We start from the raw sequence: 42711 nt of genomic DNA on the forward strand, positions 1-42711 counted from the left end.
TGCGGAAGCGCAGGTCGATGAGCTTGGCATCGCCCGGACGGCGGTCACGGGTAACACCCGGGGTATCGTCGACGAGCGCCAGCTTCTTGCCAACCAGGCGGTTGAACAAGGTGGACTTGCCGACATTGGGGCGCCCGATGATGGCGACGGTGAAACTCATGAACGTATCCGTTTCCGTCTGAAAGCGCTGCGCGTCATCAGGACACGCAGCGCTCCAACACTTTGAAAATCAACATATCCTTTCCAAAGACCGGTCCCGGTCTTCAGGGATATGCGCTTAGGCTTTGCCGCTCGCGGCGATCACGTCGAGCAGCATCTGCGCCCGGCCTGCGACATTGCGCGGGCTCTGGGCGTCATCGACGATCTGCTGGAACCAGCTCTTCGCCTTGGCGACGTCGCCGGCCTTGTAGGCAGACAGGCCAAGCGCCTCGCGGGCCGAATGGCGCATAGTGTTCTGCGGCACCGCCAGTTGCTCGACTTCGGCAGAGACTTGGTCATAGGTGCCGTGATCGACCAGCAGGTAAGCAGCACGCAGCCGGGCGGCATCGCGAAGCGCCTCAGGCAGGCTTGTATCCTTGCCGATATCCGAAAACGCCTTGATGGCGGCATCGGTCTCGCCCTTCTCGGCCTGAAGCGTCGCCGCGCGAAGACGGGCGAGCACCGGATAGGCGCCGTAACCGTCCTTCTGCAGGTTGTTCAGAGCGGCCAGCGCTTCATCGGCCTTGTTTTCCTTGGCAAGGTTCAGCGCCTGGAGGAATTCGTCGCCGGATTTCGAGGACGCGTTGTCGCGCCAGTAGTCGTAGCCGACCTTGCCGACGGTTCCCAGAACGATAAGCACGGCGATCGCCACGATGACGCTGCCGAAACGGTCCCAGATGTTCTTCATCCGGTCCGAACGCAGTTCTTCATTCACCTCGCGGATAAAGCTGTCGTCTTGGTTCGCCATCGATTGCCCCGGCCTCTCGGCCTTCCCTGCACGCTATTAGGATTTTGCGCCTTCTACCCGATTTTGTGGCAGTTGTAAGGGGGCGTGCGTCATTTAGCCGACAACCATCGGAGAAACACCGATCACCAGTTCGTGCAACTTCCATACAATCATCCCGTAAAGGGCAAGCCCGAGTACCAGGGCGATGAGGTCGTAGCGGTAGGAAACGAACGCCGGATAGGTGATTTCACCGGCGCGCCAGCGCTTTTTCATCGAAATTCGCAGGATGACCGCCCAGGCGAGGAAGGCGCCGAAGAGCAGCACCGACGACGTCTCGCCATTGGCAAGGAGATGGGCGAGTGCCCAGATCTTGATAGCAAGGATCGCCGGATGTTTGGTGACCGCCCTGATCTTGCCCGGGGGCAGATAGGCGGCCACGAGACAGATGCTGGCGATCAGCATCAGTGTCAGCGCGATGTGCGCGAAAAAGACCGGGGGCGTGTAGAGCATGCCGGTGGTGGCACGCGCCTGGTCGAAGCCATAGGCTATCAGGCCGAGGCCGACCAGCGCACAAATGCCGTGGATCGCATGCCAGGCACCGGTGCCGTTGCTCGATATCACCGATGCGCGCAGGCCGGGCGCGAAGCTGCGAACGAGGTGGATGCCCAGGAAGATCACGATACCCAATATCAGCAACGCCATGTCGTCACCCGTCCTTCATTGTTGTTCTGTCCACTCATACCAAGTCTCGATGATAGGTTCCTATCATCGAGACTTGGTATCAGGCATAGCCGGAGTGCTGAGAAATTTCCAGACAGATCAAAGGATTGCCGCATTCCTGGATAAAGGGACCGCATACGCAAATCGTCGCAGATATCATGATCCGAACATTTATTGCCCTTTCTCTCGCCCTTTGCCCTTCCCTCGCCGCGGCTGCCGAACCCACGTTCGACAGGGTTGCACCGGCTGTTCCTGCGAAGGACAAACAGCTCGTCATCGTTTCCTTCGACGGCGCACATGACAACGCGCTGTGGGAGAAGAGCCTGGCGATGGCCAGGCGCACCAATGCGCATTTCACCTATTTCCTCTCCTGCACGTTCCTGATGACACGGGCCGACGGCAAGCAGATCTACAAGCCGCCGGGGCTGAAACCGGGTCGCTCCAATGTCGGCTTTGCCCAGAGCCGCGAAGAAATCTCCGCCCGCGCCGGCCACATCTGGCAGGCCCATCTCGACGGCCACGACATCGCCAGCCACGCCTGCGGCCATTTCGATGGCAAGGACTGGACGAAGGCTGACTGGCAAAGTGAATTCTCGACCTTCGACACGGCGCTACGCGATGCCTGGAAGAAGGCAGACAAGCCCGAAGCCGAGCCAGAAGGCTGGGCTGAATTTGCCCGGACCGGCATCAAGGGTTTCCGTGCCCCCTACCTTTCGCTGAGCGATGGCCTGCTTCCCGCCTTGAAGGCATCCGGCTTCACCTATGACGCGAGCCTGGTGACCAAGGGGCCGGGCTGGCCGATGGAGAAAGACGGCCTGCCGCGCTTCGGTCTGCCGCTGATCCCCGAAGGGCCGTCCAAGCGCCCCGTGATCGGCATGGACTACAATCTGTTCGTACGCCATTCGATGGGCGTCGAAAACAAGAAGGACAGCGCCGCCTTCGAGGCCCGCACATACGAGGCCTACAGGAAGGCCTTCGACAGGGAGTATGCTGGCGACCGGATCCCACTGCAGCTCGGCTTCCATTTCGTCGAAATGAACGGTGGCGCCTACTGGCGCGCGCTCGACCGACTGCTGACCGAGGTCTGCACCAAACCCGATGTCGCCTGCGTCAGCTACGCCCAGGCGCTGCCGATGATCGAGCAGGCAGAAAAGAAGGCGGATCGCTCCGCCTTCTGAATACTGCAGTCAAAGCGCCAATTCTTCCTTCCCGCCGACTTTGATGAACTGCTGATCGATCTCCGGCAGCGGCTTTTCGTAAAGCACAGATTCGAAGGCGCGCAGGCGCTTATGGATGGACAACAATTCTATTATCGTTGTCCACGAGTTGACGAGATATTGGAAAGAACTACTGACCTGCCCGAATGCAGTCAGAATCTGCTGCAAAATACCCATAGTAATCGTACCGGCAACAAACGTCGGAACCAAAAAGAAGTATACAAACACACTGTCTGCCTGACCATAAATCGATCTTACCATATTGAAATAAAGGTAATGGAAGTACATCCTGAAATAATTTCGACGTACATTGTTGAACAGATCAGCGACAGTTGGCGGAGTAGCGCACGATTCATCGTCTTCACCGTAAACCAATTCTTTACGATACGCAGCCTCCACGCGCTGATTTCTAAAAGCGATTCCAGGAAGCTTAACGCCCACAACCGCCAACAGGACAGTTCCAAACACGGACCAGGCCAAGGCGAGCCAGAACAGCGAATACGGGACCGCACCCAAGACAGGAAGGTCAGGAACATGCTTCGAAAGCGACAGAAGGAGAGGCAAGAACGCAACCAGTGTCATGACTGCGTCAATCAGATTTACCCCCAAACCTTCCGAGATGTCAGCAAAACGCATCGTGTCTTCCTGAACGCGCTGAGAAGCGCCTTCGATATGGCGAAGCTTGCTCCATTGCGACATGTAGAATTCGTTCATTGCAGTTCGCCAACGAAATACGTAGTGACTGATAAAAAATCGCGTAGCAACAAAAACGAAGACCGCAATCGCTCCGATTTCCGAGAATTTTATCAGAAGAGTGTAGAAATCACCGGCAGTAACTCCCGGCTTATGCTCCAGAGCTGCTTGCAAAAGGTCAAAGAAGGGACGGCGCCAATTGTTGACTGCCAACGAAACTAAAACGCCGAAGTAAGTAGAAAATATTATAAATAGACTTCCCCAAATGGACCAATTGAACCAGCGATGCTCGCGATCGTAGATTCTCCAGGCCGCGCCAAATATGCCGCCGCACAAAAGAAAATAGAGATAGAAATACAACTTGTCCGGCGTCACAAAGTAGGCGGCGCCGATCGGTTCGGTCCCTTCCGCCATCGGCCCTGCACCGAATGAGACGCCCAAATTGGCTCCGACGGTGTACCAGAATGCGATTGTGACAATCGTCCAGATTATCGCGGACGTAAAGAAGGATTTAGGTTGCGGGAAGAAGGATTGGAACAAGGGACGGCACTCACGTTTCTTGGGAGGACAACGACTTGCCTCCTGATGCGGCCGAAACTAGGGCAAATTGCGTGTGGCAACAATTACGCAATCTGAATGTTACTGATATTTCATGAGGCTCCGCGCGGAAAACGCCGTCCGGGGCGCCCGAAAATCGCTGGGCTTCACCGACCCAATGCGGCCCTGATCCTGCGCAGTTCCAGCACCACCACCATGCCACAGACGAACAGCACCGCCGCCGCAATCAGGGTGGGCGCTGAAAAACTGCCGGTGCGCTGCGCGAGCCACCCGGCAACCACAGGACCGATGATCTGGCCGATGCCGAAGGCCGCCGTCATCAGGGCAAGCGCCTTGCGCGGGCTTTCCGGCGCCAGGTGCCGGCCGATCTGCAGGCCGTAGGCGGTGATCATCATGAAGGTGGCGCCCAGCATCAGCCCGCCGGCAAGCGGCGCATAGGGCAGCGGCAGGCTGACGGTCAGGACAAGGCCGACGGCCTCAACCAGCAAACCGATCGCGTAGACGCCGGCAAGCCCGAAACGCGGCACGGCCGAGCGCCAGAGATAGACCGACAGCGCCGCACTTAAGCCCGTCAACAGCCAGGCCAGGAACTCGATGCTGTGGCCGCCGCTCGCATCGCGGGCCATGGCGACGAGGAACGTCGCGGTAATCACGTAGCCGAACCCAAAGAAGCCGTAGGTCAGCGTCACCACGGTCAGGGGTCGCGTCCAGGTGAGCGGCTTTTCACGCGCGGCGCCATTGCCGGAGACGGGACCGGCCGGCAGCATGAGCGCGACAACGATCGTGCCGACCAGGCCGACAAGAGCGCCGGTGAACCAGTCGGTTTGCGACGCGGAAAGCCCGGCGACACCGGCGAGAGGCGCCAACCAGACGCAAAGTGAGGAGAAGGCGATACCAAGCCCGACGCCGCCGAAATGCACCGCCGGCACATGTTCGGACCGCGCCAGCAGCCCGTGACCAAGAACGATGCCGGAGATGAAGATCATCGAAAAGGCGCTCGCAAGACCGGCAAGAAAGCGGATGAGACTGAGCACGAACACCGAGGATGAAAGCCCCATCGCTGCGAGCAGCAGCGTGGTTGCCGCCAGCGAGGCAAGCCCGATCCTGCGCTCATGCCCGTGCGCCCAGCCGTAAGCGCCCAGCACGGCGCCGGCGAGATAGCCGACGAAGTTTGCCGAGGCGATAAGACCGGCATCCGACGGCGACAGACCGAGGTCCGCCATCATCGCCGGCAGGATCGGCGTGTAGGAGAAGCGGCCGAAGCCCATGGCGACCGCCATGGCGATGGCGCCGGCTGTGGCGGTCGAGGCGAGGCTTGCGTGATGTGGTCTGTCGAACGTGGTCATGGCAGTTTATTGCACTGCAAAACGAACACCACAAATCACTATAATTGAACGACCTATTGAAGGAATCGAACGATGCCCGTCAGCCGGGCAGCGTCACCACCAGCGGGCCACCGCGCGTGACGACGACCGTGTGCTCGTACTGCACGGTCGGTGCCCGCGGTTCGCTATAGAGCGTCCAGTCATCCTTGTCGCCGCTCTCGGCCCAATCCGCTCCCATCGACAGGAACGGTTCGACGGTAAAGACCATACCGTCGGTCATGCGCCGCCGCTCGCTCGGATCCGGCCAGGTGGCGATTTCCTTCGGCTCCTCGTGCAGGGAGCGGCCGATGCCGTGGCTGGCAAGGTTGGTGACCAGCGAATAGCGGTTCTTGCGGGCAAAATCGCCGATGGCGTTGCCGATCGCGGCAAGCGACTGGTCGGGACGCACCTGTTTGAGGCCGACCCACATCGCCCGCTTGCCGTCGCGGCAGAGCCTGTCGATCGCGGCCGTCACCGGCGGCACCGGGAAGGAAGCGCCGGTATCGGCGAAGATGCCGTCCTTTTCAGCGGAGACGTCGATATTGACGAGATCGCCGGCGCGGATGATGCGGCTGCCGGGAATGCCGTGGGCGATTTCCTCGTTGACGCTGATGCAGGTGGCACCGGGAAACTGGTAGCAGAGTTCTGGCGCGGACCGCGCGCCGGCATCTTCCAGCACCTTGCGGCCGATGGCATCCAGTTCCGCCGTGGTGATGCCGGGCTCCAGAGCTTCGCCCATCGCCTGCAGCGCATTGGCGCAGATGCGGCCGATTTCCTTCAGCCGCAGCAGATCTTCTTCGTTGTTGAGGGTCATCCGTGTCTCGCTTTCGCGCTCACATGTAACCCGTCGGCACCGGATTTTCCAGCGCCGACAGTCGATAGATGACGGGCCTGCGATGGCTCAGGCCGAAGCGGCCAGTCCGGCCCGCTCCTCCGCCAGCGCCTTGCGCACCAGCGGCGCGACCTTGGTGCCGTAGAGTTCGATGCCGCGCATGATCTGCGCATGCGGCATCGGGCCGATCGCCATCTGCAGCAGGAAGCGGTCGTTACGGAAGAGCTTCCAGTTCTCGACGATCTTCTCGGCCACAGTTTCCGGATCGCCGAGGAAGAGGTTGCCGGCGGGGCTACGCGCCTGGTCGAAATGCGCGCGGTTCGTCGGCCCCCAGCCACGCTCGCGGCCGATGCGGTTCATCACCTCCGCCTGCGGGCCATAAAACTGGTCGGCGGCAAGATCGGTCGTATCGGCGATGAAGCCGTGAACGTTGATGCTGGTCTTCAGCTTCGCCGGATCCTGGCCGGCGCGGCGGGCGGCCTCGCGATAAAGGTCAAACAGCGGCGCGAACCGGCGCGGCTCGCCGCCGATGATGGCGAGCGCCACCGGCAGGCCGAGGGCACCGGCGCGGGCAACCGACTGCGGCGTACCGCCCACCGCGATCCATAGCGGCAGCATCTCCTGCAGCGGACGCGGATAGACGCCGCGATCGCTGATCGCCGCGCGCATCTCGCCCGCCCAGGAGACCTTCTCTGTTTCGCGCAACGCCATCAGCAGGTCGAGCTTTTCGGCAAAGAGTTGGTCGTAATCGTCGAGCGACTGGCCGAAGAGCGGGAAGGATTCGATGAACGAGCCGCGCCCGGCCATGATTTCGGCCCGACCGTTGGAGAGAAGGTCGAGCGTGGAAAACTGCTGGAACACGCGCACCGGGTCGTCTGAACTCAGAACGGTCACGGCACTCGTCAGCCTGATAGTCTTCGTCCTGGCCGCGGCTGCGGCAAGGATCACGGCTGGCGCCGAGGCCGCATAATCGGGCCGGTGATGTTCGCCTAGGCCGAAGACGTCGAGCCCAACCTGATCGGCCAGTTCGATCTCCTCGAGCAGATTGGCAAGCCGACGCTGGCCTTCCCGGCCCTTGTCGGCAGCATTCGGATCGACATCCGCAAATGTGTAAAGCCCGAGTTCCATGGTGCCCATCCTATCGTTGTTTTACCGACAGATAATTGGCTCCGGCGCGGGCAGCAAATGCGCATCCGGGAAACACTGTGTTTCCCGGATGGTGCCAAACGGTGCTTAGATCAGGCCAAGGGTCAGGACCTAGCTCAGTGTGCGCTTGACTGCATTGCGCCAGCCCTTGAGCTTCGCCTTGCGTGTCGTCTCGTCCATCGCGGGCTCGAAACGGCGATCACGGGCCCAGGATTTGGCAAAATCTTCCTGCTTCGGCCAGACGCCGGCGCGGCTGCCGGCGAGCCAGGCAACGCCGAGCGCCGTCGTCTCGAGGATGGTCGGCCGGTCGACCGGCGCATCGAGAAGGTCGGAAAGCCGCTGCATCGTCCAGTCCGAGGCGACCATGCCGCCGTCGACGCGCAAGACCGTTTCCTTGCCGTGGTTGCGCCAGTCCTTGTGCATGGCCTCGAGCAGGTCGCGCGTCTGGTAGCAGACCGCCTCGAGCGCAGCACGCGCGAACTCGGCGGGCCCTGTATTGCGGGTCATGCCGAAGATCGCGCCGCGGGCATCGGGATCCCAGTGCGGCGCGCCGAGACCGGTAAAGGCCGGAACCAGATAGACCTCCTGCGACGGGTCGGCACTTTCGGCAAGCGTGCCGGTGTCGGGTGCCGCCTTGATCACCTTCAGGCCATCGCGCAGCCACTGCACCGCCGCGCCGGCAACGAAGATCGAGCCTTCGAGCGCATAGATGGTTTCGCCATCCAGCCGATAGGCGATGGTGGTGAGCAGCCGGTTCTTCGACCGCACCATGTCTTTGCCGGTGTTGAGCAGCGCGAAGCAGCCCGTGCCGTAGGTCGATTTCAGCATGCCCGGCTTGAAGCAGGCCTGGCCGATGGTGGCGGCCTGCTGGTCGCCGGCAACGCCGAGGATCGGGATCGCAGCACCAAAGAGCGCCTTGTCGGTGACGCCGAAATCGGCGGCGCAGTCCTTCACCTCCGGCAGCATGGCGCGGGGCACGCGCAGGATGTCGAGCAACTCGTCATCCCAGGCATTGTCGGCGATGTTGTAGATCAGCGTGCGCGAGGCGTTGGTCGCATCCGTGACGAAGGACTTCCCGCCAGTCAGCCGCCAGATCAGGAAAGTATCGATGGTGCCGAAGCAAAGCTCACCCTTGGCGGCTCTGGCCTGGGCGCCCTTTACGTTCGACAGCAGCCAGCTGAGCTTGGTGCCGGAGAAATAGGGATCGAGCAGCAGGCCGGTCTTCTTGGTGAAGGTCTTTTCCAGACCCTGCTTCTTCAGCTTGTCGCAGTAGGCCGCGGTGCGGCGGTCCTGCCAGACGATGGCGTTGTGGATCGGCTTGCCGGTCTGGCGATCCCAGACGACGACGGTTTCGCGCTGGTTGGTGATGCCGATGCCGGCGATATCGCTTGCCGAGATCCCCGCCTTCTTGATCGCCTCGTTGACGGTGACGACGACCGTCTCCCAGATTTCCTCCGGATCGTGCTCGACCCAGCCGGATTTCGGAAAGTGCTGCTTGAATTCCTTCTGGCCGGCGCCCGCCACCTGCTGCTTGCCATCGAAGACGATCGCCCGGCTCGACGTCGTGCCCTGATCGATCGCGAGAATATATCCGCCCATATGCCCCTCCCCGGCCTGCATCACGTGTTACGACGCCCTTCCCAAGGGGCGCGGCGTCCATTTCGAAAAACTTCAATACGATGGCAAAACGAATGTCAAACGAAAACAAAACGCAAGAAATCGCCGCGAAGCCTCCGGCCGCAAACTCTGCGTCGGCGGCCTGAAAAACACAATTGTCACCTCAGCGGTTTTACGCGTAGGTTGACGCTGTTGCGTCGCAAAAACCGGGCAGGATCGGTGGCGCTGCAAAGGGAGAGATCAGGAATGACGAGAACTGCGGTCATCACCGGTTCGACGAGCGGCATCGGCCTTGCCATTGCCAAGGCATTCGCCAAGGGCGGCGCCAACATTGTCTTGAACGGCTTCGGCGCACCGGACGAAATCAAGGCCGCGACGGACGAAGTCGGCGCGCTCACCACCGGAACGGTCATCTATCACCCGGCCGACATGACGAAGCCGAACGAGATCGCCGATCTGATGGCGACGGCTGAAAAGCGCTTCGGCAGCGTCGACATCCTGGTCAACAATGCCGGCGTTCAATATGTCGAGAAGGTCGAGGATTTCCCGGTCGAGCAGTGGGACCGCATCATCGCCATCAACCTCTCCTCCTCCTTCCATACCATTCGCGCCGCCCTTCCCGGCATGAAAGCAAAGGGCTGGGGCCGCATCGTCAACATCGCCTCGGCCCACGGGCTCGTCGCCTCGCCGTTCAAATCCGCCTATGTCGCTGCCAAGCATGGCATCATGGGGCTGACGAAGACCGTCGCGCTCGAAGTTGCGGAAAACGGCATCACCGCCAACTCGATCTGCCCGGGTTATGTGCTGACCCCGCTTGTCGAAAAGCAGATCCCGGATCAGGCCCGCACCCGCGGCATCACCGAAGAACAGGTGATCAACGACGTGATGCTCAAGGGCCAGCCGACCAAGAAGTTCATCACGGTCGAACAGGTGGCGTCATTGGCCGTCTACCTCGCCGGCGACGATGCGGCGCAAATCACCGGCACGCATGTTTCCATGGACGGCGGCTGGACCGCGCAATAGAGCGCGCCCGTCCATTGAGACAAGGCGGATGACGCCCTAACTCTATGAAAATGCGCATGGTCCGCTGCCGGGAACGATTCCGGTTTTTGCGGCCAAGCATCAGCAGGAATGAATGGCATGCCCAAGCACAGGGAACGCAAGGACGACGACAGCATTCGCTTCATCCTCAATGACAAGGAGGTGGCGCTGTCCGATGTCGCGTCGACAGCGACGCTGCTCGATTATCTCAGGCTCGAGCGCCGGCTGACCGGCACCAAGGAAGGCTGCGCAGAGGGCGATTGCGGCGCCTGCACCGTGCTCGTCGGCCGCCTTGCCGGCGACGCGCTGGTCTATGAAAGCGTCAATGCCTGCATCCGCTTCGTCGGATCGTTGCATGCGACCCATGTGGTGACGGTCGAGCATCTCGCGGCCAAGGACGGAACACTGCATCCGGTGCAGCAGGCAATGGTCGATTTCCATGGTTCGCAATGCGGCTTCTGCACCCCCGGCTTCGTCATGTCGCTTTATTGCCTGTGGCTGTCGAACGATGATCCCAGCCGCGCCGACATCGAAAAGGCGCTGCAAGGCAACCTCTGCCGCTGCACCGGCTACGAGCCGATCGTAAAAGCGGCCGAAGCCGCCGCCAAGGCGCGACCCTCCGCCGTCTTCGATCCGATCACCGCGGCGCGCGAGGCGACCATTACCCGCCTCAAGGCGCTGCAACCGGAAAAGACGATCACCATCCGCCATGGTGAAAGCTGTCTGATCGTGCCGGCCGATGCCGCCGGCCTCGCTGACGCTCTTGCCGAACACAAGGGCGCGACGGTGGTCGCCGGCGCGACCGATGTCGGCCTCTGGGTCACCAAACAGATGCGACCGATCGATCCCGCCATCTTCATCAACGGCATCTCGGAGCTGCAGCGCATCGAGGAAAGCGCCGCCGGCCTGACCATTGGTGCCGGCGTCAGCTACACCGCCGCCTTTGCAGCCCTCAGCAAGGCCTACCCGGCCTTCGGCCGGCTGATCGACCGTATCGGCGGCGAACAGGTGCGCAACATGGGCACGATCGGCGGCAACATCGCCAACGGCTCGCCGATCGGCGACAGCCCGCCGCCGCTGATCGCGCTCGAAGCAACCGTCACGCTGCGCTCGACGGAAGGGGTGCGCACCCTGCCGCTGGAAGATTTCTTCATCGCCTACGGCAAGCAGGACCGCAAAGCCGGCGAATTCGTCGAGAGCGTCTTCGTACCCAGGCTGCCGGCGGATGAGCTGTTTGCGGCCTACAAGATCTCCAAGCGCCGCGACGAGGACATTTCCGCATTGCTCGGTGCCTTCCGCATTTCCCTCGACGGCAACAGGGTGAAGTCTGCCCGCATCGCCTTCGGCGGCATGGCCGGTACGCCGAAGCGCGCCGCAACCGTGGAATCAGCGCTCATCGGCAAGCCCTGGACCGAGGAAACGGTGCGCGCCGCTCAAGCAGCCTTCGAAGCGGACTACCAGCCCTTGAGCGATTGGCGCGCCACCAGCACCTATCGCATGCTGGCTGCAAAAAACCTGCTGATGCGCTTCCTGCTGGAAACCAGCGGTCAGCCGGCGGAGCTCGTGCGCTATGCGGCGGGAGAGAGGTGATCATGGACAAGTCGACCTTCGAGGAACGCAAGGCGATCCGCGGCGAAATGCATGCGCCGCAGCGCCACGACAGCGCCCACAAGCATGTGGCCGGCACCGCTGACTATATCGACGACATGCCGGAACCAGCGGGCACCCTGCATGGCGCGCTGGGGATGACCGATCGCGCCCATGCCGAAATTACCGAGATGGATCTCTCGGCCGTGGTCGCGGCGCCCGGCGTCGTCTGCGTGCTGACCGCCAGCGACATGCCCCATTCCAACGACATCAGCCCCAGCCACCTGCATGACGAGCCGGTGCTTGCCGACGGCATCGTGCAGTTCCACGGCCAGCCGGCCTTTGCCGTCATCGCCGAGACGCGCGACATTGCCCGCCGTGCTGCCCAGCTGGCGAAGATCAGCTATCGCGACCTGCCGTATTTCACCGATATTACCGACGCCGTCGCCCATGGCGGCGAACTCGTCACCCAGCCCCTCACCCTGCAGCGCGGCGATGCCGACGCCGAACTGGAAAAGGCGCCGCGCCGGCTGAAGGGCCGGATGCGCATCGGCGGCCAGGAGCATTTTTACCTCGAAGGCCACATCGCCCTTGCCATTCCCGGCGAGGACGACGAGGTCACCGTCTGGTCGTCCACCCAGCACCCGAGCGAAATCCAGCACATGGTCTCGCACGTGCTCGGCGTTCCCTCCAATGCAGTGACCGTCAATGTGCGCCGCATGGGCGGCGGCTTCGGCGGCAAGGAAACGCAGGGCAACCAGTTCGCAGCGCTTGCGGCTGTGGCGGCGAAGAAGCTCGGCCGCGCCGTGAAGTTTCGCCCGGACCGCGACGACGACATGACGGCGACCGGCAAACGTCACGACTTCCTCGTCGACTATGACGTCGGCTTCGACGACGACGGCCGCATCCGGGCTGTGCATGCCAATTACGCGGCGCGCTGCGGTTATTCCTCCGATCTCTCCGGACCGGTGACCGACCGCGCCCTGTTCCATGCGGACAGCTCCTATTTCTACCCGCATGTAAGGCTGACGTCGCAGCCGCTGAGGACGAACACGGTCTCCAACACCGCCTATCGCGGCTTCGGTGGTCCGCAGGGCATGATCGGCGGCGAGCGCATCATCGAAGAGATCGCCTACCAGCTCAGCAAGGATCCGCTCGAAATCCGCAAGCTGAATTTCTATGGCGAGAAGGGCTCCGGCCGGGACATCACGCCCTACCACCAGCACGTCGAAGACAACATCATCGCGCGCATCGTCGCCGAGCTTGAAGCCGACGCCGACTACCAGGAGCGTCGCAAGACCATCGTCGAGTTCAACCGCACTAGCCGCATCATTCGCAAGGGCATCGCACTGACGCCGGTGAAATTCGGCATCTCCTTCACCATGACCGCCTTCAACCAGGCGGGTGCCCTGGTGCACATCTATCAGGATGGCTCGATCCACCTGAACCATGGCGGCACCGAAATGGGCCAGGGCCTCTATGTGAAGGTCGCCCAGGTGATCGCCGACAGCTTCCAGGTCGATCTCGACCGCGTCAGGATTACCGCGACCACGACGGGCAAGGTGCCCAACACATCGGCAACCGCCGCATCCTCCGGCTCCGATCTCAACGGCATGGCCGCCTTCGATGCGGCACGCCAGATCAAGGAACGGCTCGTCGCCTTTGCCTGCGAGCGCTGGCAGACCAAGGCGGAAAACGTCACCTTCGTACCCGATCACGTGAAGATCGGCGAAGAGCTGGTACCTTTCCCGGAATTCATCAAGCTCGCCTATATGGCGCGCGTGCAGCTTTCGGCCGCCGGCTTCTACAAGACCCCGAAGATCCATTGGGACCGCGCGACCGGCCGGGGAACGCCCTTCTACTACTTCGCCTATGGCGCCGCGGTGTCGGAAGTGTCGATCGATACGCTGACCGGCGAATACATGGTCGACCGCGTCGACGTGCTGCACGATGTCGGCCGCTCGCTCAATCCGGCAATCGACCTTGGTCAGATCGAAGGCGGCTTCGTCCAGGGCATGGGGTGGCTGACGACCGAGGAACTGTGGTGGGACGACAAGGGGCGGCTGCGCACGCACGCGCCCTCGACCTACAAGATCCCGCTCGCCTCCGACCGGCCGAAGATCTTCAATGTCAAACTGGCCGAGTGGTCGGAAAATGCGGAAAGAACCATCGGGCGGTCCAAGGCCGTGGGCGAGCCGCCCTTCATGCTGCCGATCTCGGTGCTCGAGGCGCTGTCGATGGCCGTGGCGAGCGTTGCCGATTACCGCGAATGCCCGCGTCTTGACACGCCGGCGACGCCGGAGCGCGTGCTGATGGCCGTCGAACGCCTTCGGCAATCCCTTTGATTGATGACAGCACCGCGCATCCCGTTTGACGCGCGGCGCTCGGGAGGCACCCGGTCAGATCCGGGGCAGCTCGTCGCTGTTGAAGAGACGGCGAGCGTCGGAATTCGCCTCGGCATCGTCCCCATAGGGACCGCGACCATCCATGAAACCCATGTCTCTTTTGATATGGTCGGACAGCGCATTGACATCCAGGATCGGCTTGGCGGCAACGGCGCCGCGAAACAGGGTGGACGTGAACCGCACGACCGTTCCCAGCGAAAAAACTGGTTTTCTTTCAGTATGTTCGAGAACGTCGCAAGTCATTTTGATCACCTGTTCGTCTTGGGAAGTTGACTTGCAGGATGCCGTGGAAGAGGATTGAAATCCAATCGAACATCCGTCTGCATGCATCAAGAGAGCTTATCCATGAAGATGTCCAGGCAGTTTCCGTTGAACGCGTTGAGGGTCTTCGAAGCCGTGGCGCGGCTCGGCAGTTTCACCAAGGCCGGCGAAGAGCTGGGCATGACCCAGACCGCCGTCAGCTACCAGATCAAGCTGATCGAGGAGAATGTCGGCGAACCGCTGTTCCTGCGCCGCCCGCGCCAGATCGCATTGACCGATGTCGGCCAGCGGCTGGCGCCGCGGGTCACCGAGGCCTTCGAGATGCTGCAGGAGGCTGTCTCCTCGGCGCGCGGCGACATCGACAGCGCACTCCTGATCAGCTCGACCCCGACCTTCGCCTCGCAATGGCTCGCCCGCAACATCGGCCCGTTTCAGCTCGCCCATCCCAACATCGCCGTGCGGCTGAGCACCAACGACAAGATCATTGATTTTGCCAGCGAACCCGCGGATCTGGCGATCCGCTCCGGTGCCGGCGTCTGGCCGGGACTCGACAGCCACCCGCTGATGCGGGTCGAGTTCAGCCCGATGCTGAGCCCGGCCCTTGCCGAAACCGTCGGGGGGATACGCGAGCCACGCGATCTCCTGAAGCTCAGGATCATCGACGCGGGCGATCCCTGGTGGCGGATCTGGTTTTCCGCCGCCGGCGTCGACGATCCGGACCTCGAGGGTCGCCCGACGAGCCGGCTCGGCGCACAATCCTTCGAGGCGCGCGCAGCCGTTGCCGGCCAGGGGGTGGCGATCCTGACGCCGGAATTCTACGGCGACGACGTGGCGCTCGGCCGGCTCTACCAGCCTTTCGACCTGCGCTGCAGCGACGGCTGCGACTACTGGCTGGCCTATCCCCACGCGCGCCGCAACACGCCGAAGATCCGCATCTTCCGCGACTGGATCCTCGGCGAACTCTGCCCCTCGGTCCAGTTCGGGGCCGATTGGGAAGAAAAGCGCAAGAGGGCTTCCGCAGTCTAAGTGTAACCCCTTAGAATCCATCAGGTTTATCACCAGGGCGAATTCATCCTTGAAATCGTGCCGATCCCGGCAAATCACGTCCGGGGGCGCATTCGCCCCCTTCCCCAACCCCCGGTTTTTGCGCAAGGTGCGATGACGGAGAGAATAAAGGGGACCCCGAATGTACGAGTTCGCCATCGCCTGGGAATGGCTGGCCTTCGCCGTCCGCTGGCTGCATGTCATCACCGCCATCGCCTGGATCGGCTCATCCTTCTATTTCGTCGCGCTCGACCTCGGCCTGGTGAAGCGCGATCACCTGCCGGCCGGCGCCTATGGCGAGGAATGGCAGGTGCATGGCGGCGGCTTCTATCACATCCAGAAATATCTGGTCGCCCCCGCCTCGATGCCGGAACACCTGACCTGGTTCAAATGGGAATCCTACATGACGTGGCTTTCGGGCTTCGCCATGCTCTGTCTCGTCTATTACGGCGGCGCCGATCTTTTCCTGATCGACCGCCACGTACTCGATATCTCGGCGACCACGGCAATCCTGATCTCGCTCGCCTCGCTCGGCATCGGCTGGATCTTCTATGACCTGCTCTGCAAGTCGCCAATCGGCAAGAACACCTGGGGCCTGATGGCGCTTCTCTATGTGGCGCTGGTGGTCATGGCCTGGGGCTATACGCAGGTCTTCACCGGCCGCGCCGCCTTCCTGCATCTGGGCGCCTTCACCGCGACCATCATGTCGGCCAACGTCTTCTTCCTCATCATCCCCAACCAGAAGATCGTCGTTGCCGACCTGATCGCCGGCCGCACCCCCGATCCCAAACTCGGCGCCCAGGCCAAGCAGCGCTCGCTGCACAACAACTACCTGACCCTGCCGGTCATCTTCTTCATGCTGTCGAACCACTATCCGCTGGCGTTTGCGACCGCCTTCAACTGGATCATCGCGGCACTGGTGTTCCTGATGGGCGTCACCATCCGCCATTGGTTCAACACGACGCATGCGCGCAAGGGCAGGCCCACCTGGACCTGGCTCGCCACCGTCCTCCTCTTCATCCTGATCATGTGGCTTTCGACCGTGCCGAAGGTGCTGACGGGCGAAGAAAAGGCAGAGGTCGCACCGGTCTTTGCCCGCTTTGCCGAGAACGCCCACTTCCCCGCCGTCAAGGACGCGATCTCGACCCGCTGCTCCATGTGTCATGCGGCCGAACCGGTCTATGAGGGCCTCACCCGGCCGCCCAATGGCGTGGTGTTGGAAAGCGACCGGGAGATTGCCGCCCGCGCCCGCGAAATCTATATCCAGGCGGGGCGCAGCCATGCCATGCCGCCCGGCAACATAACCGACATGACGACGGACGAGCGCCAGTTGCTGACAGCCTGGTTCGAAAGCGCCGTCGAGGAAGGCAAGACACAATGACATCGACGCTCATCCGCGGCCGCCTGCTGAGCTTCCATCGCGCCCCTGACAATATCGACGATAGCGCTGCCTATGCCTACGAGGCCGATGGCGCGCTGCTGGTCGAGGGCGGGCAGATCAAGGCGTCGGGCGCCTACGCGGCCGTCAGAGCCGAGGCAGCGGATGATAGTGTCGAGATCGATCACCGCCCGCATCTGATCGTGCCGGGTTTCATCGACACCCATCTGCACTTCCCGCAGATGCAGGTGATGGCGTCATACGCCGCCAATCTGCTCGAATGGCTGAACACCTACACCTTCCCCGAAGAATGCCGCTTCGTCGAGACCGCCCATGCGACACGCATCGCCAGCCGCTTCTTCGACGAAATGGTTCGCCACGGAACAACCACGGCAGCTGCCTATTGCTCGGTGCACAAGGCATCCGCCGACGCCTTCTTCGCCGAGGCGCTGCGCCGCGACATGCGCATGATTGCCGGCAAGGTGATGATGGACCGCAATGCCCCGCAAGGCCTGCTCGACACGCCGCAGATGGGCTACGACGAGACGCGCGCCGTGATCCGCGAGTGGCACGGCAAGGGCCGCAACCATGTCGCCATCACCCCGCGCTTTGCCATCACCTCGACGCCGGAGCAGATGGACGTCGCCAGATCGCTGGTGCACGAATTCCCCGATCTGCACGTCCAGACGCATCTCTCGGAAAACCGCGACGAGATCGCATTTACCTGCGAGCTTTATCCGCAAGCCAAGGACTACACCGACGTCTACGCCCGTTACGGCCTGCTTGGGCCGAAAAGCCTGTTCGGCCACTGCATCCATCTCTCCGAGCGCGAGGCGGATGTGATGAGCGAGACGGGGTCGGTGGCGGTCTTCTGCCCCACATCCAACCTTTTTCTCGGTTCCGGCCTGTTCCCCCTGCGGGCGCTCAACCGACGGGAAAAGCCGGTGCGCACCGCGGTTGCCTCTGATATCGGCGGCGGCACCAGCTATTCCATGCTGAAGACGCTCGACGAGGCCTACAAGATCCTGCAGCTGCAGGGCGAGCGACTGAACCCGTTCGACAGCTTCTTCATGATGACCCGCGGCAATGCCGAGGCGCTGTCGCTGGGCGATCGCATCGGCACGCTCGCGGCCGGCACCGACGCCGACTTCATCGTGCTCGACATGGCGGCGACGCCGGCGATGGCGCTGCGCGCTGAAGTGGTCAACTCGCTCGCCGATGAGCTTTTCCTGCTGCAGACCATGGGCGACGACCGCTCGATCGTCGAAACCTATGTGGCGGGAAAACCGGCCAAGTCGGCACTCGCGGCCGCCTGATCGTTCAGCCAAGCACAAAGAGGTCAAAAAAATTGACCTCTTTGTGTCAACGCTATTAACAAGCCTCCGGCAAACATGGTAAGGGCTCGGCAGTCATCCCGCTGCATGTGTCCCGATTTCGGGACACATGCAGCAATTCAAAGTGCTACAGCGACCTTTGCGCGTCTGGTCAGGCGCGCGGCGCTGTAGAGCGGGATGAGGAAAAGTGTGTGCGGTTTTCCGCCCGCATCCCGCTCTAGCCCTTGATTCAGATGAAGGCCGTTTCCATGACGCAAATCCTCGAAATCAGCGACCTCAAGGCACTCGCCAAGCGCCGCGTACCGAAGCTCTTCTTCGATTACGCCGACAGCGGCGCCTGGACCGAGGGCACCTATCGCGCCAACGAGGAAGACTTCGCCAAGGTGAAGCTGCGCCAGCGCGTGCTGGTCGACATGACCAACCGCTCGCTGGAAACGACCATGATCGGCCAGAAGGTGTCGATGCCGGTGGCGCTGGCACCGACGGGCCTCACCGGCATGCAGCACGCCGACGGCGAGATGCTGGCCGCACAGGCGGCAGAAGCCTTCGGCGTTCCCTTCACGCTGTCGACCATGAGCATCTGCTCGATCGAGGACGTCGCCTCGGTCACGACCAAGCCGTTCTGGTTCCAGCTCTATGTCATGCGCGAGCGCGAATTCGTGCTCAACCTGATCGACCGGGCAAAGGCGGCCAAGTGCTCGGCACTGGTGCTGACGCTCGACCTGCAGATCCTCGGCCAGCGCCACAAGGACCTGCGCAACAGCCTGTCGGCCCCGCCGAAGCTGACGCCCAAACATCTCTGGCAGATGGCAACGCGTCCCGGCTGGTGCATGAAGATGCTCGGCACCAACCGCCGCACCTTCCGCAACATCGTCGGCCATGCCAAGAGCGTCACGGACCTCTCCTCGCTCGGCGCCTGGACGGCGGAACAGTTCGACCCGCAGCTTTCCTGGAAGGACGTCGAATGGATCAAGGAGCGCTGGGGCGGTCCGCTGATCCTCAAGGGCATCCTCGATCCGGAAGACGCCAAGATGGCGGCCGCGACCGGCGCCGACGCGATCATCGTTTCCAACCATGGCGGCCGCCAGCTCGATGGCGCCCATTCCTCGATCAGCATGCTGCCGCGCATCGTCGATGCGGTCGGCCATCAGATCGAGGTGCATCTCGATGGCGGCATCCGCTCGGGCCAGGACGTACTGAGGGCCGTCGCCATGGGCGCCAAGGGCACCTATATCGGCCGCCCCTTCCTCTATGGCCTCGGTGCCATGGGCAAGGAAGGCGTGACCAAGGCGCTGGAAATCATCCGCAAGGAGATGGACATCACCATGGCGCTTTGCGGCAAGCGCGATATCAACGACGTCAACCGCGACATTCTTGCGGATTGACGCACCGACCCTCGGCAATTGGTTCATAAGGGCGACCAGGGCCGCCTCTACGGCATTTCCACTCTCTCCGTCATGCTCGGGCTCGACCCGAGCATCCAGCGCTCAAGCGCGCGGCGCAGGACTGGATCCTCGGGTCAAGCCCGAGGATGACGGGACGAGGTCGGGCCGATAAAGCAGCGCTGTCATTACCCTGGAGGTCGCCTTCCAGCGATGCAGGAAGCCAGCGCTTAGCTGCCGCGATAGGTCGAGTAGCCGTAGGGCGAAAGCAGCAGCGGCACGTGATAGTGGCTGGCCGGATCGGCAATGCCGAAGCGCAGCGGGATCAGGTCGAGGAAAGCAGGTTCCGGCAGCGCCGCGCCCGTTGCGCGCAGATAGTCGCCGGCGTGGAACACCAGTTCGTAGCTGCCGGCCATGAAGCCGACGCCTTCGACCATGGGGCCGTCGACGCGCCCATCGCTGTTGGTATGAACGGTGCGGATCAGCTGCCGCTCCTCGCCTTCAAGCCAATAGAGATCGATGCGCAGGCCTTCGGCCGGCTTGCCGAGCGCGGTATCGAGGACATGGGTGGTCAGGCGGCCGGTGCTGCTCATCGCGTCTCTTCCCTCACACTGCGCTTTGGATGACGAAGGGCTCTTCGTAGAAATACTCTTCGAGATTGTTGCCCGGCCCCTCCCTGTCGACGACGATGAAGTCGCTGACCGCGCCGACCGACATCAGCGGATGGTGCCAGACATTGCGCCCGTAATTGACGCCCTGCCGTCCGTTCGCCCGGAAGACCCGTGGCGCCCCCGGTCGGCCGCCCTCGTCTTCGGCAACGACGATGAGCCACGGCCTGTCGTCGAGCGGCGAGAAGCTCTGGCTGCCGAAGGGGTGCCGCTCCATCATCGCCACCGCGTAGGGGAAGGCACGCGGCTGGCCGCGAAAGATGTTGATGATGACGTTGGCGCCTTCGCCGACGACGTCGGCGCGCGCAAGGCCATGGAAGCGCTCGGTCGTGCCGCTGTTGATGTAGCGCATCGAAGCCGGATCGGCCTCGATCACCGTGCCGAACGGCGCGAAAGCGTCCTGCGTCAGGGTTTCGATCGAAAGAAGACGCGACATCAGACCGCCGCCCCGCAGTGCGCGTCGCCAGCGGCACCGGCATGGTCCGGTTCGACTGCCCTCAGTGCAGATGAGAGCAGATATCGAACTGATATGTCAGGCATTTTCGTCTCCTGGAAGCATGGATTGCAGCCGCAGACGAGCGATTTTCTCCACCTGCGCGCAGGCGGTTTCAAATTCCTCTTCGGTCGAATTGTCAATGCGCCTTTCGAACGAGGCGAGAATGTCCTTCTTCGTCAGGCCCTTGACCGCGACAATGAAGGGAAAGCCGAATTTCTGGGTGTAGGCTTCGTTGAGCGCCGTGAACCGGGCATGCTCCTCGGCCGAAAGGCGATCGAGGCCGGCGGACGCCTGCTCCGCCGTCGAGTCCGCCGTCAGCTTGCCGGCGATCGCCAGCCTACCGGCAAGATCCGGATGGGCGCGCAGCACGGCGAGCCTTTCGCGCGGCAGGCCGGCGCGAAAGGCCTGGCAAAGTGCCGAGTGCACGTTGCCGGCCGAAAGTCCCGTTGCGGCCGCCCGGTCGTAGGCTCGTTCGGCAACCCATGGAGAATGCTCGAACACGCCGCCGAAGCGGCTGACGAAGGCGTCGCGATCGGACATCAGAGAGCCCCTTCCGACTTGTGGTGTTCGTACCAGTGGCGAGCGATATCGACGCGCCGCGGTACCCAGACCTTGTCGTGCGACATGACGTAGTCGACGAACCGCGCCAGCGCCGCGGCGCGGCCCGGACGACCGACGAGGCGGCAGTGCAGGCCGATGTTCATCATCTTGGCATTGCCTTCCTTGCCCTCCTCGTAGAGCACGTCGAACGTGTCCTTGAGGTAGGTGAAGAACTGTTCGCCGGAGTTGAAGCCCTGGTTCGTCGCAAAGCGCATATCGTTGGCGTCGAGCGTGTAGGGGATGATCAGGTGCGGCTTGTCGGCCGTCAAGCCCGGCACCCAATAGGGCAATTCGTCCGCATAGGAATCCGACGAATAGAGGAAGCCACCCTCTTCGAGAACAAGCTTCAGCGTGTTGTTGGAAGGCTTTCCCTGGTAGAGACCGAGCGGGCGCTCGCCGGTCAGTTCGGTATGCAGCCGAACGACTTCGCGGATATGCTCACGCTCCACCTCTTCGGGGAAATCCTTGTATTCGAGCCAGCGCAGACCGTGGCTGGCGATCTCCCAGCCCGCTTCCTTCATCGCTGCGACCGCTTCCGGATTGCGGGCCATCGCCAGCGTCACGCCGTAGACCGTCAGCGGCACGTCGCGGCTGGTGAACATGCGCCACAGCCGCCAGAAGCCGGAGCGGGAACCGTATTCGTAGATCGATTCCATGTTGAGGTTGCGCTGCCCCTGCCAGGGTTGCGCGCCGACAATCTCCGAAAGCAGGCTCTCGGACGCCGGGTCGCCATCGAGGATGCAGCTTTCGCCGCCCTCTTCGTAGTTGAGCACGAACTGCACGGCGATGCGCGCATCGCCCGGCCAGTTTGCCTTGGGCGGGTTGCGGCCATAGCCGACGAGGTCACGCGGATAGGTAGTCTCAGACATCAAATCACCCTTCGAATTTTCCGGAACGGTATCATTGCCGACCGGATTGTCGAGACAAAATGACGTCAGTGCAGACGGTTAGCGGCCCGCCATCAGCGAGGCAACCATCCGCGACAACGGCGGAACGGGGCTCGGCGCAAGCGGCGCTTCGGTGGCTACCCGCTTGATCCGGTCGCCCCGTTTGGTCGCGGAGATCTTGCCGAGCGGGTGCTGCGAGTGGACGCGCATCGGCGCGCCCGATTCCTGTTCGACGAACAGCGCCAGGCTGCCGATCGTCAACGGCAGCGCCAGGCATGGTTCGAACAGATCCCGAAGCGGCGCCTCGATACGGCGCATGGCGTCCTGGCTGAGCGGCCCGGTCAGCATCATGTGAAAGCGATATTCATCCATCACATGAGGATCGCCCCAGCGATGCAGATTGGAAAATTGCGGCGCCGTCAGCCGATCCGGGTCGGAGCGCTCGATCTCGTCTTCGCTGAGCGGCGCGCGAAACGCGTCGAACTCCTGGATGATGCTGGCGGCCAGAAGATGCATCGCCGTGTTGGGGATCTGCGGCATCAGTCCCCAGCACTGGCCGAGCCGGGCCACTTCCAGGCGCTCGATCTCGAACGGCGTCTGGGCGCCGGCAAAATGCATCAGCGCCTTGAGAAGCTGCGCCTCGTCCATGTCAGGATGAAGCCGGAAGGGCGACATCACCACCGCATGAAAGCCGAAGCGGCGCGGAACGGCGGTGTGAAAGGCGATCTCGGATGCGGTCAACCCGGAGATCGACGGCAGTTCTGCCGGCTCGCCGGAATAGACGTTGCGGCCGAGCCAACTGGCAGCAACCGTTGAAAGCGGATCAGCCATCGGCGGCGTGAAACAAATGGCGTAACGCATGCGCATGCTCCGGAAATCCGCTCTGGCACAGACCCGCGACAACCGATCTCGATCGTCGCCAGGGCGCACGCAGGGTTCAAAACCTTAGAGCTTCAACAATGCCCTTAGATGGGGAGATGCGGCGCTCTATTGCCCGCGTCTTAGGTGATTTGCGTGACAGATTGACGAACCAAACGGGGCAATACCGCTCCATTGCCGGCCAGCGACTTAAAGATGTTTCTCGCGAAGTGCTGCTATGTGATTCCGGCACAAGAAGGATTCGGGAACATCGATCGACGGCAGGCCGGCGACCTCGTCGATGACGAAGCGCGCAAGGCGATGGGCGATGCCGAAGCTCACCTTGAAACCGCCGGTCAGTACCGACAGGTTTTCGTGATCCGGATGGCGCCCGACCATCGGCTCCCTGCCGGTCGATTTCGGCCGTATGCCGGCCCAGCGCTCAACCACCTCTGCCCCGTGCAAAGCCGGCACCAGCGCTTCGGCCCGCCCCAGCAGCTCAACAAGCAGTTCATCCGTCGATAGCGGATCGGCAAATTTGTTCTCGCTGGTACTGCCGATGGCGACATGGCCGTCGTCATGGGCGACGATATAGACGCCGTCGGTGAAGATGACGGGCAATTGCGGATCGACGTCTGCCAGAAGCAGCGCCGCCTGGCCCTTGACCCCGGTGCCGCTCGATCCGCGGATAGGTCCGCAGAGCGTATCGATGAGCGGGAAGCTGCCGACGCCGGCGGCCAGTACGCAATGGCCGAAGGAGATTTCCGTTCCGTCGTCGAGTTCGGCTCGGCCGTGGCCCGGATAGATTGCCCGAGCGCCGGTTCCCTCGACGATCCGCACGTTCGGCGATTGCGCCAGCACCGCACGCAGGACCGCCAGCGTCTGGCGCGGGGAGAGCCGGCCGCCGAGCGTATCGAACACCATGCCGCAGGCAGCAGCCTCCGCACCGAGCCAGCCGGACGGCGGATCGTCGCGCACATGCCAGAAGAATCGGCGGTCGCCTGCCCGCCAGTTTTGCATCGCATCCTGCTCGTGGCGAAGGGCGATCTCACGCAGATGCGGCTTGGCGAGCGGCATGATCCGCCCGCTGCGGCGGTAACCCGCCGAAAGCCCGGTTTCAGCCTCGAGCGCTGCGATCTCGCCTTCGAGCGAGACGAGGGCGTCGAACTGGAATTGTTTCTTGGCGTTCCATTTGTCCGGCATATGCGGCATCAGCGCGCCGAGTATGCCGCCGCTGGCGCCGGCACCGATGCGGCGCTCTTCGACCAGGCAAACGTCCATGCCGGTCCGCGCGGCCGTAAGAGTGGCCCAAAGCCCCATGATGCCGCCGCCGACGATCAAAAGTTCGCTCATCGATTGACCTTCTCCGGTGGCGGGATTATCGCCATCGCATGACAGGATCCGCCGCAGAACCGAACCAGCCCCCGGCCCATCAAAGCCTCGATTGGCACGAGGGCGATATGCCCTATTCCAGGGAATTTGGCGATCACTTTTATTGCCGCACCGATGGTCGGCTGGAATGCGGGCATGTGTTTCTTGCCGGCAATGGCCTGCCCGAACGCTGGATCTCCGGCGGTGCGTTCACCATCGGCGAGCTTGGCTTTGGCACCGGCCTCAACTTCTGCGAAACCTGGCGGCAATGGAAAGCCACGGTTGCCGAAAGCGGCACACTGCATTTCGTCAGTTTCGAGCGATTTCCCATGCAGGCGGAGGAGATCTCCCGTGCCCTGTCGCACTGGCCCGAGATCGACGCCGAACGGCTGGCCCTTGTCGAGCACTGGCCCGCGACAAACGACGGCAGGATCGAGATCGATTTTGGCGACGGCGTTCGCCTGAGCGTCGTCTGCGGCCCCGCACTCGATGGCCTTGGCGAGGCCGCAGAACGCTTCGATGCCTGGTTCCTCGATGGTTTCGCGCCATCACGCAATCCCGACATGTGGTCGGAGGACCTGATGCGGCTGGTGTTCGACAGGACAGCACCCGACGGCAGCTTCGCCACCTATGCCGCGGCCGGCTTTGTTCGCCGCAATCTGCAAGCCGCCGGCTTTATCGTCGAGAAGCGCAAGGGCTTCGCCGGAAAACGCGAAATGCTGCGTGGCGACAAACGCTGAACGAGGCAAACTCCTGGTCGCCACCGCCGTTTTGATGGCCTTTACTCCACCAGAGAACTGAACTGTCGCAAATGGCGGGGGCATCGCCGCGAAAAATCTGCGACAGAAATCCATCGGCAACGCGGTGGGTTTCTCATGAACGACGATCAGTTTCCGGATACTGCTACAGGCGAAACGTCCTCATCCCCGCTCGAGCGGCGACGCAGGTCCAGCGGCCGCGGTGGCGAGCGCACACGAAAATCCTCAGGCGGTAAGTATCTCAATCTCGTCAACACCCAGAGCAGGTCTTCGGTGCTCTCCGACGATGCGCTCGAAGCGATCCACGAGGCGTCGCTGACGATCCTTGAGGAAATCGGCATGGACATCATCCTGCCGGAGGCGCGCGAGCGCATGAAAGCAGCAGGCGCCGATGTCACGCCCGGTACCGACCGCGTCCGCTTCGATCGCGGCCTGATCATGGACATGATCGCGTCGGTGCCCCCCTCCTTCACCATGCATGCGCGCAACCCGGCCCGCAATGTCGCGATCGGTGGCAACAACCTCGTCTTTGCCCAGGTCGCCAGTGCGCCGTTCGTGGCCGACCGCGAAGGCGGCAGGCGTACCGGCAACCACGAGGATTTCCGCAAGCTGGTAAAGCTTGCCCAGTCCTACGACATCATCCACACGACCGGCGGCTATCCTGTCGAGCCCGTGGATTTACACGCCTCGGTGCGCCACCTCGACTGCCTCTCCGACATGGTGAAGCTCACCGACAAGGTCTTCCACGTCTATTCGCTCGGCCGCCAGCGCAACACCGACGGCATCGAGATCGCCCGCATCGGCCGCGGCATATCCATGGAGCAGATGGAGCGCGAGCCTTCACTGTTCACGATCATCAACACTTCCTCGCCGCTGCGCCTCGACGGGCCGATGCTGCAAGGCATCATCGAAATGTCGTCGCGCAATCAGGTGGTGGTGATCACGCCCTTCACGCTTGCAGGCGCCATGGCGCCGGTGACGATCGCCGGAGCCCTGGTGCAGCAGAATGCCGAGGCGCTGTGCGGCATCGCCTTCACCCAGATGGTGCGACGCGGGGCGCCGGTGATGTATGGAGGCTTCACCTCGAATGTCGACATGAAGACGGGCGCGCCCGCCTTCGGCACGCCGGAATACATGAAGGCGGTGATCGCCGGCGGCCAGCTCGCCCGCCGCTACAACATCCCCTACCGGACCTCGAACACCAATGCCGCCAACACGCTCGACGCCCAGGCCGCCTACGAGTCCGCGCTGTCGCTCTGGGCCCTGACGCAGGGCGGTGGCAATTTCATCATGCATGCGGCCGGTTGGACCGAGGGCGGACTGACGGCCTCCTTCGAGAAGTTCATCCTCGACGTCGACATGCTGCAGATGGTGGCGGAGTTCCTGACGCCGCTTGATGTCAGCGACGACGCGCTCGGGCTCGACGCGGTGCGCGACGTCGGCCCCGGCGGACATTACTTCGGCACGCTGCACACGCTGCAACGCTATGAGACAGCGTTCTACTCGCCGATCCTGTCCGACTGGCGCAATTTCGAGACCTGGACGGAAGCCGGGCGGCCGACGACCTATGACCACGCGAACCGGGTTTTCAAGCAGAAGCTCAACGAATACGAACGGCCGCCGCTGGATCCGGCGATCGAAGATGAACTCGACGCCTTCGTTGCAAAACGCAAGGAGGAAGGCGGCGTCCCGACAGACTTCTGAGGGAACGCGGCATACGTCTGAGAGCGTTTCCGGTCTCTACTTTACGCGTTTCCTGACGGGAAACCGCTACACATTCCCTGGAAAAGCTTCAGGGATAGACGGCCGAGCGCGCGGTGGCGATCAGTTGCTCGATCGGGACCGTGACGCAATTGCGGTCGATTTCGGCGACCGTCTTCTGCCTTACATTGGCAGAAAGCAGCTTGCGCAAATCTCCGAGCGTCTTTGGCGCCGCGCAGATCACCAGGCTGTCGAAGGCGTTGTCGCTCAGATAGCCCTCGAGCTTGCTGGCTACATCGACAGCGAAGCGGTGTTTTTCCTCGCGCACCGGATCACTGCTGTACTCCATCACTGAACGTCCATGACCGACGGACGAATGGCTGCGCCCCGGCTTGTCGGCCATGATATCCTGGGCGCGTTTAGGGTCGGTATGGATGACCTCCTCCTCCGGGTGCTGACGTTCGTCTTTCCGCAGGTTGACGCCCTTGACGAAGCGCGCCGTATTGCCATCCGCGGCCAGTATCCAAGTCCGGTTTTGCACGATTGTCTCCCATGAAATGATGTTGCTCGTGGGCAGGCCAGAATAAGCCTTTAATAGAAACGGATGAAGGCCCATCTGGTTCCATGACGTCCTCGATTGGGGACTTTTATCGTGTGCTCGCGGGCCTCACATGCGCGAGAGATAGGCATCGAAGCTGCGGGTGGGCGACGGCTGGAAATGCTCGCGCTCAAGCTTCATCTCCCTGATGCGATCCACCCGAAAATCGCGAAAATCCTGGCGCAGCTCGCACCAGGTGGTCAGCAGCCAGTGATGGCCGAAGACACTGAGGCCAAGCGGCCAGACGGTGCGCTCGGAACTCTGGTCGGCAAGGCTTTCATAGGCCAGGCGCACCTTGCGCTCCTCTGCGATCGCCCGGCGCAGCTCGCCGAGCATCGGCGGCGGCTTGGGCTGCAGCGCCGAGCGGAAGGCGCGGATCGGGGCGCTGCGCAATCGCGCCACGTGCTCGGGCGGAAGGCCGTGTTCGATCTTTTCCATGGCCTCGCGCGCGGCTTGCGCCAGCCGGTGGTCACCGAGCATCTGCACTGCCCTCGCACCGAAGGCCAGCGCCTCGAGCTGCTCGAAGGTAAAGGTCAGCGGCGGCGCGTCGAAACTCTCGCGTAGGAGGTATCCGACACCGCGCTCGCCGTCGATGGGCGCGCCGGAGCCGACCAGATGCTCCATGTCGCGATAGATCGTCCGCCGCGCGACTTCCATCTTGTCGGCGATTTCCTGCGCCGTCATCGCCCGGCCGGTGGCCCGCATGAGCTGGATGATTCGAAACAGCCGGTCGGCAGGTCTCATTGGCGTAATCCTGTCGCGTGTCCATGTGAGGTAATGGCCATAAGGCTGTCAGTTGACGTGTGATTAAGTCAAGCGGCAATCAACATGGAGCATGACATGACCACCAGAAGCATCCTCGAACTCGCCGTTTGCATCGTTGCGGACAAGCCGGCGGCGGCCTCCGCACGTCATCGGGCGATGCAGGCCGTTTCCCACTATCCCGGCTTCATTTCCTGGCGCGCGGTCGGTTCGTGCGAGACACCCGGCATGCTCGCGGATCTGGTCGAGTGGGAAACGCTCGACGACGCCAAGTCAGCAGGCGAGCGCGTGCGCCGCGACCCGGATTTCGCCCCTTACATGGCGGCAATCAGCGCGGTAATGCTGATGCAGCATTTTGCCGTCGAGCAACAGATCTGAGCCGGGAGAAGACCGAGAGATGGCGGAGCCGCTGAAAAACCTGCTGCATCCGGGCGTCGTCACCGCGATCGCCGACCGCCTGAGCGCGGCCCGCCCGACATTCGATCGCGGAAGGTTCGAAGCGCTTGCCGGCGACAATCTCGAGGCGCTGGAATTGATGCAACGGTCGCTGCAGATCCGCGATGCGCTCATCGAAACCCTCCCGCAGTCCTTCCCGCAAGCTGCTGCAGCACTTGGCGACTGCCTGCCTTCCGATGATCGGCCCGGCCTCAGCGGCTGGGCTTTACTGCCCGTCAGTCAATATGTCGCCGCGCGCGGGCTTGGTGATTTCGAGCTCTCGCTGTCACTGCTGCGCGCTTTGACGCCGCACTTCACCGCCGAGTTCGGTATCCGCGTCTTCATCGACCAGGACCAGGAACGGGCGCTCACGATCATCGGCTCCTGGGCCACCGACGCCAATCACCATGTCAGGCGTCTGGCAAGCGAAGGCACGCGCCCTCGCCTGCCCTGGGCGATGCGGCTGCCGAAGCTCATCCGCGCGCCCCAGCCGATCCTGCCGATCCTGACGGCCCTCCTTGACGATCCCGAGGACTATGTGCGTCGCTCGGTCGCCAACAGCCTCAACGACATCGCCAAGGATCACCCCGATCTGGTGGCAGGCTTCGTGGCCACGCACATGGCGGGCGCCTCACCGGAACGGCGGCAATTGCTGCGCCACGCGTCGCGAACGCTTCTGAAGCAGGGCCATGAGGCAGCCCTTTCGAACTTCGGCTTTGCGGCGCCCTCCGGCATCGACGCAGCCTTCTCGCTCGACCGGTCGGAGATCGCACTCGGGGAAAGCCTCGTGTTCAAGCTCGCGGTCAGGCACACCGCAAAGACGGCCCAGAAGATCATGATCGACTATGCCGTGCACCATCGCAAAGCCAATGGCACGACCTCACCCAAGGTGTTCAAATGGACATCGGCGACGCTGGAGCCGGGCGCGACGATCGAGATCGAGAAGCGTCACGCCATCCGGCCGATCACAACCCGTCGTTACTATCCCGGCGCCCATCGCGTGGTGATCCTCGTCAACGGCCAGGAGGCCGCCGACGCCGATTTCGACCTGGCAGTGGACGACTAGCCCCCACCTCATTTCGCACCTGCGAAAAGATGCACCTTGACTTTTGGGGCCAAAACGACGACATGGACGCAGCGTCACCTTCAGGCCGCCGCGTGAGCGCGCCCTCGGCAACACAGAAAGCCGTGAAGAAGGAAAAGCGCACCCATACGCCGTAACCGGCGACAGCACAGGCGCTTGACGACTTTTTTCTTAACCCACAAGTTCCCAATTCACGCGGGGTTCTTGACGCCGAACGACACCGGAACAGCAGACTGCGGTTCCGGCGAATGCGTTTGGCGCCCCCAAAAGGTATATGCATTTGTCCACCTTTAAAGATCTTGGTCTTTCCGAACACATTCTGGAAACCCTGTCCGCCAACGGCTTCGAAAAGCCGACGCCGATCCAGGCGCAGGCCATTCCGCTGGTGTTGAAGGGCAACGACCTCATCGGTCTCGCCCAGACCGGAACCGGCAAGACGGCCGCCTTCGGCCTGCCGATGATCGAAAAGCTCGTTGCCGACGGCAAGCGCCCCGACCCGCGCAACATCCGCGCCCTGGTGCTGGCGCCGACCCGCGAACTGGTCAACCAGATCGCTGCCAACCTCAAGCTGTTCGTCAAGAAGTCCCCGCTGAAGATCGGCGTTGTCGTCGGCGGCGTTTCGATCAACAAGCAGACCGAGCAGCTCGCCCGCGGTGTCGACATCCTCGTCGCAACGCCCGGCCGCCTGCTCGACCTGATCAACCGCAAGGCCGTGACGCTGACGCAAGGGCGCTACCTCGTGCTTGACGAGGCCGACCAGATGCTCGACCTCGGCTTCATCCACGACCTGCGCAAGATCTCCAAGCTGGTGCCGAAGAACCGCCAGACGCTGCTGTTCTCGGCCACGATGCCGAAGCAGATCGCCGAACTCGCCGGCGAATATCTGACCGACCCGGTCAAGGTTCAAGTGACGCCTCCGGGCAAGGCCGCCGACAAGGTCGAACAGTATGTTCACTTCGTTCCCGGCAAGGACCTGAAGACGACCATCCTCAAGAAGACCCTGACCGACAATCCGGATGGCCTGTCGCTGATCTTCAGCCGCACCAAGCATGGCGCCGAGAAGCTGATGAAGCATCTCGACCACGTCGGCTTCAAAGCCGCCTCGATCCACGGCAACAAGAGCCAGGGCCAGCGCGAACGCGCGCTGAAGGCCTTCCGTGACGGTGAGATCCGTGTGCTCGTGGCAACCGACGTGGCTGCCCGCGGCATCGACATCCCCGGCGTCACGCACGTCTACAACTACGACCTGCCGGAAGTTCCGGACGCCTATGTTCACCGCATCGGCCGTACCGCCCGTGCCGGCCGTGACGGCATCGCGATCGCCTTCTGCGCCCCTGACGAAATCCGCCTGCTGCGCGACATCGAGAAGCTGATGGGCATCAACATCGCTGTTGCCAGCGGCGAAGCGCCTGCCGACCAGGCCCGTCCGTCCAAGGGACGCGGCGGTCGCGGCGGCAATGGCAACGGCCAGCACCGCGGCAACGGCGGTGGCGGTCAGCGCCAGGACGCCCGTCCGCGCCGCGAGCGCCCGGCCCGCCAGTCGGCACTCGCCCCGAGCAGCTTTGCCGGCGACGACCTTCTGCGCGACGACCGTCCGCAGAAGGCGGAACACCGTGGCCAGCGCCCAGCCGGCCAGGGTCATGCCGACGGCCGCTCGGAAGGCAACCGCAACCACGAAGCCAAGAAGCACCACGGTCGCCCCGGCCAGAAGCAGGGCGAATGGCGCAACCGCGGTCCGCGGCCAGAGGGCCAGGGCGGCGAACGCCGCGAAGGTGGCCAGGGCGGCATGCGTCGCGGCGGCGGCAATCGCGGCCAGCAGGGCTGATCTGCACGAGCATTTCTAGGAAAGGCGCGAAGCGGTTTTCCGTCCGGAAATGCGTAAAAACAAAGAGATAAGAACGGCGGGTCGCTTCGGCCCGCCGTTTTTTATGCCTGCTGTTTGCGGTTGGTGAGGTAGACGCCAGCAACGGCAATCACCGTGCCGATGATCATCGGCAGCGTCAGCGCCTCGCCGAAGAACAGCCACGCCTGCACGGCCGCAAGCGGCGGCACGAGATAGATGAGCGAGGCCGCGCGCGATACCTGGCCCCGGCGGATGAGATAGAGCAGAAGCGCGATCGCGCCCATGGAAAGCCCCAGCACCGACCAGGCGAGCGCTGCGAAGATCTGCAGGTTCCAGGTGACGTGCAGGTTCTCCAGCATCAGGGCCAGCGGTACCGTGACGATCAGGGCACCGAGATATTGAAGCGCTGCGATGGTGCGGATGTCGCCGCTTTGCAGATGCCGCTTCTGATAGAGCGTGCCGTAGGTGACGGCGGCCATGCCGAGGACATTGATGATCACGGGCAAGAGATGGATCGGCGTTGCGCCGGTGTCGATCGAAAGTACCTTTGGCAGCACGGCAAGCGCGATGCCGAAGAAGCCGAGTACCAGCCCGAGTTTCTGCTGAACACTGAGCTTCTCGGCGATGACGACGGAGGCGGCCACGGCCGTCATCAACGGCTGCAGCCCGGCGATGATGCCCGAGATCGCGGCGGGCACGCCCTGCCCGATCGCCCACCACACGGCGCCGAGATAGAGCCCGTGCAAAAACATGCCCGAGATGACCGCATGGGCAGCAGCCGACCAGGACGTCGGCCATTTCGCCCCGGTCACAAGGCAGAAGCCCATGAAGAGCAGGATCGCCAGGCTGTAACGCAACACCAGAAACGTCAGCGGATCGGCAAAGACAGCCGCATATTTGGCGACGACCCAGCCGGTCGACCAGAGCAGTACGAAGATGGCCGGAGCCAGGCGGGCGAGCGTCATTGACCTATCCGAACGGACAAAAGGAGGTCAGCCGCGATAGACGCGGGGGCGTTGATGGTCAAAGCAATTTTTCTGATAGTGACGATCAGCCACTTGCATAGTTCCTCAAATCGGGATCGATTTGAGGATAAAATTATGCAGCAATTTTAAAACGTTACAGCGCCCTTAGCGCGTCATGCTCGACGCGCGGCGCTGTAATCGGAACCATCAGCCGTAGCGACGACAGCGAGAGTGAAACAAAGCCCGGCTCGTATTCCTCGCGATAGTGCAGCATGCTAGTGTCGACTACCATGCCCTCGGACCCGATCCAGTCGAACATGCGCTGATAGTGTGCGAAGACGTCACCTTCGTCAGGGTGATGCATGGCGCTGACGAAGCGCATGGCCGGCAGGTCGACGTAACCAGGATGGCTGGTCGCTTCCGCCGTTTCGGAGACATAGCCGACGAGGTAGCGGAAGCCGTCCGGACGATCGTTCCAGGAAAGGCCGACGAGCGTCGGATGGTCCTTCGGATGCAGCCGCAGATGATGTTCCTGCATCGCTGCGATCAACCGGCGCACGGCGCCGTCCGCCGCCTCGACGAAGGTTCCCTCCCAGAAGGAGCCGGCAATCCGCTGCGCCGGCCTTTCGACGATTTCGAACACGATGTCATCTCCTCACAGGAAAGATGCCGGTCCAGCCTCCTGGACCGTCGCGTGCATTGATAACGCGGCCGCCCCGGATGGCGATCGCCTACGGCGCCCGACTACAGCGCCGCGCGTCTATTTAGACGCGCAAAGGTCGCTGTAACACTTTGAGTTGCTGCATAATTTTGTCCTTAAATCGATTCCGATTTAAGGAATTATGCAGCAGAGCAGATCGACGAAGGCCCGCGCCGCGCGGCTGAACTGGCGATCGCGATGCGTCAACAGCTCAAAGCTACGCTCGGCAAGCTCGAACGGCAATTCCAAGAGCCGGCCACCGTCGACGAAGGGCTGGGCGGCAAGCCTGGAAACGGCGGTGATGAAGGGACCACTCTCGACGGCCGTCAGCACCGCCTCGTTCGACGGTAATTCGAGCTCGACCTTCAGCTGACCGATATCCGCACCCTGCGCCTGCATCGATTGCAGGAACATGGCGCGCGTGCCCGATCCTTCTTCGCGCAGCACCCAGCGCGCGGCAAGCAGCGCCTCGAGATCGACTGGCCTGCCGGCAAGGACGTGGCGGGGTGGCGCATAGATGGCAATCCGGTCGACCGCCACGCTGCGATGGTCGAGCTTCTCAGCGTCGACCCTGCCCTCGACGAAGCCGAGCTGCGCTGTTCCCTCCTCGACCGCCTCGGCGACGACAGCCGTGTTGCGCACAGTCAGCTTCACATCGATATGCGGATAATCATGGGTGAAGCGGGCGAGACGGGCCGGCAACCAGTAGCTTGCGACCGTCTGGCTTGCGGCGATCGCAAGCGTCCCGCGACGCAGATCGGACAGATCGTTGAGGCAGGCGGTTGCCGCCATGGCCCGCGCGAGAACGGCTTTCGCCTCCGGCAGAAAAGCTGTTCCAGCCTCCGTCAGCGCCAATCCACGGCCGACCCGATCGAACAACCTGACGTCGTGTTGCGTCTCAAGCGCGGCGATCGCCGCACTGGCGGCAGACTGTGTGACGTTCATTGCCTCGGCCGCGCGCGTCATATGCAGACGCTCCGCGACAGCGACAAAAATGCGAAGTTGGTCGAGTGTCATAGAAAATCAATCGCAAAAACCGATCAGATTGACAAGAACAATCCGTTAGACAGATTTATCAATCGGACTAGGTTGCGGCCATGTCCAGATCGCATTCCCCATCGACCACCCCCGCATCCACGCTCAATTCCCGCATAGCGCGCATCGCGCCGGGCTTGATCCTCTGTTGCCTCATAGCACTCGCCGCCTTCGGCCTTGAACGGTTCGAGGCAAGTTGGACCGGTCGGCCATGGCTGGAAGCGCTGGTTATCGCCATCCTTCTCGGCGCCTTTCTGCGCACCTTCTGGACGCCCGGCGATCGCTGGATGGCCGGCATCCGCTTTTCCTCCAAGCTGCTGCTGGAGGCGGCGATCGTCCTGATCGGTGCGACCCTCAGCTTCAAGGCGATCCTGGCAAGCGGTCCGGTGCTGCTCGCCACCATCGTCGGCATCGTCTTTCTGTCGATCGTTTCCGGCTATTTCATTGCCCGGCTGCTTGGCCTGCCCAAGCGAATGGCGACGCTGATCGCCTGCGGCAACGCCATCTGCGGCAATTCGGCGATCGCCGCCGTCGCGCCGGCAATCGGTGCCGAGGGCGATGAAGTTGCCGCCGCCATCTCGTTTACCGCTATCCTCGGCATTGCCGTGGTCCTGTCCCTGCCGCTGATCGGCGGTTGGTTCGGCATGTCGCCCTATGGCTTCGGCGTGCTGGCCGGCATGACCGTCTACGCCGTGCCGCAGGTGCTGGCGGCGACCGCTCCGTTCAGCGTGCTGTCCGTGCAGGTCGGCACGCTGGTCAAGCTCGTGCGCGTACTGATGCTTGGCCCGGTCGTGCTGTGCTTCTCGATCATCAACCGCGAGGGCGAAGCGCATCCGCTGGCGCCAAGCCTGCCTGTCGGCAATCGCCGTGCCCGCCTCGCCACGTTTGGACATTTCGTCCCGTGGTTCATTCTCGGCTTCCTCGCCGTCGCCGTGGCCCGCAACAGCGGAATGATCCCTGACGCGGCCGCCACTGGCGCTGCGCACCTCGCCACATGGCTCACCGTCATCGCCATGGCGGCACTCGGCCTTGAAGTCGACATCCGCAAGCTCGCCGACGCCGGCCCGCGCGCCAGCGCCGCCGCGATGTTGTCGCTGCTGGTTCTGGCCGGCCTGGCAGCTGCAGCGATCATCGTTTTCGGTCTCGGCTAGCTTCCCGGTCGCGCCCAAATTTCAAGCATTTGCTTATTTTCTAAGACACCGAGGTCGAGGCGCATCCAGCCGCGGACCGCCACCGCCCCATTGTTGGGCATCTCATTGCCCGGAAGAGCCGGGATAACGCGCCAGAACTTTCTTGTCCCGCGACTGTGCACGCTTCTTGCATTGCAACCGGCGTTGTACTCAAATGGTCAAAAATAAGGGGACCACGCCTTTGGCATTTGACGAAATGATGAATGCGGACAGCAGTCCGCGCCAGCCATATTCGACCTATCATGAATGGTATGCCAGCCAGGACAGAAATCGGCTCATAGCGAAATCGAAGGACGCCGAGAACATCTTCCGCAAAACCGGCATCACCTTCGCAGTCTACGGACACGCAGACTCCTCCGAAAAGCTCATCCCCTTCGACCTCATCCCCCGCATCATTTCCGGCCGCGAATGGCGCAAGCTCGCCCAGGGCATCGAACAACGGGTCATCGCCCTTAACGCCTTCCTCGACGACATCTACCACAAGCAGGAGATCATCCGCGCCGGACGCGTGCCGCGCGAGCTGATCGAGAAGAACGTGGCGTTCCTGCCGCAGATGATCGGCTTCCGGCCGCCGGGCGGCGTCTACACCCATATCGTCGGCACCGACATCGTGCGCACCGGCGAAGATCAGTTCTACGTGCTCGAGGACAATGCCCGCACGCCGTCCGGCGTCAGCTACATGCTGGAAAACCGGGAAACGATGATGCAGATGTTCCCTGAGCTGTTCCATCAGAACCGCGTGCGCCCGGTCGAGAACTATCCCTACCTCCTGCGCCAGAGCCTGGCGTCGCTGGCACCCCCCGGCTGCAGCGGCAAGCCGCGCGTCGCCGTGCTGACCCCCGGCATCTACAACTCCGCCTATTACGAACATGCCTTCCTCGCCGACATGATGGGCGTCGAACTGGTCGAGGGATCGGACCTGCGCGTCATCGACGGCAAGGTGAAGATGCGCACCACGCGCGGCTATGAGGCGATCGACGTGCTTTATCGCCGCGTCGACGACGACTTCCTCGACCCCCTCACCTTCCGTCCGGATTCCGCCCTTGGCATCCCCGGCATCATGGACGTCTACCGCGCCGGCAACATCACCATCGCCAATGCGCCGGGCACCGGCATTTCCGACGACAAGGCGATCTACTCCTATATGCCCGAGATCGTCGAGTTCTATACCGGCCGCAAACCGCTGCTCGAAAACGTGCCGACCTGGCGCTGTTCCGAGCCGCAGAGCCTGAAATACGTGCTCGAACACTTGGAAGAACTGGTGGTCAAGGAGGTGCATGGCTCCGGCGGCTACGGCATGCTGGTCGGCCCGACCGCCAGCAAGAAGGAGCGCGCCGTCTTTGCCGAAAAACTGAAGGCCCGCCCAACCAACTACATCGCCCAGCCGACGCTGTCGCTGTCGACCGTGCCCATCCTCGTCAACAAGGGCATCGCGCCCCGGCACGTGGATCTTCGTCCCTATGTCCTTGTCTCCGACAAGGTGCAGATCATTCCCGGCGGCCTGACGCGCGTCGCCCTCAAGGCTGGTTCGCTTGTCGTGAACTCCAGCCAGGGCGGCGGGACCAAAGACACCTGGGTGCTGGAGGACTGAGACCATGTTGGGAAGAACTGCAAACGGTCTCTACTGGATGTTCCGCTATATCGAACGCGCCGAAAACAGCGCCCGGTTGATCGACGCCGGCCTGCGCATGGCGCTGACCCGCAGCGAGGCGACGGAGGGCGACTGGGACGGCGTGCTGCAAAGTGCTGGCGTGCGCGAACTCTACGACGAAGTGCACGAGACGTTGACGAGCATCGACGCGATCGACTTCCTGTTGCGCGACCGCGCGAATCCGTCGAGCGTGATGTCCTGCATCGAGGCAGGCCGCCACAACGCCCGCATGGTGCGAACGGCGTTGACGCGCGAGACCTGGGAAGCGACCAACGAATGTTACCTCGAGATGAAGGCGATCCTCTCGAAGAAGGCGCGTCCGACCGACATGCCGGAGATCATCGACACGATCAAGCGGCGCGCCGGTCTCATCCGCGGCGCCTTCCACGGCACGATGCTCAGGAACGAGATCTTCAACTTCTCGCGCATCGGCACCTTCATCGAGCGCGCCGACAACACCGCGCGCATCCTCGACGTCAAATACTACGTGCTGCTGCCGGCGGTCGCCGCCGTCGGCTCATCGATGGACAATGTGCAGTGGGAATCGATCCTGCGCTCGGTTTCGGCCCACCGCGCCTATGGCTGGGTCTATGATGCCGAACTGAAGCCGGCGAATATCGCCGATTTCCTGATCTCCAACGGTCGCATGCCGCGATCGCTTGCCTATTGCTATGAAAAGATCGCCAGCAACCTCGGCTATCTCGAACGGGAATATGGCGAGCGCCACGAGGCGCACGAAACGGCGGAACGCACGCTTGCCGCGCTGCGCAGCCGCTCGATCACCGACATCATGGACCAGGGCCTGCACGAATATCTCGAGGATTTCATCAGCCAGAACAACCGTCTGGGACAGGAAATCTCCGACGGCTATCGCTTCAACTGAGTTTCGGGAGGACAACATGCACCTGAAAATCAGCCATACGACCGAATATCACTATGACGAGCCGGTGCAGTATGCGCTGCAGCGGCTGCGCCTGACGCCGATCACCGGGGTCGGCCAGACTGTGCTTGGCTGGCAGACGCTCGTCGACGGCGCGGCGATCGAGGTGAGCTACGACGATCACTTCGGCAACCGCGTCCATCTCGTCAGCGTCGACGGCGACCAGCAGGCGATCCGCATCACCGCGAGCGGCGAGGTCCACACCGAGGATCGCGCCGGCGTCTTCGGGCCGCACCAGTCCTACGTGCCGCTGTGGCTCTATGCCCGCGAAACACCGCTGACCAAGGCCGGCAAGCTGATCCGCGATCTGGCGAAATCGGCCGAGGGCGAGACCGATCTGGCCCGGATGCACGCGCTGATGGCGACGATCCATGACGCGGTGGAGTACAAGGCCGGCGAAACCCACGCGGAGACGGCTGCGGAGGATGCGCTGGAGAGCGGCCATGGCGTCTGCCAGGACCATGCCCATATCATGATCTCGGCAGCCCGCTCGCTCGACATGCCGGCACGCTACATCTCAGGCTACCTGATGATGGAGGGGCAACCGGAGCAGACCGCAAGCCACGCCTGGGCCGAGGTGCATCTGCCCGGTCTCGGCTGGGTCGGCTTCGATGCCGCCAACAAGATTTGCCCGGACGACCGCTATGTACGGATCGCGTCCGGCCTCTGCTACCGCGATGCCGCGCCGATATCGGGCCTGATCCACGGTGAAGCCAACGAGACGTTGAAGGTATCGGTGACCGTCGAGCAGCAGGCGCAGAACCAGAGCCAGACGCAAAGTCAGTAGGATGTCCTGCCGCCAGCCAAAGCCCTCGTCGCCGGTTGGGGCTGCGGCTGCACGGCGTTGTGGCCTACGACACTGAAGACCTTACCAACGGTCCGAAAAAGCCGATGATACGTGTTATTCGCTCCTGGCCAGGGTCGAGGAATGCTATGTCCAAGCCCTCGGGGAAGGATGATCCATCAGGCATCACAAACTTCCACGCGAAGCGTGCGATCCCATGATGAACATCGACGTCGCTTGTCCGTATGATGCGTGCACCGGGATGCTTGGCCTGAATTCCTGCGATATGTGCGAGCAATTCTTCCGCGCCAGCAGCATGAACCGTTGGATCAGTGTACGTTGCGCCATCGCTCCAGATCGGTAACAGCAACGCCCGTCGCTGCTGGGCGTCCTCCTTCGACCAGGCAGCACAATACGAATCGATGAGATGCGTTAAAGACATTCCATTCCGCTCCTGTAGATCATTGGTCTGGTTCGGCTCATGCTCGGGTAACAAGGCCCGAGCAGCCCTCCGATCCCATACGGCCGGTCGCCAAAACACGGATTGTAGGCTTCATTCCGACACCTCATATTGATCGGCGCAACACTCGGCGCGCTTGCCGTTGAGAGAGCTACGATGTGGAAGGCGCCGTGCCAATACGCACGGAGGTGCAAGTGGTTACCCGCCGGTAAGGTGACTGGGATGGACAAGCCTATGGAGAATGGTTTTTCGACAGCGATGAAGATGGTCGCAGGCAAGTGGAAAATAGATATCCTTTGCGAGCTCGGCGTAGCACCCCGCAGGTTTGGCCGGCTGCGACAGTCGATTCCGGCGGTCAGTGAAAAGGTGCGGACGCAGCAATTGCGCGAGCTGGAGGCCGACGGGCTTGTGAACCGAAAAGTCTATCCGGGATCCCCGACCAAGGTCGTCTATTCGTTGACGGAAAGCGGAGCAGCGCTCAACGCTGGAGCAGTGGGGCTGTGCCGTTGGGCTGAGCAATTCCCAGCCCGTGCCGAGGCTTAAGGGCATGCACAACCATGCTCATCTGGCTCTTCAGAGAGCAGCTCTGCTGAGCCGACACCGATCCTGTCGCACTGCAATCGCGGTGCGACAGGCGTAGGAGCATGGGCTGACTGGATAATTCCTTGAATCGAAATCGATTTGAGGAGAAAATTATGCAGCAAGTTTAAAGCGTTACAGCGTCCTTCGCGCATCATATTTGACGCGCGAAGGACGCTCTCGCGCGGCGCGCTTAGTGGCTGTCGCGTTCGACGACGGAACCGCGTGCGCCGACGAGGAAGTCGAGGTCGGCACCGGTATCGGCCTGCATCACCGTATTGACGTAAAGGCCGCCATAACCGCCCTTTTGCGGCTTTACCGGCGAGACCCAGGCCGCCCGGCGGCGGGCCAGTTCCTCGTCGGAAACGTCGAGCCGGATGGTGCGGGCCGGAACGTCGACGGCAATCATGTCGCCGTTCTCAACCAGCGCCAGCGGACCACCATCGGCGGCTTCCGGCGCGGTGTGCAGGATGACGGTGCCATAGGCGGTGCCCGACATGCGCGCATCGGAAATGCGGATCATGTCGGTGATGCCCTTCTTCAGCACCTTCGGCGGCAGGCCCATGTTGCCGACCTCGGCCATGCCGGGATAACCCTTCGGCCCACAGTATTTCAGCACCATCACGCAGGTCTCGTCGATGTCGAGATCGTCGCGGTTGATGCGGGCGTGGTAGTCCTCGATGCTTTCGAAGACGACGGCGCGGCCCTTGTGCTGCATCAGGTGCGGCGATGCCGCCGACGGCTTCAGCACGCAGCCCTTGGGCGCGAGATTGCCGCGCAGCACGGCGATGCCGCCCGACTGCGTCAGCGCCTTCTCGCGCGGCACGATGACGTCGTCGTTGTAGTTGGTGACGTCCTTGACGCCGTTCCAGATCGTGTCGCCGGTGACGGTCAAGGCATCCTTGTGCAAGAGACCCATCTCGCCGACGGCCTTGATGACCACGGGCAGGCCGCCCGCATAGTAGAACTCTTCCATCAGGTGCTTGCCCGACGGCTGCAGATTGACGATCGTCGGTACGTCGCGGCCGAGCCGGTCCCAGTCATCGAGCGTCAGATCGACACCGATGCGGCCGGCAAGCGCCAGAAGATGCAGCACCGCATTGGTCGAGCCGCCGACAGCGCCGTTGACGCGGATGGCATTCTCGAACGCTTCCCTGGTCAGGATGTCGGACGGCTTCAGATCCTCCTTGACCATGTCGACGATGCGACGGCCGGAAAGCTGGGAGATCACCCGCCGTCGGGCGTCGACGGCCGGAATGGCCGCATTGCCGGGTAGCGTCATCCCCAGCGCTTCGGCCATCGATGCCATGGTCGAGGCCGTACCCATGGTCATACAGCTGCCGGCCGAGCGGGCCATGCCCTGTTCGGCGTCCATGAACTCGTCCAGCGACATCTCGCCGGACTTCACCATTTCGGAAAACTGCCAGATCGCGGTACCCGAGCCGACGTCCTTGCCGCGCCACTTGCCGTTCAGCATCGGGCCGCCGGAGACGAGAATGACGGGGATATCGACGCTGGCCGCGCCCATCAGCAGGCTCGGCGTGGTCTTGTCACAGCCGCCGAGCAGCACGACGCCATCGACCGGATTGCCCCGGATCGCCTCTTCGACATCCATCGCCGCCAGGTTGCGGAACATCATCGCCGTCGGCCGCAGCGTGCTCTCGCCCACGGAAAACACCGGGAATTCGACCGGGAAGCCGCCGGCCTCGTAGACGCCGCGTTTCACCCGTTCGGCCAGATCACGCAGATGCGCGTTGCACGGCGTCAGTTCCGACCAGGTGTTGCAGATGCCGATGATCGGCCGGCCGTCGAAGGTGTCGGCGGGCAGCCCCTGATTCTTCATCCAGGAGCGGTGCATGATGGCATTCTTGCCCGTGCCGCCGAACCATTCCTGCGAACGCAACTTGCGCGGCCACTCAGCTTTCTTCTTCATTTTGTCCTTCCTTGAGCGGCCCGCGTCGAAACGCGGGCCCTGGACGGCGCCCCTTTAAGCCAGGGTGTAGGCCGTCTTGACGGTTGTGTAGAATTCGGCGGCATAACGACCCTGCTCGCGCGCGCCATGGGAGGAGCCCTTGCGGCCACCGAACGGCACGTGGAAATCGACGCCGGCGGTCGGCAGGTTGACCATCACCATGCCGGCCTCGGCCTGGCGCTTGAAATGCGTCGCATGCTTGAGGCTGGTGGTGGCGATGCCCGACGACAGCCCGAACGGCGTGTCGTTGGCGACGGCCAGCGCCTCGTCATAGTCCTTCACCCGGATCACCGACGCGACCGGTCCGAAGATTTCTTCGCGCGAGATGCGCATCGCATTGGTCGCCTCGGTAAACAGCGCCGGCTGCAGGTAGAAGCCGGGCGTGTCGCGCTGCAGCAGTTCGCCGCCGAAGGCGAGTTTGGCGCCTTCCTGCTTGCCGATGGCGATATAGTCGGTGTCCTGGTTGAGCTGGCTCTGGTCGACCACCGGGCCGATATGGGTGCCGGCCTTCAGCGCATCGTCGATGACGAGGCCCTTCATGCGCTCGCCCATCGCCGCCACGAAGCGGTCGTGGATGCCGTCGGTGACAATGATGCGCGACGAGGCGGTGCAGCGCTGGCCGGTGGAGAAGAAGGCGGAGTTGACCGCGGCTTCGACGGCAACACCGAGATCGGCGTCGTCGAGCACCACGAACGGGTTCTTGCCGCCCATCTCCAGCTGGTACTTGCGATTGTGCTCGACCGAGGCCAGCGCCACGCGTTTGCCGGTGCCGGTCGAGCCGGTAAAGGTGATCGCCTGGATGTCGGGGCTGTCGAGCATCGTCTGGCCGACGATGGAGCCCTTGCCCATCACCAGGTTCAACACGCCCCT

41 protein-coding genes (1 of these 41 running past the window's edge) are annotated in these 42711 nt (G+C 62.7%); 18 read left to right on the plus strand and 23 right to left on the minus strand.

Translation table 11 applies throughout. The annotated features are described in order from the left end of the window. From der to BC363_RS03075, 3 genes are all read right to left on the minus strand, one after another. On the minus strand, positions 1 to 160 hold the 5' portion of the coding sequence (der, locus tag BC363_RS03065; protein ID WP_065786308.1) for a ribosome biogenesis GTPase Der. It extends 1271 nt beyond the left edge of the window; the window shows 160 of its 1431 coding nt (coding positions 1–160); its start codon is at positions 158 to 160; the stop codon falls past the left edge of the window. 117 nt (positions 161 to 277) lie between these two features. Then, positions 278 to 946, minus strand: a complete 669-nt coding sequence (locus BC363_RS03070; RefSeq protein WP_065786307.1) for a tetratricopeptide repeat protein — start codon at positions 944 to 946, stop codon at positions 278 to 280. Positions 947 to 1039: 93 nt separating this feature from the next. Then, positions 1040 to 1627 (minus strand): NnrU family protein, encoded by a 588-nt coding sequence (locus BC363_RS03075; RefSeq protein WP_065786306.1) that lies wholly within the window; start codon positions 1625 to 1627, stop codon positions 1040 to 1042. A 176-nt stretch (positions 1628 to 1803) separates the two neighbouring features. On the opposite strand from BC363_RS03075, the gene BC363_RS03080 reads away from it, so the two are divergent. Continuing rightward, the gene (locus BC363_RS03080; protein ID WP_065786988.1) at positions 1804 to 2823 is read left to right on the plus strand and encodes a polysaccharide deacetylase; all 1020 of its coding nucleotides are present in this window, start codon (positions 1804 to 1806) and stop codon (positions 2821 to 2823) included. A 9-nt stretch (positions 2824 to 2832) separates the two neighbouring features. Here the strand turns inward: BC363_RS03080 and sbmA are convergent, their stop codons facing one another. The 5 genes from sbmA to glpK all read right to left on the minus strand — a co-directional run bounded on the left by sbmA (position 2833) and on the right by glpK (position 9054). Continuing rightward, positions 2833 to 4095, minus strand: coding sequence for a peptide antibiotic transporter SbmA (sbmA, locus tag BC363_RS03085; protein ID WP_065786305.1), 1263 nt, complete (start codon positions 4093 to 4095; stop codon positions 2833 to 2835). A 164-nt stretch (positions 4096 to 4259) separates the two neighbouring features. Next, positions 4260 to 5459: an MFS transporter gene (locus tag BC363_RS03090; protein WP_202618522.1), complete on the minus strand. Its 1200-nt coding sequence runs from the start codon at positions 5457 to 5459 to the stop codon at positions 4260 to 4262. A 79-nt stretch (positions 5460 to 5538) separates the two neighbouring features. Beyond that, a complete protein-coding gene (gene map, locus BC363_RS03095) occupies positions 5539 to 6291 on the minus strand; it encodes a type I methionyl aminopeptidase (RefSeq protein ID WP_065786304.1) in 753 nt (250 codons plus the stop codon). An 87-nt stretch (positions 6292 to 6378) separates the two neighbouring features. Next, positions 6379 to 7437: an LLM class flavin-dependent oxidoreductase gene (locus BC363_RS03100; protein WP_065786986.1), complete on the minus strand. Its 1059-nt coding sequence runs from the start codon at positions 7435 to 7437 to the stop codon at positions 6379 to 6381. 129 nt (positions 7438 to 7566) lie between these two features. Further along, positions 7567 to 9054: a glycerol kinase GlpK gene (glpK, locus tag BC363_RS03105; protein ID WP_065786303.1), complete on the minus strand. Its 1488-nt coding sequence runs from the start codon at positions 9052 to 9054 to the stop codon at positions 7567 to 7569. A 264-nt stretch (positions 9055 to 9318) separates the two neighbouring features. Here glpK and BC363_RS03110 point away from each other — a divergent pair, with 264 nt between their 5' ends. The 3 genes from BC363_RS03110 (at position 9319) to xdhB (ending at position 14045) form a co-directional block, all read left to right on the plus strand. Further along, entirely contained in the window at positions 9319 to 10095 is a 777-nt protein-coding gene (locus BC363_RS03110; RefSeq protein ID WP_065786302.1) for a 3-hydroxybutyrate dehydrogenase, read from the plus strand. 117 nt (positions 10096 to 10212) lie between these two features. Further along, positions 10213 to 11703, plus strand: coding sequence for a xanthine dehydrogenase small subunit (gene xdhA, locus BC363_RS03115; protein WP_065786985.1), 1491 nt, complete (start codon positions 10213 to 10215; stop codon positions 11701 to 11703). A gap of 2 nt (positions 11704 to 11705) precedes the next feature. Next, complete coding sequence (xdhB, locus tag BC363_RS03120) at positions 11706 to 14045, plus strand: xanthine dehydrogenase molybdopterin binding subunit (protein ID WP_065786301.1); 2340 nt, start codon at positions 11706 to 11708, stop codon at positions 14043 to 14045. Between the two features lie 54 nt (positions 14046 to 14099). Here xdhB and BC363_RS03125 read toward each other — a convergent pair whose 3' ends face one another. Next, positions 14100 to 14438, minus strand: a complete 339-nt coding sequence (locus BC363_RS03125) for a hypothetical protein (RefSeq protein WP_139109889.1) — start codon at positions 14436 to 14438, stop codon at positions 14100 to 14102. 12 nt (positions 14439 to 14450) lie between these two features. Here BC363_RS03125 and BC363_RS03130 point away from each other — a divergent pair, with 12 nt between their 5' ends. From BC363_RS03130 to BC363_RS03145, 4 genes are all read left to right on the plus strand, one after another. Next, entirely contained in the window at positions 14451 to 15392 is a 942-nt protein-coding gene (locus BC363_RS03130; RefSeq protein WP_065786299.1) for a LysR substrate-binding domain-containing protein, read from the plus strand. Positions 15393 to 15552: 160 nt separating this feature from the next. Further along, positions 15553 to 16791: a urate hydroxylase PuuD gene (locus BC363_RS03135; RefSeq protein ID WP_065786298.1), complete on the plus strand. Its 1239-nt coding sequence runs from the start codon at positions 15553 to 15555 to the stop codon at positions 16789 to 16791. Next, entirely contained in the window at positions 16788 to 18104 is a 1317-nt protein-coding gene (gene guaD / locus BC363_RS03140; RefSeq protein ID WP_065786297.1) for a guanine deaminase, read from the plus strand. Before BC363_RS03135 ends, guaD begins: the two co-directional genes overlap by 4 nt. Before the next feature lie 266 nt (positions 18105 to 18370). Then, on the plus strand, positions 18371 to 19507 hold the full coding sequence (locus tag BC363_RS03145; protein ID WP_065786296.1) for an alpha-hydroxy acid oxidase: 1137 nt from the start codon (positions 18371 to 18373) through the stop codon (positions 19505 to 19507). Positions 19508 to 19734: 227 nt separating this feature from the next. Here BC363_RS03145 and uraH read toward each other — a convergent pair whose 3' ends face one another. The 6 genes from uraH to BC363_RS03175 form a co-directional block, all read right to left on the minus strand. Then, positions 19735 to 20097 (minus strand): hydroxyisourate hydrolase, encoded by a 363-nt coding sequence (gene uraH / locus BC363_RS03150; protein ID WP_065786295.1) that lies wholly within the window; start codon positions 20095 to 20097, stop codon positions 19735 to 19737. A 13-nt stretch (positions 20098 to 20110) separates the two neighbouring features. Next, positions 20111 to 20608, minus strand: a complete 498-nt coding sequence (locus BC363_RS03155; protein ID WP_065786294.1) for an ureidoglycolate lyase — start codon at positions 20606 to 20608, stop codon at positions 20111 to 20113. 96 nt (positions 20609 to 20704) lie between these two features. Then, complete coding sequence (uraD, locus tag BC363_RS03160; RefSeq protein ID WP_065786293.1) at positions 20705 to 21208, minus strand: 2-oxo-4-hydroxy-4-carboxy-5-ureidoimidazoline decarboxylase; 504 nt, start codon at positions 21206 to 21208, stop codon at positions 20705 to 20707. Then, entirely contained in the window at positions 21208 to 22137 is a 930-nt protein-coding gene (gene puuE / locus BC363_RS03165; protein WP_065786292.1) for an allantoinase PuuE, read from the minus strand. Before puuE ends, uraD begins: the two co-directional genes overlap by 1 nt. Positions 22138 to 22215: 78 nt before the next feature. Beyond that, complete coding sequence (locus tag BC363_RS03170) at positions 22216 to 23016, minus strand: DUF1045 domain-containing protein (protein ID WP_065786291.1); 801 nt, start codon at positions 23014 to 23016, stop codon at positions 22216 to 22218. A 207-nt stretch (positions 23017 to 23223) separates the two neighbouring features. Then, positions 23224 to 24366: an FAD-binding oxidoreductase gene (locus BC363_RS03175; protein ID WP_065786290.1), complete on the minus strand. Its 1143-nt coding sequence runs from the start codon at positions 24364 to 24366 to the stop codon at positions 23224 to 23226. Between the two features lie 38 nt (positions 24367 to 24404). Between BC363_RS03175 and mnmD the strand changes: the two genes are divergently transcribed. After that, positions 24405 to 25124, plus strand: coding sequence for a tRNA (5-methylaminomethyl-2-thiouridine)(34)-methyltransferase MnmD (mnmD, locus tag BC363_RS03180; protein ID WP_065786289.1), 720 nt, complete (start codon positions 24405 to 24407; stop codon positions 25122 to 25124). Between the two features lie 135 nt (positions 25125 to 25259). Further along, on the plus strand, positions 25260 to 26846 hold the full coding sequence (locus tag BC363_RS03185; RefSeq protein WP_065786288.1) for a trimethylamine methyltransferase family protein: 1587 nt from the start codon (positions 25260 to 25262) through the stop codon (positions 26844 to 26846). 88 nt (positions 26847 to 26934) lie between these two features. Here the strand turns inward: BC363_RS03185 and BC363_RS03190 are convergent, their stop codons facing one another. Further along, a complete protein-coding gene (locus BC363_RS03190; protein ID WP_065786984.1) occupies positions 26935 to 27384 on the minus strand; it encodes a host attachment protein in 450 nt (149 codons plus the stop codon). Positions 27385 to 27510: 126 nt separating this feature from the next. Beyond that, a complete protein-coding gene (locus BC363_RS03195) occupies positions 27511 to 28185 on the minus strand; it encodes a YafY family protein (RefSeq protein WP_065786287.1) in 675 nt (224 codons plus the stop codon). A 96-nt stretch (positions 28186 to 28281) separates the two neighbouring features. On the opposite strand from BC363_RS03195, the gene BC363_RS03200 reads away from it, so the two are divergent. From BC363_RS03200 to BC363_RS03210, 3 genes are all read left to right on the plus strand, one after another. After that, entirely contained in the window at positions 28282 to 28581 is a 300-nt protein-coding gene (locus BC363_RS03200; RefSeq protein ID WP_065786983.1) for a hypothetical protein, read from the plus strand. 19 nt (positions 28582 to 28600) lie between these two features. Continuing rightward, positions 28601 to 29704 (plus strand): DNA alkylation repair protein, encoded by a 1104-nt coding sequence (locus BC363_RS03205; RefSeq protein ID WP_065786286.1) that lies wholly within the window; start codon positions 28601 to 28603, stop codon positions 29702 to 29704. 298 nt (positions 29705 to 30002) lie between these two features. Then, the gene (locus BC363_RS03210; protein WP_065786982.1) at positions 30003 to 31547 is read left to right on the plus strand and encodes a DEAD/DEAH box helicase; all 1545 of its coding nucleotides are present in this window, start codon (positions 30003 to 30005) and stop codon (positions 31545 to 31547) included. Between the two features lie 101 nt (positions 31548 to 31648). Here BC363_RS03210 and BC363_RS03215 read toward each other — a convergent pair whose 3' ends face one another. The 3 genes from BC363_RS03215 to BC363_RS03225 all read right to left on the minus strand — a co-directional run bounded on the left by BC363_RS03215 (position 31649) and on the right by BC363_RS03225 (position 34247). Beyond that, entirely contained in the window at positions 31649 to 32530 is an 882-nt protein-coding gene (locus tag BC363_RS03215) for a DMT family transporter (protein ID WP_065786285.1), read from the minus strand. Positions 32531 to 32684: 154 nt separating this feature from the next. After that, positions 32685 to 33173: a GyrI-like domain-containing protein gene (locus BC363_RS03220; protein ID WP_244519788.1), complete on the minus strand. Its 489-nt coding sequence runs from the start codon at positions 33171 to 33173 to the stop codon at positions 32685 to 32687. A gap of 189 nt (positions 33174 to 33362) precedes the next feature. Then, positions 33363 to 34247: a LysR family transcriptional regulator gene (locus BC363_RS03225; RefSeq protein ID WP_065786283.1), complete on the minus strand. Its 885-nt coding sequence runs from the start codon at positions 34245 to 34247 to the stop codon at positions 33363 to 33365. Between the two features lie 80 nt (positions 34248 to 34327). Between BC363_RS03225 and BC363_RS03230 the strand changes: the two genes are divergently transcribed. The 4 genes from BC363_RS03230 to BC363_RS03245 all read left to right on the plus strand — a co-directional run bounded on the left by BC363_RS03230 (position 34328) and on the right by BC363_RS03245 (position 38833). Further along, the gene (locus BC363_RS03230; protein ID WP_083223708.1) at positions 34328 to 35416 is read left to right on the plus strand and encodes a YeiH family protein; all 1089 of its coding nucleotides are present in this window, start codon (positions 34328 to 34330) and stop codon (positions 35414 to 35416) included. Positions 35417 to 35651: 235 nt separating this feature from the next. Beyond that, positions 35652 to 37046 (plus strand): circularly permuted type 2 ATP-grasp protein, encoded by a 1395-nt coding sequence (locus tag BC363_RS03235; RefSeq protein WP_065794299.1) that lies wholly within the window; start codon positions 35652 to 35654, stop codon positions 37044 to 37046. 4 nt (positions 37047 to 37050) lie between these two features. Further along, complete coding sequence (locus BC363_RS03240) at positions 37051 to 37989, plus strand: alpha-E domain-containing protein (protein WP_065786281.1); 939 nt, start codon at positions 37051 to 37053, stop codon at positions 37987 to 37989. A 16-nt stretch (positions 37990 to 38005) separates the two neighbouring features. Beyond that, complete coding sequence (locus BC363_RS03245; RefSeq protein WP_065786280.1) at positions 38006 to 38833, plus strand: transglutaminase family protein; 828 nt, start codon at positions 38006 to 38008, stop codon at positions 38831 to 38833. Between the two features lie 64 nt (positions 38834 to 38897). On the opposite strand, the gene BC363_RS03250 is transcribed toward BC363_RS03245, so the two are convergent. Continuing rightward, complete coding sequence (locus BC363_RS03250; protein ID WP_065786279.1) at positions 38898 to 39272, minus strand: hypothetical protein; 375 nt, start codon at positions 39270 to 39272, stop codon at positions 38898 to 38900. A 240-nt stretch (positions 39273 to 39512) separates the two neighbouring features. On the opposite strand from BC363_RS03250, the gene BC363_RS03255 reads away from it, so the two are divergent. Continuing rightward, a complete protein-coding gene (locus BC363_RS03255) occupies positions 39513 to 39833 on the plus strand; it encodes a helix-turn-helix domain-containing protein (RefSeq protein ID WP_065786980.1) in 321 nt (106 codons plus the stop codon). A gap of 229 nt (positions 39834 to 40062) precedes the next feature. Here BC363_RS03255 and araD read toward each other — a convergent pair whose 3' ends face one another. Then, the gene (gene araD / locus BC363_RS03260; RefSeq protein WP_065786278.1) at positions 40063 to 41802 is read right to left on the minus strand and encodes an L-arabinonate dehydratase; all 1740 of its coding nucleotides are present in this window, start codon (positions 41800 to 41802) and stop codon (positions 40063 to 40065) included. A 54-nt stretch (positions 41803 to 41856) separates the two neighbouring features. Continuing rightward, a partial coding sequence (locus BC363_RS03265) for an aldehyde dehydrogenase family protein (protein ID WP_141690206.1) occupies positions 41857 to 42711 on the minus strand: 855 nt, incomplete at its 5' end.

The organism is Ensifer sp. LC384, from assembly GCF_001695865.1.
Lineage (GTDB): Bacteria > Pseudomonadota > Alphaproteobacteria > Rhizobiales > Rhizobiaceae > Ensifer.

What these genes read in the sequence shown, in the direction of transcription:
- BC363_RS03070 (WP_065786307.1), bottom strand. Translation starts at nt 946, where the DNA reads ATGGCGAACCAAGACGACAGCTTTATCCGCGAGGTGAATGAAGAACTG.
- BC363_RS03075 (WP_065786306.1), bottom strand. Translation starts at nt 1,627, where the DNA reads ATGGCGTTGCTGATATTGGGTATCGTGATCTTCCTGGGCATCCACCTC.
- BC363_RS03080 (WP_065786988.1), top strand. Translation starts at nt 1,804, where the DNA reads ATGATCCGAACATTTATTGCCCTTTCTCTCGCCCTTTGCCCTTCCCTC.
- BC363_RS03090 (WP_202618522.1), bottom strand. Translation starts at nt 5,459, where the DNA reads ATGACCACGTTCGACAGACCACATCACGCAAGCCTCGCCTCGACCGCC.
- map (WP_065786304.1), bottom strand. Translation starts at nt 6,291, where the DNA reads ATGACCCTCAACAACGAAGAAGATCTGCTGCGGCTGAAGGAAATCGGC.
- BC363_RS03100 (WP_065786986.1), bottom strand. Translation starts at nt 7,437, where the DNA reads ATGGAACTCGGGCTTTACACATTTGCGGATGTCGATCCGAATGCTGCC.
- glpK (WP_065786303.1), bottom strand. Translation starts at nt 9,054, where the DNA reads ATGGGCGGATATATTCTCGCGATCGATCAGGGCACGACGTCGAGCCGG.
- BC363_RS03110 (WP_065786302.1), top strand. Translation starts at nt 9,319, where the DNA reads ATGACGAGAACTGCGGTCATCACCGGTTCGACGAGCGGCATCGGCCTT.
- xdhA (WP_065786985.1), top strand. Translation starts at nt 10,213, where the DNA reads ATGCCCAAGCACAGGGAACGCAAGGACGACGACAGCATTCGCTTCATC.
- xdhB (WP_065786301.1), top strand. Translation starts at nt 11,706, where the DNA reads ATGGACAAGTCGACCTTCGAGGAACGCAAGGCGATCCGCGGCGAAATG.
- BC363_RS03130 (WP_065786299.1), top strand. Translation starts at nt 14,451, where the DNA reads ATGAAGATGTCCAGGCAGTTTCCGTTGAACGCGTTGAGGGTCTTCGAA.
- BC363_RS03135 (WP_065786298.1), top strand. Translation starts at nt 15,553, where the DNA reads ATGTACGAGTTCGCCATCGCCTGGGAATGGCTGGCCTTCGCCGTCCGC.
- guaD (WP_065786297.1), top strand. Translation starts at nt 16,788, where the DNA reads ATGACATCGACGCTCATCCGCGGCCGCCTGCTGAGCTTCCATCGCGCC.
- BC363_RS03145 (WP_065786296.1), top strand. Translation starts at nt 18,371, where the DNA reads ATGACGCAAATCCTCGAAATCAGCGACCTCAAGGCACTCGCCAAGCGC.
- uraH (WP_065786295.1), bottom strand. Translation starts at nt 20,097, where the DNA reads ATGAGCAGCACCGGCCGCCTGACCACCCATGTCCTCGATACCGCGCTC.
- BC363_RS03155 (WP_065786294.1), bottom strand. Translation starts at nt 20,608, where the DNA reads ATGTCGCGTCTTCTTTCGATCGAAACCCTGACGCAGGACGCTTTCGCG.
- uraD (WP_065786293.1), bottom strand. Translation starts at nt 21,208, where the DNA reads ATGTCCGATCGCGACGCCTTCGTCAGCCGCTTCGGCGGCGTGTTCGAG.
- puuE (WP_065786292.1), bottom strand. Translation starts at nt 22,137, where the DNA reads ATGTCTGAGACTACCTATCCGCGTGACCTCGTCGGCTATGGCCGCAAC.
- BC363_RS03170 (WP_065786291.1), bottom strand. Translation starts at nt 23,016, where the DNA reads ATGCGTTACGCCATTTGTTTCACGCCGCCGATGGCTGATCCGCTTTCA.
- BC363_RS03175 (WP_065786290.1), bottom strand. Translation starts at nt 24,366, where the DNA reads ATGAGCGAACTTTTGATCGTCGGCGGCGGCATCATGGGGCTTTGGGCC.
- mnmD (WP_065786289.1), top strand. Translation starts at nt 24,405, where the DNA reads ATGACAGGATCCGCCGCAGAACCGAACCAGCCCCCGGCCCATCAAAGC.
- BC363_RS03185 (WP_065786288.1), top strand. Translation starts at nt 25,260, where the DNA reads ATGAACGACGATCAGTTTCCGGATACTGCTACAGGCGAAACGTCCTCA.
- BC363_RS03195 (WP_065786287.1), bottom strand. Translation starts at nt 28,185, where the DNA reads ATGAGACCTGCCGACCGGCTGTTTCGAATCATCCAGCTCATGCGGGCC.
- BC363_RS03200 (WP_065786983.1), top strand. Translation starts at nt 28,282, where the DNA reads ATGACCACCAGAAGCATCCTCGAACTCGCCGTTTGCATCGTTGCGGAC.
- BC363_RS03205 (WP_065786286.1), top strand. Translation starts at nt 28,601, where the DNA reads ATGGCGGAGCCGCTGAAAAACCTGCTGCATCCGGGCGTCGTCACCGCG.
- BC363_RS03215 (WP_065786285.1), bottom strand. Translation starts at nt 32,530, where the DNA reads ATGACGCTCGCCCGCCTGGCTCCGGCCATCTTCGTACTGCTCTGGTCG.
- BC363_RS03225 (WP_065786283.1), bottom strand. Translation starts at nt 34,247, where the DNA reads ATGACACTCGACCAACTTCGCATTTTTGTCGCTGTCGCGGAGCGTCTG.
- BC363_RS03230 (WP_083223708.1), top strand. Translation starts at nt 34,328, where the DNA reads ATGTCCAGATCGCATTCCCCATCGACCACCCCCGCATCCACGCTCAAT.
- BC363_RS03235 (WP_065794299.1), top strand. Translation starts at nt 35,652, where the DNA reads ATGATGAATGCGGACAGCAGTCCGCGCCAGCCATATTCGACCTATCAT.
- BC363_RS03240 (WP_065786281.1), top strand. Translation starts at nt 37,051, where the DNA reads ATGTTGGGAAGAACTGCAAACGGTCTCTACTGGATGTTCCGCTATATC.
- BC363_RS03245 (WP_065786280.1), top strand. Translation starts at nt 38,006, where the DNA reads ATGCACCTGAAAATCAGCCATACGACCGAATATCACTATGACGAGCCG.
- BC363_RS03250 (WP_065786279.1), bottom strand. Translation starts at nt 39,272, where the DNA reads ATGTCTTTAACGCATCTCATCGATTCGTATTGTGCTGCCTGGTCGAAG.
- BC363_RS03255 (WP_065786980.1), top strand. Translation starts at nt 39,513, where the DNA reads ATGGACAAGCCTATGGAGAATGGTTTTTCGACAGCGATGAAGATGGTC.
- araD (WP_065786278.1), bottom strand. Translation starts at nt 41,802, where the DNA reads ATGAAGAAGAAAGCTGAGTGGCCGCGCAAGTTGCGTTCGCAGGAATGG.